General features: G+C 74.4%; 47 protein-coding genes and 1 riboswitch. Of the genes, 20 read left to right on the top strand and 27 right to left on the bottom strand.

Going from position 1 to position 56,611, the window contains the following annotated elements; genetic code table 11:
• The first annotated feature begins 28 nt into the window (after positions 1-28).
• The 3 genes from ACFQ79_RS13280 (at position 29) to ACFQ79_RS13270 (ending at position 3,497) form a co-directional block, all read left to right on the top strand.
• Positions 29-1,489 carry an alkaline phosphatase PhoX gene (locus ACFQ79_RS13280; protein ID WP_383582312.1) on the top strand — a complete coding sequence of 487 codons (1,461 nt, stop codon included), beginning with the start codon at positions 29-31 and terminating at the stop codon, positions 1,487-1,489.
• A 66-nt stretch (positions 1,490-1,555) separates the two neighbouring features.
• Positions 1,556-2,392, top strand: a complete 837-nt coding sequence (locus ACFQ79_RS13275) for a GntR family transcriptional regulator (protein WP_383582310.1) — start codon at positions 1,556-1,558, stop codon at positions 2,390-2,392.
• An 85-nt stretch (positions 2,393-2,477) separates the two neighbouring features.
• Positions 2,478-3,497 (top strand): 1-aminocyclopropane-1-carboxylate deaminase, encoded by a 1,020-nt coding sequence (locus tag ACFQ79_RS13270; RefSeq protein ID WP_383582307.1) that lies wholly within the window; start codon positions 2,478-2,480, stop codon positions 3,495-3,497.
• Positions 3,498-3,516: 19 nt separating this feature from the next.
• On the opposite strand, the gene ACFQ79_RS13265 is transcribed toward ACFQ79_RS13270, so the two are convergent.
• Positions 3,517-4,761 carry a TerD family protein gene (locus ACFQ79_RS13265; protein ID WP_383582305.1) on the bottom strand — a complete coding sequence of 415 codons (1,245 nt, stop codon included), beginning with the start codon at positions 4,759-4,761 and terminating at the stop codon, positions 3,517-3,519.
• A 36-nt stretch (positions 4,762-4,797) separates the two neighbouring features.
• Positions 4,798-5,037 (bottom strand): hypothetical protein, encoded by a 240-nt coding sequence (locus ACFQ79_RS13260; RefSeq protein WP_383582302.1) that lies wholly within the window; start codon positions 5,035-5,037, stop codon positions 4,798-4,800.
• Positions 5,038-5,185: 148 nt separating this feature from the next.
• Between ACFQ79_RS13260 and ACFQ79_RS13255 the strand changes: the two genes are divergently transcribed.
• Entirely contained in the window at positions 5,186-6,121 is a 936-nt protein-coding gene (locus ACFQ79_RS13255) for an AraC family transcriptional regulator (protein ID WP_383582299.1), read from the top strand.
• A 309-nt stretch (positions 6,122-6,430) separates the two neighbouring features.
• Here ACFQ79_RS13255 and ACFQ79_RS13250 read toward each other — a convergent pair whose 3' ends face one another.
• A complete protein-coding gene (locus ACFQ79_RS13250) occupies positions 6,431-7,189 on the bottom strand; it encodes an SDR family oxidoreductase (RefSeq protein ID WP_383582296.1) in 759 nt (252 codons plus the stop codon).
• Positions 7,190-7,209: 20 nt separating this feature from the next.
• The gene (locus ACFQ79_RS13245; protein ID WP_383582293.1) at positions 7,210-8,019 is read right to left on the bottom strand and encodes an NAD-dependent epimerase/dehydratase family protein; all 810 of its coding nucleotides are present in this window, start codon (positions 8,017-8,019) and stop codon (positions 7,210-7,212) included.
• A 262-nt stretch (positions 8,020-8,281) separates the two neighbouring features.
• On the opposite strand from ACFQ79_RS13245, the gene ACFQ79_RS13240 reads away from it, so the two are divergent.
• Together ACFQ79_RS13240 and ACFQ79_RS13235 are read left to right on the top strand one after the other, a co-directional pair.
• The gene (locus tag ACFQ79_RS13240; protein WP_383582290.1) at positions 8,282-9,214 is read left to right on the top strand and encodes a 5-dehydro-4-deoxyglucarate dehydratase; all 933 of its coding nucleotides are present in this window, start codon (positions 8,282-8,284) and stop codon (positions 9,212-9,214) included.
• Between the two features lie 107 nt (positions 9,215-9,321).
• Positions 9,322-10,455 carry a hypothetical protein gene (locus ACFQ79_RS13235; protein WP_383582383.1) on the top strand — a complete coding sequence of 378 codons (1,134 nt, stop codon included), beginning with the start codon at positions 9,322-9,324 and terminating at the stop codon, positions 10,453-10,455.
• Positions 10,456-10,977: 522 nt separating this feature from the next.
• Here the strand turns inward: ACFQ79_RS13235 and ACFQ79_RS13230 are convergent.
• The gene (locus tag ACFQ79_RS13230) at positions 10,978-11,685 is read right to left on the bottom strand and encodes a GntR family transcriptional regulator (protein ID WP_383582287.1); all 708 of its coding nucleotides are present in this window, start codon (positions 11,683-11,685) and stop codon (positions 10,978-10,980) included.
• Between the two features lie 211 nt (positions 11,686-11,896).
• Between ACFQ79_RS13230 and ACFQ79_RS13225 the strand changes: the two genes are divergently transcribed.
• Both ACFQ79_RS13225 and ACFQ79_RS13220 read left to right on the top strand, forming a co-directional pair.
• Positions 11,897-13,171: an amidohydrolase gene (locus ACFQ79_RS13225; RefSeq protein WP_383582284.1), complete on the top strand. Its 1,275-nt coding sequence runs from the start codon at positions 11,897-11,899 to the stop codon at positions 13,169-13,171.
• The gene (locus ACFQ79_RS13220; RefSeq protein ID WP_383582281.1) at positions 13,168-14,709 is read left to right on the top strand and encodes an APC family permease; all 1,542 of its coding nucleotides are present in this window, start codon (positions 13,168-13,170) and stop codon (positions 14,707-14,709) included. Before ACFQ79_RS13225 ends, ACFQ79_RS13220 begins: the two co-directional genes overlap by 4 nt.
• A gap of 81 nt (positions 14,710-14,790) precedes the next feature.
• On the opposite strand, the gene ACFQ79_RS13215 is transcribed toward ACFQ79_RS13220, so the two are convergent.
• The 9 genes from ACFQ79_RS13215 to ACFQ79_RS13175 all read right to left on the bottom strand — a co-directional run bounded on the left by ACFQ79_RS13215 (position 14,791) and on the right by ACFQ79_RS13175 (position 27,541).
• Complete coding sequence (locus ACFQ79_RS13215; RefSeq protein WP_383582278.1) at positions 14,791-15,999, bottom strand: amidohydrolase; 1,209 nt, start codon at positions 15,997-15,999, stop codon at positions 14,791-14,793.
• A gap of 161 nt (positions 16,000-16,160) precedes the next feature.
• Complete coding sequence (locus ACFQ79_RS13210; RefSeq protein ID WP_383582276.1) at positions 16,161-18,947, bottom strand: SpoIIE family protein phosphatase; 2,787 nt, start codon at positions 18,945-18,947, stop codon at positions 16,161-16,163.
• Positions 18,944-21,010, bottom strand: a complete 2,067-nt coding sequence (locus tag ACFQ79_RS13205; protein WP_383582273.1) for a SpoIIE family protein phosphatase — start codon at positions 21,008-21,010, stop codon at positions 18,944-18,946. Before ACFQ79_RS13205 ends, ACFQ79_RS13210 begins: the two co-directional genes overlap by 4 nt.
• A gap of 135 nt (positions 21,011-21,145) precedes the next feature.
• Positions 21,146-22,342, bottom strand: a complete 1,197-nt coding sequence (locus tag ACFQ79_RS13200; protein ID WP_383582271.1) for an MFS transporter — start codon at positions 22,340-22,342, stop codon at positions 21,146-21,148.
• A gap of 48 nt (positions 22,343-22,390) precedes the next feature.
• Entirely contained in the window at positions 22,391-22,855 is a 465-nt protein-coding gene (locus ACFQ79_RS13195) for a hypothetical protein (protein WP_383582269.1), read from the bottom strand.
• Between the two features lie 221 nt (positions 22,856-23,076).
• Positions 23,077-24,525: a peptidoglycan D,D-transpeptidase FtsI family protein gene (locus ACFQ79_RS13190; protein ID WP_383582267.1), complete on the bottom strand. Its 1,449-nt coding sequence runs from the start codon at positions 24,523-24,525 to the stop codon at positions 23,077-23,079.
• A gap of 96 nt (positions 24,526-24,621) precedes the next feature.
• Positions 24,622-25,281, bottom strand: a complete 660-nt coding sequence (locus tag ACFQ79_RS13185; RefSeq protein ID WP_383582264.1) for a response regulator — start codon at positions 25,279-25,281, stop codon at positions 24,622-24,624.
• The gene (locus tag ACFQ79_RS13180) at positions 25,278-26,537 is read right to left on the bottom strand and encodes a sensor histidine kinase (protein ID WP_383582261.1); all 1,260 of its coding nucleotides are present in this window, start codon (positions 26,535-26,537) and stop codon (positions 25,278-25,280) included. Before ACFQ79_RS13180 ends, ACFQ79_RS13185 begins: the two co-directional genes overlap by 4 nt.
• Complete coding sequence (locus tag ACFQ79_RS13175) at positions 26,534-27,541, bottom strand: hypothetical protein (protein WP_383582259.1); 1,008 nt, start codon at positions 27,539-27,541, stop codon at positions 26,534-26,536. Before ACFQ79_RS13175 ends, ACFQ79_RS13180 begins: the two co-directional genes overlap by 4 nt.
• A 188-nt stretch (positions 27,542-27,729) precedes the next feature.
• Between ACFQ79_RS13175 and ACFQ79_RS13170 the strand changes: the two genes are divergently transcribed.
• Positions 27,730-28,227 (top strand): cupin domain-containing protein, encoded by a 498-nt coding sequence (locus ACFQ79_RS13170; protein ID WP_383582256.1) that lies wholly within the window; start codon positions 27,730-27,732, stop codon positions 28,225-28,227.
• Positions 28,228-28,274: 47 nt separating this feature from the next.
• Here the strand turns inward: ACFQ79_RS13170 and ACFQ79_RS13165 are convergent, their stop codons facing one another.
• Positions 28,275-29,045: an IclR family transcriptional regulator gene (locus ACFQ79_RS13165; protein WP_187624054.1), complete on the bottom strand. Its 771-nt coding sequence runs from the start codon at positions 29,043-29,045 to the stop codon at positions 28,275-28,277.
• A 150-nt stretch (positions 29,046-29,195) separates the two neighbouring features.
• Between ACFQ79_RS13165 and ACFQ79_RS13160 the strand changes: the two genes are divergently transcribed.
• A complete protein-coding gene (locus tag ACFQ79_RS13160; protein ID WP_383582253.1) occupies positions 29,196-30,695 on the top strand; it encodes an aldehyde dehydrogenase (NADP(+)) in 1,500 nt (499 codons plus the stop codon).
• 13 nt (positions 30,696-30,708) lie between these two features.
• Here the strand turns inward: ACFQ79_RS13160 and ACFQ79_RS13155 are convergent, their stop codons facing one another.
• Complete coding sequence (locus ACFQ79_RS13155; protein WP_383582251.1) at positions 30,709-31,719, bottom strand: zinc-dependent alcohol dehydrogenase family protein; 1,011 nt, start codon at positions 31,717-31,719, stop codon at positions 30,709-30,711.
• 101 nt (positions 31,720-31,820) lie between these two features.
• On the opposite strand from ACFQ79_RS13155, the gene ACFQ79_RS13150 reads away from it, so the two are divergent.
• The gene (locus ACFQ79_RS13150; RefSeq protein ID WP_383582380.1) at positions 31,821-32,735 is read left to right on the top strand and encodes an AraC family transcriptional regulator; all 915 of its coding nucleotides are present in this window, start codon (positions 31,821-31,823) and stop codon (positions 32,733-32,735) included.
• 6 nt (positions 32,736-32,741) lie between these two features.
• On the opposite strand, the gene ACFQ79_RS13145 is transcribed toward ACFQ79_RS13150, so the two are convergent.
• Positions 32,742-34,106, bottom strand: coding sequence for an MFS transporter (locus ACFQ79_RS13145; RefSeq protein ID WP_383582249.1), 1,365 nt, complete (start codon positions 34,104-34,106; stop codon positions 32,742-32,744).
• A gap of 72 nt (positions 34,107-34,178) precedes the next feature.
• Here ACFQ79_RS13145 and ACFQ79_RS13140 point away from each other — a divergent pair, with 72 nt between their 5' ends.
• The 4 genes from ACFQ79_RS13140 (at position 34,179) to ACFQ79_RS13125 (ending at position 37,735) form a co-directional block, all read left to right on the top strand.
• The gene (locus tag ACFQ79_RS13140; RefSeq protein WP_383582246.1) at positions 34,179-35,285 is read left to right on the top strand and encodes a GlxA family transcriptional regulator; all 1,107 of its coding nucleotides are present in this window, start codon (positions 34,179-34,181) and stop codon (positions 35,283-35,285) included.
• Positions 35,286-35,291: 6 nt separating this feature from the next.
• Complete coding sequence (locus ACFQ79_RS13135; RefSeq protein WP_383582243.1) at positions 35,292-35,768, top strand: GNAT family N-acetyltransferase; 477 nt, start codon at positions 35,292-35,294, stop codon at positions 35,766-35,768.
• A gap of 73 nt (positions 35,769-35,841) precedes the next feature.
• On the top strand, positions 35,842-36,549 hold the full coding sequence (locus ACFQ79_RS13130) for a DsbA family oxidoreductase (RefSeq protein WP_383582240.1): 708 nt from the start codon (positions 35,842-35,844) through the stop codon (positions 36,547-36,549).
• 127 nt (positions 36,550-36,676) lie between these two features.
• Positions 36,677-37,735, top strand: coding sequence for an aminotransferase class V-fold PLP-dependent enzyme (locus ACFQ79_RS13125; protein WP_383582238.1), 1,059 nt, complete (start codon positions 36,677-36,679; stop codon positions 37,733-37,735).
• Between the two features lie 96 nt (positions 37,736-37,831).
• Here the strand turns inward: ACFQ79_RS13125 and ACFQ79_RS13120 are convergent, their stop codons facing one another.
• Positions 37,832-38,341, bottom strand: a complete 510-nt coding sequence (locus tag ACFQ79_RS13120) for a MarR family winged helix-turn-helix transcriptional regulator (protein ID WP_383582236.1) — start codon at positions 38,339-38,341, stop codon at positions 37,832-37,834.
• A 117-nt stretch (positions 38,342-38,458) separates the two neighbouring features.
• On the opposite strand from ACFQ79_RS13120, the gene ACFQ79_RS13115 reads away from it, so the two are divergent.
• Positions 38,459-39,526, top strand: a complete 1,068-nt coding sequence (locus ACFQ79_RS13115; protein ID WP_383582234.1) for an alkene reductase — start codon at positions 38,459-38,461, stop codon at positions 39,524-39,526.
• Between the two features lie 164 nt (positions 39,527-39,690).
• Here the strand turns inward: ACFQ79_RS13115 and ACFQ79_RS13110 are convergent, their stop codons facing one another.
• Positions 39,691-40,794, bottom strand: coding sequence for a pyridoxal-phosphate-dependent aminotransferase family protein (locus tag ACFQ79_RS13110; RefSeq protein WP_383582377.1), 1,104 nt, complete (start codon positions 40,792-40,794; stop codon positions 39,691-39,693).
• Positions 40,795-40,900: 106 nt separating this feature from the next.
• Between ACFQ79_RS13110 and ACFQ79_RS13105 the strand changes: the two genes are divergently transcribed.
• Positions 40,901-41,986, top strand: coding sequence for an amidohydrolase family protein (locus tag ACFQ79_RS13105; RefSeq protein ID WP_383582232.1), 1,086 nt, complete (start codon positions 40,901-40,903; stop codon positions 41,984-41,986).
• Between the two features lie 71 nt (positions 41,987-42,057).
• Here ACFQ79_RS13105 and ACFQ79_RS13100 read toward each other — a convergent pair whose 3' ends face one another.
• Positions 42,058-42,627 carry a GNAT family N-acetyltransferase gene (locus ACFQ79_RS13100; protein WP_383582230.1) on the bottom strand — a complete coding sequence of 190 codons (570 nt, stop codon included), beginning with the start codon at positions 42,625-42,627 and terminating at the stop codon, positions 42,058-42,060.
• Positions 42,624-45,011 carry a penicillin acylase family protein gene (locus ACFQ79_RS13095; protein WP_383582228.1) on the bottom strand — a complete coding sequence of 796 codons (2,388 nt, stop codon included), beginning with the start codon at positions 45,009-45,011 and terminating at the stop codon, positions 42,624-42,626. Before ACFQ79_RS13095 ends, ACFQ79_RS13100 begins: the two co-directional genes overlap by 4 nt.
• A 92-nt stretch (positions 45,012-45,103) precedes the next feature.
• Between ACFQ79_RS13095 and ACFQ79_RS13090 the strand changes: the two genes are divergently transcribed.
• Positions 45,104-45,823: a siderophore-interacting protein gene (locus tag ACFQ79_RS13090; RefSeq protein ID WP_383582226.1), complete on the top strand. Its 720-nt coding sequence runs from the start codon at positions 45,104-45,106 to the stop codon at positions 45,821-45,823.
• A gap of 310 nt (positions 45,824-46,133) precedes the next feature.
• A complete protein-coding gene (locus tag ACFQ79_RS13085) occupies positions 46,134-47,144 on the top strand; it encodes an SCO1860 family LAETG-anchored protein (protein WP_383582224.1) in 1,011 nt (336 codons plus the stop codon).
• Positions 47,145-47,301: 157 nt separating this feature from the next.
• Here ACFQ79_RS13085 and cobC read toward each other — a convergent pair whose 3' ends face one another.
• Positions 47,302-48,858, bottom strand: a complete 1,557-nt coding sequence (gene cobC / locus ACFQ79_RS13080; RefSeq protein ID WP_383582222.1) for an Rv2231c family pyridoxal phosphate-dependent protein CobC — start codon at positions 48,856-48,858, stop codon at positions 47,302-47,304.
• Positions 48,859-48,879: 21 nt separating this feature from the next.
• Here cobC and ACFQ79_RS13075 point away from each other — a divergent pair, with 21 nt between their 5' ends.
• Entirely contained in the window at positions 48,880-49,608 is a 729-nt protein-coding gene (locus ACFQ79_RS13075) for a ZIP family metal transporter (RefSeq protein ID WP_383582220.1), read from the top strand.
• Positions 49,609-49,610: 2 nt separating this feature from the next.
• Here ACFQ79_RS13075 and ACFQ79_RS13070 read toward each other — a convergent pair whose 3' ends face one another.
• From ACFQ79_RS13070 to ACFQ79_RS13050, 5 genes are all read right to left on the bottom strand, one after another.
• The gene (locus ACFQ79_RS13070; protein ID WP_383582218.1) at positions 49,611-51,038 is read right to left on the bottom strand and encodes a cobyrinate a,c-diamide synthase; all 1,428 of its coding nucleotides are present in this window, start codon (positions 51,036-51,038) and stop codon (positions 49,611-49,613) included.
• Positions 51,032-51,640: a cob(I)yrinic acid a,c-diamide adenosyltransferase gene (gene cobO, locus ACFQ79_RS13065; protein WP_383582216.1), complete on the bottom strand. Its 609-nt coding sequence runs from the start codon at positions 51,638-51,640 to the stop codon at positions 51,032-51,034. The genes ACFQ79_RS13070 and cobO overlap by 7 nt, the downstream gene beginning before the upstream one ends.
• The gene (locus ACFQ79_RS13060; protein WP_383582213.1) at positions 51,640-53,715 is read right to left on the bottom strand and encodes a putative cobaltochelatase; all 2,076 of its coding nucleotides are present in this window, start codon (positions 53,713-53,715) and stop codon (positions 51,640-51,642) included. Before ACFQ79_RS13060 ends, cobO begins: the two co-directional genes overlap by 1 nt.
• A 112-nt stretch (positions 53,716-53,827) precedes the next feature.
• Complete coding sequence (locus ACFQ79_RS13055; RefSeq protein WP_383582211.1) at positions 53,828-55,375, bottom strand: cobyric acid synthase; 1,548 nt, start codon at positions 55,373-55,375, stop codon at positions 53,828-53,830.
• Entirely contained in the window at positions 55,372-56,349 is a 978-nt protein-coding gene (locus ACFQ79_RS13050; protein ID WP_383582209.1) for a cobalamin biosynthesis protein, read from the bottom strand. The genes ACFQ79_RS13055 and ACFQ79_RS13050 overlap by 4 nt, the downstream gene beginning before the upstream one ends.
• A gap of 33 nt (positions 56,350-56,382) precedes the next feature.
• Positions 56,383-56,514: riboswitch (cobalamin riboswitch) on the bottom strand.
• Positions 56,515-56,611: the final 97 nt, after the last annotated feature.

Genomic DNA, 56,611 nt, shown 5'->3' with positions numbered 1-56,611 from the left:
CCGGGCCAGCACAGGGAGACCGTCACACATGCCCCTCAACCGCAGAGAGTTCACGAAGCAGTCCGCCGCCGCCGGTGCGGGCCTCGCCCTCACCGGTGTCGTCGGTGCTCTCGCCACCGCGCCCGAGGCCCTCGCCTCCGACGACCTGGAGACGTACGGAGCCGGTCACGGCCACGACCACGACCACGACCACGGTCATGGGAACGGCCACGGCCACCGGCTCGGGTACGGAGAGCTCATCGCCGACCCCGAGGGGATGCTCGCCCTGCCCGCCGGGTTCTCGTACCGCGTCATCACCCACAGCGGTGTGACCCGGCTGGAGTCCGGTGAGTTCACGCCCTCCAACCACGACGGCACCGCCGCCTTCGCCGGACCGCGCGGCACCACGTACCTGGTCAACAACCACGAGCTCAAGGGCACCCGCGACAAGTGGGACCACCCGGTCCCGCTCACCGAGGGGCTCGTCTACGACCCGGCCGCGGCCGGCGGCTGCACGGTCGTCGAGGTGCACCGCGACGGCACCGTCGCCGAGTGGGTCGGCATCGCCGGCACCTCCACCAACTGCGCGGGCGGCAGCACTGCCTGGGGCACCTGGCTGACGGGCGAGGAGAACTCGGACCGCGCCGGCGTCAACGGCATGACCAAGGACCACGGGTACATCTTCGAGGTGGACCCGCGCGACCGCCGCGCCAACCGTGCCCCGAAGCCGGTCAAGGCCTTCGGCCGGTACGACCACGAGGCCGTCGTCATCGACCCCAGGCGCGGTCACGCCTACCTCACCGAGGACGCCTCCAACCCCAACGGGCTGCTCTTCCGCTGGGTGCCGCCGAAGGGCTTCGAGCACGGTCGCGGCAAGCTCCGTACCCTCGCCGACGACGCCGGTGTGCTCCAGGCCGCCAAGTGCATCGACTCCGCGGGCCGCTTCGTGGACGACCTCTCGCGGGCGAGCCGGATCGGCACCGTCTACGGCGTGGACTGGGTCGACGTCCCGGACCGTGACGGCCGCACCGTCTCCGTCCGCAAGCAGTTCACGGAGGGCCAGATCACCCGCGCCCGCAAGCTGGAGGGCATGTGGTGGGCCGACGGCGGCGCGTACGTCGTCTCCTCCTACGCGCGCGAGGAGAGCCCCGGCGCCGCGCACGACGGCCAGGTCTGGTTCTACGACCCCAAGCGCCGCACGCTCACCCTCAAGGTGCTGCTCGGCGTGAACGCCGCCCCGGACGTGGACGGCGCCTACGACGGCCCCGACAACATCACCGTCTCCCCGTACGGCGGGCTCGTCATCGCCGAGGACGGCGAGGGAGTCCAGCACCTCTTCGGCGCCACCGACTCGGGCCGCACCTACCCGATCGCCCGCAACGACCTCAACGGCAGCGAGTTCACCGGTGTGACCTTCTCGCCCGACGGTGACACCCTGTTCGCCAACATCCAGGACCCGGGCATCATGGTGGCGATCACCGGCCCGTGGCGCCGCCAGCCGCGCCGCTGACCCGCACCCGACCTTCACTTCTGACCTCTGGTCAGCTCCATGGACTGACATCTAACATGTCAGTCCATGGACGCATTACGGCCCGTGGGCCGGACCCTGCTGCGTGACCGGGCCTACGAGGCCCTGCGCGAGGCCATCGTGCGCGGCGACCTCGCCCCCGGCGCTCCGCTCAAGGACGCCGACCTCGCCGACCGCCTCGGGCTGTCGCGGGCCCCCGTGCGCGAGGCCCTGGCCCGGCTCGGCGACGAGGGGCTCGTCGAGTCCAAGCCGCAGAGCTACACCCGGGTCACCCGGCCGGTCAGCCGGGTCGTCCGGGACGCTGCCTCGGTGGTCCGGGTGATGCACGAACTCGCCGCCAGGACCGGCGTACCCCTGCTCGGGCCCGAGGGCATCCGGGCCATGCGCCAGGCGAACGAGCGCTTCGCCGCGGCCGTCCGGGCCTCCGACGTCGAGGCCGCCCTCCACGCCGACGACGAGCTGCACCAGGTCCTCGTCGTCGCCAGCGGCAACCACGCCGCCGCCGCGACGATCGCGCGCTACACCCCCCTGATCCGCCGCGTCGAGCGGCGGCTCTTCGGCGACGCCGGGAGCTGTGGCTCGGCCGAGCTGCACGCGCGGCTCATCGACGCGTGCGAGGCGGGGGACGCGACGGAGGCGGTACGGGTCACCACGGAGATCTGGGCGGCCCTGGAGCAGCTCGCGGACGACGCCATCGAGGTGGCGGAGGTGACGGGCATTCCGGCGCCCGGGGCCTCCACGCCCTCCACGGCGCCCGGGGCCTCCACGCCCTCCACGGCGCCCGGGGCCTCCACGCCCTCCACCGTGCCCGCGTCCCCGTCCTCCGCGGCGCCCGGGTCCGTGGCACCCACGCCCCCCACGGCGCCCGGCTCCGCGGCTCCGTAGCGCGCGCCCGTCTCCGGAGGGGTCTCCGCACCCGCATCCGCGTCAAGGAACGTCGACCAGCAGCCGTCACTCACCGGGAGCCGCATTGCCGATCACCGACTTCGACCGCTACCCGCTCCTCTTCGGGCCCTCGCCGGTCCACCCCCTCGAACGGCTCACCCACCACCTCGGCGGCGCCACCCTCTGGGCCAAGCGCGAGGACTGCAACTCCGGTGTGGCGTACGGCGGGAACAAGACCCGCAAGCTGGAGTACCTGGTCGCCGACGCCCTCGCCCAGGGCTGCGACACCCTCGTCTCCATCGGCGGCGTCCAGTCCAACCACACCCGCCAGGTCGCGGCCGTCGCCGCCCGTGCCGGGCTGCGCTGCGTCCTCGTCCAGGAGAGCTGGGTCGACTGGCCCGACTCCGTCTACGACAAGGTCGGCAACATCCTGATCAGCCGTCTCGCGGGCGCGGACGTACGCCTGGTGAAGGCGGGCTTCGGGATCGGCTTCAAGGAGAGCTGGGAACTGGCCCTGCGGGAGGTCGAGGAGAGCGGCGGCAAGCCGTACGCGATCCCGGCGGGCGCCTCGGACCACCGGCTCGGCGGTCTGGGCTTCGCGAACTGGGCGTACGAGGTGGCGGAGCAGGAGCGCGAACTCGGCGTCTTCTTCGACACGGTGGTCGTCTGCTCGGTGACCGGCTCCACCCAGGCGGGCATGGTCGCGGGCTTCGCCGCGCTCGCCGAGGAGGAGGGCGGACCGGCCCGCCGGGTCATCGGCGTCGACGCCTCCGCGAAGCCCGTTCCGACGCATGAGCAGATCACCCGGATCGCCCGGGACACCGCCGCCCTCATCGGTGTCGAGCGCCCGGTGACGGCGGCCGACGTCGAGCTGGACGAGCGGTACCACGGCGGGGTGTACGGCATCCCGGACGAGGCGACCCTCGATGCGATGAGGCTCGCCGCACGCACCGAGGGCATGGTCACCGACCCCGTGTACGAGGGGAAGTCGATGGCGGGACTGATCGATCTGGTGGACCGGGGAGAGATCGGCCGGGACTCGACCGTGCTCTACGCCCACCTCGGCGGCCAGCCCGCCCTCAACGCGTACAGCGCCCTGTTCTGAACCGGGGGAACCCGGCCGCTCAGAGTGCCTGGGCGGCCGGCTTCACCATGCCCCGGACGGTCCGCGACTTCACGAACTCGCCCATCGCCGTCATCTCCCACTCGCCGGTGAACTGCTTGATCAGCTTCGCCATCATCACGCCGGTCTGCGGCTCGGCGGTGGTCAGGTCGAAGCGGACCAGCTCCTCGCCCGTCGCCGCGTCGATCAGCCGGCAGTAGGCCTTGGCGACCTCGGTGAACTTCTGGCCGGAGAACGAGTTCACCGTGAAGACCAGACCGGTCGCGTCGGCGGGCAGCCGGCCGAGGTCGACGACGATCACCTCGTCGTCCCCCGCGCCCTCACCGGTGAGGTTGTCGCCGGAGTGCTTCACCGAGCCGTTGAGGATGGACAGCTTGCCGAAGTAGCAGCTGTCCAGGTGGTTGCGCTGCGGGCCGTACGCGATGACGGAGGCGTCCAGGTCGATGTCCTTGCCCCGGTACGCGGGCTCCCAGCCGAGGCCCATCTTGACCTGGGAGAGCAGCGGACGGCCGCCCTTGACCAGGGACACCGTCTGGTTCTTCTGGAGACTGACCCGGCCCTTGTCGAGATTGATCTTGCCCGAGGAGGCGGGGGCCGGGGGAGCGGGCGGCGTGGCGGCCGCGATCCGGGGGTCCACCGGGGCGACAGGCGGCGCCGGCGGGGCCGGGGGCGCCACCGGCGGGGCGACGGGGGCGGGCGGTGCGACGGGGGCGGGCGCGGCCGCGGCCGGGGCGGCGGCGGGCTCGTCGTCCACCGAGACGCCGAAGTCGGTCGCGATGCCCGCCAGGCCGTTCGCATAGCCCTGGCCGACGGCGCGGGCCTTCCACGCGCCGTTGCGCAGATAGATCTCGACGACGACGAGTGCCGTCTCGGTGGCCAGCTGCGGCGGGGTGAAGGTGGCGAGGACGGTGCCGTCGTCCGCGTTGCGAAGGGTGGCGGTGGGCTCGATGCCCTGGAAGGTCTGGCCCGCGGCGTCGGGGCTCGCGGTGACGACGATCCTCTCGATGCCGGCCGGGACGGCGCCGGTGTCCACCAGGATCGCGTCGGGGGCGGCTCCGCCGCCGGAGCGGTAGGTGACACCGGGTCCGGACGGCTGGTTGTAGAAGATGAAGTCGTCGTCCGAGCGCACCTTGCCGTTGGCGCCGAGCAGCAGGCCCGAGACGTCGAGCCGCACGGGGGCGGTGACGTCCACCGCCACGCGAGCGACGGTGAGGGGGATGTTCGAGCCGGGGGTCATAGCGGTCATGCCAGGGCTAACGATCCGGGCGCCTTTGCCGTTCCCTTACCCTCGGCCGGTTCGGCCACCTTGATTACGGGGGTGGTTCCTGGCCTGGCGCTCGTTGCCGAAGCGGTACGCGCCCGTCCACCGGGCCATGACGAGCTGGGCGTCGCCCGACTCGACCTCGGCGAGGAACTTGTCCGCGCGGGCACCGCGCAGCACGCCCGCGGCGCGGCCCAGGTGGGTGAGGACCACCGAGCCGTCCCGGCGCTGTTCGTAGGTGAATCCATGGGGTCGTGGCATGCCGGGCATCCTGCCGTTCCCGGTCAGATCCGTCATATGAATATTCTTTCGACCCATGGGTGCAGTGGGGGCGGAGGGGCCGGTGGTACCGGCGGGGGTGGGGGGCGCTGTGGGCGGGGTCGACGGGAACTGTTTTCGGACCCAGGACGTGGACGAGGCGCGCGTGGAGCTCGACGCCCGCTACTACGCGAACCGGATGGACCTCGTCGACCGTGAGCGGCGCCCCTTCGCGGCGCGCTTCGACACGGTCGCGCTCGGCCCGCTGGTCATCGGCGACCTGAGCTGCGGGGCCGATGTGCGGATGAGCTTCGGGGAGCTGGGCGCGTACCACCTGAACGCGCCGCTCAGCGGGCGGATGGAGATGCGCCAGGGCGGAGCGTCGATCGTCGCGACGGAGGGCGAGGCGCTGCTGCTCGACCCGGCGGGCGACACCTTCCTCGACCGCTGGACCGGGGACTGCCGGACCCTGTCGGTGAAGGTCGGTGCGGCCGAGCTGCGCGACCGTCTGGAGGCGCTGATCGGCCGTCCGCCCCGGGGCCCGCTGGTCTTCGCGCCCGGCCTGGACATCACCCGCGGTCCCGGTCTGAGCTGGGTGCGCTTCGCCCGCCAGGTCGCCGCGGAGGCGCTCGCGGGCGAGGGCCTCGCCCGGCACGAGCTGGTGGCGCGCCCCTTGCAGGAGGCGCTGCTCAACGGGCTGCTCCTGGCCGCCGAGCACCCCTGGCGCGAGGCGCTCGCGCACCCGGGGGAGCCGCGGCGGCCGGCCCCGGTGAAGCGGGTGATGGACGCGGTGCGGGAGCGGCCCGAGCATCCGTTCACGACCACCGAGCTGGCCGCCCTGGCCCGGGTGAGCGTGCGCCGGCTCCAGGAGTCGTTCCGCGAGTACGTGGGGATGTCGCCGATGGCGTACGTCCGGGAGGTCCGCCTCGACCGGGTCCGCGAGGTGTTGCGCGCGGCCGCGCCGGACGAGGTGGGCGTCAGCGAGGTGGCCTGGCGCTGGGGCTTCGCCCACCAGGGCCGCTTCGCGGCGCGCTACCGGGAGAAGTTCGGCGAGTCGCCCTCGGAGACCCTGCGCGGGTGCCGCTGAGGAGGTCTTCCACACCTGCGTCGCAGGCCGTGCGCCCCGTGGCCCGAGGCCCGGCGTGCGCCGGGGCGTGCAAGGGGGCGCGTCATGGGCTGACCGGCGGGTTCCATGCATCAACCCGCCGCGCATTCCGGACAGGGGTCGCGTTCCGCGGCTCGCGATGATCTTCGGCCGGGCCTACGGTGGGCAGGTCCGGCCGCCAGCGTGCGCGCCGTGACCCGGGCCCCGGCCGGCTCCCCCGTATCAGTCCGGCCGGGTCCTGCGTACTCCTCCTGCTCGCCTCCGCCGCTCCCGCCGCTCACCCCGGGGGTCTCACGCGAGCCCTCCGTTGCTCATCAGCAGCTGCCCGTTGATCCACTGCCCCTCGGGCGAGCAGAGGAAGCCGACCAGGTGCGCGGTGTCCCGAGGGGTGCCGAGGCGGCCGAGCGGCGTCTGTCGCACCATCTCCTCCCGGAGCGGCTGCGTCATCCAGCCGGTGTCCACCGGACCCGGATTGACGACGTTGGCGGTGACCCCGAGGTGTGCGAGCTCGTGCGCGGCAGCCAGGGTGATGCGGTCGAGAGCGCCCTTGCTCGCCCCGTACGGGAGGTTCCCCACGGTGTGGTCGCTCGTCAGGGCGACGACACGGCCGGTGCCCGGAGTGCCGGTGAACCGTCGGCCGTACTCCCGGATCAGCAGCCAGGACGCGCGCGCGTTGACCGCGAAATGACGGTCGAAGCTCTCCACGGTGGTGTCGAGGAGCCCGGAGTCGACCGACTCGCAGTGGCACATGACGAGGGCCGTGACCGGGCGTCCGAGCCGCTCCTCGGCCGTGTCGAAGACGCGCGCGGGCGCCTCGGGGTCGGCGAGGTCGGCCTCGACGGCCGTGCAGACGGCACCCCGCGCGGCGAGCCGCGCGGTGACGGCCGCGGCCGCGCCCCGCTCCTCGCCCCACTCCATGCGCCGGTCGTACGGGGTCCAGTACGTGAACGCGATGTCCCAGCCGGACTCCGCGAGGCGGTCGGCGATGCCCGCGCCGATGCCGACCGTACGGCCCACGCCGGTCACGAGGGCGAGCGGACGGTGTGCCATGGGGATGCTCCTGTCGTCGTTCAGTGCGGCCACCGGGGCGGGGTCACACAGAAGTGGCCGCCCAGGTAGAGGGCGTCGGCGCTGTCCTCCGGAGGGAGGCCCTTGTCGGCGATGAGCTTCTCCGCGTAGACCTCCGAGTCGTCCTGCGGCGCGAAGCCGAGCGCCCGGGCCGAGGAGAGGTCCCACCACGCGCGCGTGTTGGCGGACGAGCCGTAGACGACCGTGTGGGACACGTCCTCGGCGGTGAGCGCGGCGTGCAGGAGACGGGCGCCGTCGGCCGGGCTGAGCCACATCGACAGCATCCGGACCGAGGTGGGCTCGGGGAAGCAGGAGCCGATGCGGACCGAGACGGTCTCGACGCCGTGCAGGTCCCAGTAGAGCTGTGCCAGGTCCTCGCCGAAGCACTTGGACAGGCCGTAGAAGGTGTCGGGGCGGTGCGGGGTGTCGACCGGCACGAGCGGGTCGCCCCCGCGCGGCTGCCGGGTGAAGCCGACGGCGTGGTTGCTGGAGGCGAACACCACGCGCGGGACGCCCTCCTCGCGGGCGGCCTCGTAGAGGTTGTACGTCCCGGCGATGTTGGCGGCCATGATCTTGTCGAAGGTCGACTCCAGGGAGATGCCCGCCAGGTGCACGATCGCGTCGACGCCCCGGACCGCCTCGCGCAGCGCCGCGCGGTCCGCGAGGTCGGCGACGATCGCGTCCGGCGCCCCCGGCACGGGAGCGACGTCCAGGAGGCGGAGCTCGTAGCCGTACGGGGGCAGCAGCTCCCGCATCAGCGTGCCGACGCCTCCGGCGGCGCCGGTGAGCAGGACGGTGCGGGGTACGGCCATGGAGCGGATCTCCTCCGTCGAGCGGCGCGCGGTGGGGCTCCCGCCGTGCGCCCGTGGCATTCACCTGAGTGACATTCACAACCGTGGACACGCTAGGGAGCTGTCCGACGGAGCGTCAAGAGTCTGCGACAGGGCGCGTTCTCTCCTTGACCGGCCCTTCCGTGCTGTTCTAGCGTGCGGGACGTCAGCGTTCAAGAATATGGATGACAGTCATAACTGTGCACGAGATGGCCCTGTACGACGGACTTCCCTGGGAGCGACCGTGACCACTGCCCCGCTCGCCGGCCGGCTCGACGGCCTGCTGTTCTTTCCCGTCACCGCCTTCGCGCCGGACGGCTCCGTCGACCTCGACACCTTCCGCGCCCATGTGCGCGCGGGCGTCGACGCGGGCGCCGCCGCCGTGTTCGCCTGCTGCGGCACCGGCGAATTCCACGCCCTCACCCCCGAGGAGTTCCGGGACTGCGTCGCCGCCGCCGTCGAGGAGACCGCCGGCCGCGTCCCCGTCGTCGCGGGCGCCGGCTACGGCACCGCCCTCGCCGTCCAGTACGCCCGGCTCGCCGAGGAGGCCGGCGCCGACGGACTCCTCGCCATGCCGCCGTACCTCGTCGTCGCCGACCAGGCCGGACTGCTCCGCCACTACACCGAACTCGCCGCCGCGACCTCGCTCGACGTCATCGTCTACCAGCGCGACAACGCGATCCTCACCCCGGCCACCGCCGTCGCCCTCGCCCGTACGGAGGGGATCATCGGCCTCAAGGACGGCCTCGGCGACCTCGACCTGATGCAGCGGATCGTCAGCGCCGTCCGCGCCGAGGGACTCGACCTGCTCTACTTCAACGGCCTGCCGACCGCCGAACTCACCGGCCCCGCCTACCGGGGCATCGGCGTCACCCTCTACTCCTCGGCCGTCTTCTGCTTCGCCCCCGACATCGCCCTCGCCTTCCACCGCGCGCTCACCACGGGCGACGACACCACCGTGAACCGGCTCGTCGACGACTTCTACCGGCCGCTCGTCGAACTCCGCGCCCAGGGCCGGGGATACGCCGTCTCGCTCGTCAAGGCGGCGGTACGGCGGGGAGGCCTGGACGTGGGACCCGTACGGCCGCCGCTGAGCGAGCCCGCACCCGAGCACGTCGACGCCCTCATGCTGCTCGTCGAGCAGGGACGGGCCGCCCTGAAGGAGCTCGGCGCGTGAGCGGGGACGGGACGGTCGCCGGGGCTGCCGGGACTGCCGGGGCGGCCGGGGTCGCCAGGGCTGCCGGGGCTGCCGGGGCTGCCGGGACCGGTGACGGGATCGGTGGCATGCGCGCCGGTGCCTTCGTCTACCCCTGGGACGTCGACGGCGATCCGGCCGCCCCCGGGCTGCTCGCCGAGCTCGGCCTCGCGCAGGTCACCCTCGCCGCCTCCTACCACTCCACACGGGCCCTGACCCCCCGTCACCCCGCCCACCGGATCGTCACCGCCGAGCACGCCGCCGTGCTCTACCCGCCGGACCGGGGCCGCTGGGCCGGCCGGCCGCTCCGTCCGTACCCGGCGGGGGAGTGGGCTCCCGGCGACGCCTTCGGACGGGCCGCCGAGGCCCTCGCGCCCACCGGTCTCGAGGTGCACAGCTGGGTCGTGCTCGCGCACAACTCCCGGCTCGGCGCCGAGCATCCGGAGACCTCCGTCGTCAACGCCTACGGCGACCGCTACCCCTGGGCGCCCTGCGTCGCCCGCCCCGAGGTCCGCGCCCTGCTCGTGGACCTGGCCGCCGAGGCCGCCGTGCGGCCGGGTGCCGCGGGCACCGAGCTGGAGTCCTGCGGCTGGTACGGCCTCGCCCATCTCCACGCCCACGACAAGACCGGCGGCATCGCCCTCGGCGAGCGCGAGCAGTACCTGATGTCGCTCTGCTTCTGCCCCTCCTGCCGGGAGGGGTACGGGGACGAGGGCGCCGATCCCGACGAGCTGGCGGCCGCCGTGCGGGGCGCCCTGGAGCCCGTATGGGCCGGATCGGGTCCGGCGGGCGGGCTCGGTGCTCTGGAGGCCACGGCCGGGGCCTGGCGCACCGGGACCGCCCGTACCTTCCAGGAGGCCGCCGTGGCCGCCGTGCGGGCCGCGGCCCCGCCCGGCTTCCGGGTCCTGCTGCACGCGGACCCCGACCCGTACCGCTGCGGCGCCGACACCGGCACCGATCCGGCGCACGTCCTGCGCCTCGCGGACGGGGTGGTCGCCCGGCCGAACCGGGTCGCGGAATTCGCGGCCCACGCGCGCGTGGACACCGTCCTCGCGGCGAACCTGTCCGTCGTCACGGGCATGGGCGGCGCGCCCGACCGGCTGGCCGACGACGCCGGGCGGGCCCGCGAGGCGGGCGCCACCGAACTGCGGCTCTACCACGCCGGGCTGGCCTCGGACGAGGACCTGGCAGCCGTCCGGACGGCCCTGCGAAAGCTGAACTAGCACCCCGGCGGCGCTGGACTAGCACCCGGGCGGCGCTGGGCGAGCGCCGGGCGGCCAGCGCCGACCACCCCTGGGGCGGGAAGCCCCCGGACTGCACGCCCCCCGGCCAGGCCCTCGGCCAGGCATCCCCGGCGGGACGACCTCCGGGCCGGACGACCTCGGGTGAGGCCGTCCCCGGGTCGGTCGCCCTCGGGCCGGTCGCCCGCGGGTCGGTTACCCCTTGTGCCGTACGGCCCCGGCCGGACACCCCCCCCGGGCCGGACGGACTCGGGTCGGCCGCCATCGGGCCGGACAGCCCTCGGTCGGACAGCCCTCGGCCGGGCATCCCCAGGCCGGACACCTCCGGGCCGGCCGCCTCTGGGCCGGACAGGCTCGGGCCGGCCGCGCCCCCGGGTCAGACGGACTCGGGCCGGCCGCCTTCGGGCCGGACAGCCCCCGGCGGGGCACCCCCCGGCCGGGGGTACCTCGGCCGGGGGCACCTCGGCCGGGCCGGGGTGCGCGGGGCCGGTTTTCCTGGGTCCTTCAGGGTGCCTTCTCCGGTTCCCCCGAGGGGGTGGACAGCAGGCGGGCGGTGGAGGCTCGGGTGTCCGCCACATGGGCGCGGGCCAGTGCCTCCGCGCCGTCCTCGTCGCGGTCGCGGACGGCCTCGTAGAGCCGCTCGTGGGCCCCGCACATCGGCTCGCCGTCCGACTGCGCCGAGGTGAGCCGGAAGAGCCGCCGCAGCCGGGAGTCGAGCGGGGCCATCAGGTCCACCAGGAGCGGGTTGCCGGAGAGTTCGACGATCTGCCGGTGGAAGTCGGCGTTGAGGGAGACGGCCTCGCGGAGCCGTCCGGACTCCGCCGCCTTCCTGGCCCGCGCCAACAGCCGCTCCAGGTCCCGCAGCCGAGCGGGGTTGGCGTGCCGGGCGGCGAGCCGCGCGGCCAGGCCCTCCAGGTTCTCCCGTACGTCGAAGAGGTACTCGGCGTCCTCCGGGCCGAAGTCCGCCACCACCGAACCCCGGCGCGGCTGCACCGAGAGGAAGCCCTCCGACTCCAGGCGCTGCATCGCCTCGCGCACCGGCACCCGGGAGACCCGCAGCTCGTCGGCGATCTCCCGCTCCACGAGCCGCATGCCCGCCGGGTACTCCGCCTCGATGATCCGCTCGCGCAGCTCCACGTAGACCCGCTCCCGCAGGGACTGGTGGGTGTCCCCGACGGCGGTGCCGCGGGCGGCGGGGCGGTGGACGGTCATGGGGGCGGCTCCAGTCGGGTGGATGTCGTGCTCCTTCGATCTTCGCAGACCGGCTCCGGGGAGAACCGTCGGCCCCGGCCCGGGAAATTCGGCCCCCGTAAACCGTTGCTTGGTATTCGGTATACCAGCTACCTTGGCGCCGCACCGCGCTCACCAGGGGAGATCTCGCCATGGCCCCCTTCGAGCCGTACGGATTCGCGAAGGAGTAGCCATGAGCGAGGCCCCGGCCCCGCCGCCCACCGCACCCGAAGAGCCCCTCGCTCCCGACGAGCCCACCACGCTCGTCCGCAGCACGCTCCCCGACGGCCGCACCGCCGACGTCCACCTCCGCGACGGCCGCGTCCACGCGGTCGAGGACCACGTCCCCGGCCGCCCCACCCCGCCCGGCGCCCTCGACCTCGCCGGCGCGCTGCTGCTGCCCGCCCTCGTCGACGGGCACGCCCACCTCGACAAGACCCTCCTCGGCGCGCCCTGGCGCCCGCACCGCGCCACCGCCACCCTGCGCGAACAGATCGCCGCCGAACGGGCGTCCCGCCGCACCGAGGAGGTGCCCGTCGCCGAGCGGGCCGCCGCGCTCGCCTGCCGGATGGTCTCCCTCGGCACCGGCCACGTCCGCTCCCACGTCGACGTCGACCCCGACACCGGCCTCGGCCATCTGCACGCCCTCCTCGCCGTGCGGGAGAACGTCCGCGACCGGCTCGGCATCCAGCTCGTGGCCTTCCCGCAGAGCGGGGTCGTCACCGCGCCCGGTGTCGTCGACCTCCTCGACGCGGCCCTCGCCGACGGAGCCGACCTGATCGGCGGCCTCGACCCGGTCGGGTTCGACGGCGACGCCGACGGTCAGCTCGACGCCGTCTTCGGCCTCGCCCAGCGCCACGGCAAGGGCATCGACCTGCACCTCCACGACGGCGGCGAGACCGGCACCGCCCAGCTGCGGGACATCGCGGCCCGCACCGCCGCGCTCGGCCTCGGCGGGCAGGTCGCCGTCAGCCACGCCTACGCCCTCGGCGACGTCGACGACGCCGAACTCGACCGCACCTGCGCGGCCCTGGCCGCCGCCGGGGTCGCCATCATGACCAACGGCCCCAGCGGCTCCATGCCACCCGTCCTGCGGCTGCGGGAGCACGGCGTCCGGGTCTTCGCCGGCTCCGACAACATCCGCGACACCTGGTGGCCGTACGGCACCGCCGACATGCTCGAACGCGCCACGATCATCGGCCTCAGGGCCGGACTCATGACCGACGCCGAACTGGGCGCCGCCGCCTCCCTCGTCACGGACGAGGCCGCCGCCGCGCTCGGTCTCACCGGCTACGGACTCACCCCGGGCAGCCGCGCCGACCTCGTCGCGGTCGCCGCGGGCTCCGTCGCCGAGGCCGTCGCCTCCCACCCGCGCCGCCTGCTCGTGCTGCACGGCGGCCGGGTCGTCGGACCCTTCGCGGACGACGCCTACCCCGCACTCGTACCGGCCGCCGGAGGAGCGAGATGAGCACCGGAACCACCCCTCGTACGCCCAGGGCGACGCCGGAGACGGGGACGCCCGAGACGGGTAGGCCGGAGGCGGGGACGCCGGAGACGGGCGGGCCGGAGACGGGCGGGCCGGAGGCGGGGAGGCTCGCGTCCGGCCGGATCGGCACCTTCGACCTCGTCTTCTTCGTCGTGGCCGCCGCCGCTCCGCTCACCGTGCTCGCCGGGGTCGCGCCCTTCGCCATCGGCATCGGCGGCCCCGGCGCCCCGCTCGCGTACCTGGTCTCCGGGGCGCTCCTCGCGCTCTTCGCCGCCGGGTTCACGGCGATGAGCCTGCACGTCCGCAACGCCGGGGCCTTCTACGCGTACGTGGCCCGCGGCCTCGGCCGCACCCTCGGCGTCGGCACCGCGTACGTCGCCGTCGTCTCGTACAACCTCGTCACGCCCGGAGTCGCCGCGGCCTTCGGCTACTTCGCCGCCGGGTCGATCCGCGACTCCACCGGCGTCGACGTGCCGTGGTGGCCGCTCTCCGGGGTCTGCGTCCTCGCCGTCGGCGTGCTCGGCTGGCTGAAGGTCACGCTCAGCGCCAAGGTCCTCGGCGTCGCCCTGGTCCTGGAGGTGCTGTCGCTCGTCGTCATGGACGGCGGCATCATCGGCGAGCGCGGCACGGCCGCCCTCGACACCGCGTCCTTCGCGCCCTCGACGCTCGCCGCCGGCGGGGTCGCGGGCATGTTCGTCCTGGTCATCGGCGCCTTCACCGGCTTCGAGGCGACCGCGATCTTCGCCGAGGAGGTGCGCGAGCCGCGCAGGACCGTGCCCCGCGCCACCTTCATCGCGATCGGCTTCCTCGCGGTCTTCTACTCGCTGGGCTGCTGGCTGATCATGGGCGCCTTCGGCACCGACAAGGCCGTGGAACTGGCCCGCGCGGCCGAGGGCCCGGAACTGACCTTCCGGGCGGCCGAGCTGTACGCCGGCCCCTGGCTGGCGGACGCCATGCACGGGCTCATCGTCGTCAGCGCCTTCGCCGCGACCCTCGCCTTCCACAACGCCGCCGCCCGCTATCTGTACGCCCTCGGCCGCGAGGGCCTGCTGCCCCGCCGGCTCGGCGCGGTCTCCGGCAGGCACGGTTCGCCCGGCGGGGCCGTCGTCGCCCAGACCGCCTTCAACCTGGCGATCGTCGGCGCCGGAGCGCTCCTCGCCGCCGACCCGTACGGCGAGGTCTTCCTCTGGACCAACAGCGTCGGCGTCCTCGGCATCATGGGCATGCAGGCCCTCGCCGCGCTCGCCGTCTGGGCCTACTTCCGGCGCGACCGCCACGGCCTCTCGGCCGCCCGGGTGGTCTGGGCCCCGCTCGTCTCCTGCGCGGGCCTCGCGGTCCTCACCGTGCTCGCGGTGGTCCACTTCGACCTCCTGACGGGCCGTACGGGCGCCGTGAACACGGCCCTCCTCGTCCCGCTCCCCGTGGTCCTGGTGGCCGGCCTCCTGGTCGCCCTCCGCATCCGGCGCACGGACCCGGAGCGGTACGCCTCCCTGACGACGGTGGACGTGGAACGCGACTGATCCGGTACGGGGGCGGGACCGCCCCCCCGCCCCCGCACCGCCCCGCCCCCGTACCGTCCGGTCGTCCGTGCCGCCCGGTCGTCAGACCAGGCGCCCGTCCCTCGCCACGACCCGGCCCGCCCGGACCACCAGGTCGCGGCGGGGGAGGTCCACTACCGCCTGGGGGAGGCACTCGCCGTCGAGCAGCATGAAGTCGGCCGGGGAGCCGGGGCGGAGGTCAGCCTCCGGGAGGCCCAGGAGGGCGGCGCCGCCGTCGGCCGCCAGCCGGAAGCAGGCCTCGAGCTCCTCGTCGAGCCGAAGGTCCAGGGCCCAGGCCGCGAGCCAGGCGCGGTGCAGCATGTCCGCGTTGCCGAACGGGCTCCAGTTGTCCCTGACCCCGTCCGAGCCCAGACCGACCCGTACCCCGCGCTCGGCGAGCCGCCGGAACGGCAGGATCGTCGTCACCGACAGGGCGACGGTCGTGAGGGCGATGTCCGCCTCCGAGAGGAGGTCCGCCGTCTCGTCGAGCGCCCGGCCCGACAGACCGGCGACCGCGAAGGCGTGCGCCACGCTCACCCGGCCCTGGAGCCCCAGCGCGCGGGTGCGGGCCGCGATGTCCCGCAGCGGGGCAAGGCCCTGCTCGCCCCGGTCGTGCAGATGGATGTCGAGACCCAGGCCGTGCTTCTCCGCCAGCGCGAACACGGTCCCGAGCTGGTCGCCCCCGGCCGCCCCGCCCTCGGCGTCGAAGCCCGCCGGGTCGATGCCGCCGATGTGGGTCACCAGACCGCTCGCCGCCGCCTCCGCGAGCAGCTCGGCCACCCCCGGCGTACGGACCACGCCGTGCTGCGGGAAGGCGACGAGCTCCACGTCCACGATCCCGGCCAGCTTCGCCGCCGCTTCGGCGACCCCCTCGATCCCGGAGAGGCCGTAGGCCGGGGCCACGTCGGCGTGGGCGCGCATCGCGCGCGTGCCCCGGGTCGCCGCGTGCGACATCAGCCGCAGCGCCCGCTCGCCCACCGGGGTCGGCAGCGCGCGGGCGAGTTCCACGTCCCCGGCGACGTACTCGGCGATGCCGTCCGCCGGGCGCCTGCTGTGCCAGGGCTCGCCCCAGGACGTCTTGTCGGGGTGGATGTGCGCGTCGACCAGGGTCGGCAGCGCGAGCCGCCCGACGCCGTCGACCCGCTCGACGACGGCGTCCTCCGGGACCTCCGGCACGAGCACGCCGTCCACGGCGATCAGGTCGCCGGCCGGCCCGCCGAAGGGCCGTACGTCGTGGAACAGGGTCGCGGTGCGGGGCGGCGGCGGGGTCACGGGGGTCTCCTCGGAGCGGTCGACGGTACGGAAGGCGATGCCGCGATCTGGTATACCACGGGGCTTCCGTGGGCCCCTGACCCCACCCGCACCCCCCGCCTCGTCCCGCCCCGCCGCCCCGACCCACCCGCACCCCCGCCCCTCCACCAGAATCCCGCCCCTCACCAGGCCAGGTCCTCCAGCGCGTCCAGGTCCGGGACCGCCGGGGCGATCGGTTCCGCGTCGTCCGCGCCCACCCGGAGCTCCGCCCAGATCGTCTTGCCGCGCCGGCCGTAGCGGGTGCCCCAGCGGTCCGCGTACTGCGCCACCAGATACAGCCCGCGCCCGCCCTCGTCCGTCGCCGCCGCGTGCCGCAGATGCGGCGAGGTGCTGCTGCCGTCCGAGACCTCGCAGATCAGCGTCCGGTCGTGGAGCAGTCGTACCCGGACCGGGTCGGCCCCGTACCGCACCGCGTTCGTGATCAGTTCGCTGAGGACGAGTTCCGCCGTGAACGCGAGCCCGTCGAGCCCCCAGTCCGACAGCTTCGCCGCCGCCGCGTTCCGCACCGGCGAGACCGCCGACGGGTCGCGCGCCACCTCCCACTCGGCGATCCGCTCGCGGTCGAGCAGCCGGGTGCGGGCCACCAGGAGGGCGATGTCGTCGCGCGGCGTGGGCGAGAGGAGGGTCGCGAGGACGTCCGCGCAGGTCTGCTCCGGGCTGCGATCCGGGCGGGCGAGGGCGGACCGCAGCAGGCCGAGACCCGCGTCGAGGTCCCGCCCCCGGTCCTCCAGGAGCCCGTCCGTGAAGAGCACCAGCTTGCTGCCCTCGGGGAGCAGCAGCTCCGTGGCCTCGAACGGCGCGTCCCCCAGACCGAGCCCCAGCGGCAGCCCCGGCGACAGTTCGGGGAACTCCACCCGCCCGTCCGCACCCACCAGGGCCGGACCCGGATGCCCCGCGCTCGCCACCGTGCACACCCCCGACGCCGGGTCGTAGATCGCGTACAGGCAGGTCGCGCCCGTGATGCCCTCCTCGCGCCGGCGCTCCTCGCCGTCCGGCCCCTCCGACTCCCGGTCGTCGATCCGGCCCGTCAGCTCGTCGAGATGCCCGAGCAGCTCGTCCGGCGGCACGTCGAGGGTCGAGAAGTTGTGCACCGCCGTCCGCAGCCGCCCCATCGTGGCCGCCGCGTGCAGCCCGTGCCCGACGACGTCCCCGACGACGAGCGCCACCCGCGCGCCCGGCAGCGGGATCACGTCGAACCAGTCGCCGCCCACCCCCGCCTTCGCCGGCAGATAGCGGTACGACACGTCCACCGCGCTCTGCACCGGCAGCACCCGGGGCAGCAGGCTCCGCTGGAGGGTCACCGCCATCGCGTGCTCCCGGGTGAACCGGCGCGCGTTGTCGATGGCGACCGCCGCCCGCGCCGCCAGCTCCTCCGCGAACGACAGGTCCTCGTCGCCGAACGGCTCGGGCGTGTCCGCCCGCCAGAAGTTGGCCATCCCCAGGACCACCCCACGGGCCAGCAGCGGCACCGTGAGCAGCGAGTGCATGCCGTAGGCGAGGGCCTGCGCCGCGCCCTCCGGGTCCTGCTCGCGCCAGCCCTCCGCCGAGGCCAGCTCCGCCTGCGCCATCGCGTGCCCTGCGCTCAGGGCCGTCGCCATCGGAGTGCTGGGGACGTCGAAGCGAATGGTGTCCCCGACCGGCTGGAGCGGCTGGTCGGGCCGCAGCCCGCTCAGCGCCGTCCGCCGCATCTCCGTGGTCGCCGGCGCGGACGGCGGCGGCTCCTCGCCGCGCAGCACCGGTTCGAGCAGCTCCACCGTCGCGAAGTCCGCGAACCGCGGCACCGCGACCTCCGCCAGCTCCTCCGCCGTCCGTACGACCTCCAGGGTCGTCCCGATCCGCACCCCCGCCTCGTAGAGCAGCTGGAGCCGGCTTCGGGCCACCGCCGCCCGGCCGCTCAGGGCGGCCAGCTCGGTGGTGTCCCGCATCGTCATCACACAGCCGGACTCCCGTCCGGCCGGCAGCGTGGGCCGTACGCTCACCGCGAGCAGCCGGTCGCCCGCCCGGTGCACCTCGTCCGTCGCCGACCGGCCCGACTCCAGGAGTTCGACCGTACGGGCGTCGAGTCCGAGCTCGGAGACGTGCCGCCGCTCCATGTCCGCCGTGAGGCCGAGCAGCCGGCGCGCCTCGTCGTTGGCGAGCAGCAGCCGGCGGTCCGGGCCCACGATCAGGACGCCTTCGCGGACCGCGTGCAGGACCGCCTCGTGGTGCTCCTTCATCCGGGTCATCTCGGTCGGGCCGAGACCGTGCGTCTGCCGCCGCAGCCGCCGGCTCACCAGGGCGGCCCCGCCCACGGCGAGCACGAGCGCGCCGCCCGCGGCGCCGATGAGCAGGGGCAGCCGGTCCCGCACCGCGTCGGTGATGTTCTCCACCTCGACGCCGCTGGTGACCATGCCGACGATCCGGCCCTGGTCGTTCACGACGGGGACCACGGCCCGTACGGCGTCGTTGGGAGCGCCGCGGAACAGCTCCGTGTAGGACTCGCCGTCCACCACCGCCCGGTTGAGGTCGCCGGTCGCACGGCTGCCGATCAGCTCCGGGTCCGAGTCGGTGTAGCGCAGGCCGTCCCGGCTCAGGACGGCGATGAAGTCCACCCCCGTCGCCCGCCGCGTCTCCTCGGCCCGTTTCTGGAGCACGGCCGTGGGGTCGGGCGAGGCGAGCGCCGCGTCGATGCCGGGCGCCTTCGCGAAGGCCTCCGCGACCGCGAGCGAGCGGACCTCGGCGTCCCGCTCGGTGTCGCTGCGCGCCTGGTAGAACGTGACGAACACGGCCGCCGCGATCACCAGGAGCGCGATCAGCGCCTCCAGGGCGAACACCTGCCCGGCCACGCTCCGCAGACCCGTCCCGCGGGCACCGGGGTGCTTCCCCCCGGCCCCCGCGCCCTTTCCGCGTGCCCCGGCCCGGGCCGTCATCCGGTGCTCCGGGCGATGAGCAGCGCCACGTCGTCCGGCGCGCCGGGCCGGCGCAGTGCCCGGAGGAGCTCGTCGCAGGTCTCCTCGAGGGGCCCCCGCATGTCGTCGAGGAGGCCCACGAGCAGCGCGAGCCGCTCGTCGATCGCCTCGTGGCGGGTCTCGATCAGACCGTCCGTGTAGAGCACGAGCCGGTCCCCCGGCCGGAAGGGCACCCAGGTCGTACGGAACGTGCCGCCGCCCACCCCGAGCGGCGTCCCCGGCGATACGGTCACCAGCTCGGCCGGGCCGTCCGCCGGGATCCGTACCGGCGGCAGATGCCCCGCGTTCGAGATCCTGCACCGTTCGAGCGCCGGGTCGTGCACGGCGAAGAGACAGGTCGCGATGTAGTGCTCAAGGCCCGCCGTGATCCGGTCCAGATGCCGCAGGACCTCCGAAGGCGGGAGATCGAGGTCGGCGAACGCGCAGGTGGCGGTCCGCAGCCGGCCCATCGTCGCCGCCGCGTCGATCCCGCTGCCCATCACGTCCCCGACGACCAGCGCCGTCTTGTCGTCGGGCAGCGGGATCACGTCGTACCAGTCGCCCCCGACCTCGCTCGACGCCTGCGCGGGCTGGTAGCGGGCCGCGACCTCCAGACCCGCCTGGTCCGGCGGCGCGCCGGGCAGCAGGCTCCGCTGGAGCGTCACCGCCGAGTTCCGCACGCTCTGGTACCAGCGCGCGTTGTCGATGCTCACCGCCGCGCGGGCCGCGAGCTCCGTCGCGAGCAGCACGTCGTCCCCGTCGAAGGGCAGCCGGTTCCGGTCCCGCTTGAGGTCGAGCGCGCCGAGCACCTCGCCGCGCGCGATCAGCGGCACCGCCAGGTACGAGTGCACCCCCGCCCGGGCGAGCAGCTCCGCCGCCTCGGGACTCCGGGCGATCCGGGACAGGTCACCGGGGCCGACGTGTTCCACCAGGACGGGCAGCCCGGTGTGCACGCAGCGGGTGACGAGCCGGTCCGCCCCGTACATGGTGATCGCCCCGGGCGGGTCGGCCGCGGGCAGCGCCTCCGTCCGGCCCGCGGCCTTCACCGCGAGCGCCCGGAACAGTTCGGGCCCCTCCTCCGGCGCGCCGGGTCTGCGCAGGGCGAGGACGGAGTCGAGGACGTCGACGGCGGCGATGTCGGCGAGCTCCGGCACCACCACCGAGGCGAGCTCGTCGGCCGTCTTCTCGACCTCCAGGGTGGTGCCGACCCGTGCCGAGGCGTCCGCGATGAGCGCGAGCCGCCGCCGGGAGCGGTCGGCGTCCGCGTCCGCCCGCATCCGCTCGGTCACGTCGATCACGGAGGCGGCGACCCCCAGGATCCGGTCCTCCGGCCCCTCCAGACGGTAGAAGGACAGCGACCAGGCGTGGTCGTGGTCCGGGTCGGCCGGGGTCCGTCCGACGGTGGGATGGTCGAGCAGCGGGGTGCCCGTCGTCAGGACGGCGCGCAGCGCGGCCTCGAGGGACGGGGCGTCGACCTCGGGCACCATCTCGCCGATCCGCCGTCCGATGTGCATCGCGGCCGGGATCCCGTTGATGCGTTCCAGGGCCGGGTTGACCAGGACGTAGCGCAGTTCGGTGTCCAGGACGGCGAGGCCGATCGGGGACTGGGAGACCAGCCGGTCGGAGAGCGCGAGCTCGGCCTCGACCCGTTCGACGGCGGAGCGGTCGGCGGCGATCCCGAGCGCGTACAGACCCCCCAGGTCGTCGGTGAGCCGCATGTTGCGGAACTCCACGTTCCGTACGCTGCCGTCCTTGTGCCGCACGGGGAAGACGCCCGCCCAGGTCGCGCCCTCGCGCAGCACCTCGCCGAAGAGGCGCATCGCCTCCTCCCGGTGGTCCACTCCGACGACCAGCCGGGCCATGTACTGGCCCAGGGCCTCGTCGGAGCGGAAGCCGAAGAGGTCCTCGGCCTGCGGGCTCCAGAGCACGATCCGGCCGTGAGCGTCGATGACGACGGCGGCGACCCCCAGGACGTCGAGGAGGCCCTTGCCGTCCATGGGCACGCCGACCCGCCCCGTCGTCCCCGGGAAGGAACCGGCCGTCACACTGCCCTCCTCCCGCCGCGCCGCGCTTTCTTCCATGCTCGCCGCCCACCGGTCGCCCCGCACCGCGAACGCCACGGGGAACGCCGGGCCGGCCGGCGGGCCGCCCCTCGGGGACGTGGAACGCGGAAGGGGCCGTCAGCCGACCGGGACGGACGCGCCCAGGGCACCCGGCTTCGGGCCGCGCCCGCGCCGCCCCCGTACCGCGACCGCCGCCGCCCATCCCGTCCCCGCGAGCGCGAGCAGCGGCAGCAGGACGCGGACGTCGACCAGCGCGACCAGGCCGGCGCCGAGGGCGAGGGCCAGCGCGTTCGGCGCCATGACCAGGGTGTGCGCGGTCGCCGCCACCCGGCCCAGTGCCTCGGCGGGAGCCTCCCGCTGCACGGCGGTCACCACCGCCACGAGGACCCACGGCATCCCCAGGCCGATCGCCGCGCTCGCCGCCAGGGCCGTCGCGTCGTACGGCAGCGCCCGCACCCCCACCGCCGCCGCGAACAGGGCGAGCCCGGCGACGGCGAGCGCCCGCTCGGGGATCCGGCGCAGCAGCGGGCCGGTGACCAGGCCGGCGAGCACCGAGCCCACGCCCTGCACCGCGTAGAGCACACCGGCGTACGCGGGGGCGTGCCCGAGCCCGCGGTCGACGACCGCGTAGATCGCGGCCCCGTTCACCCCGGCGAGCAGCATGGTGAAGGCGCCCGTCGCGACCAGGGGCCGCAGGACCGGCGAGGCGAGGAGCAGCCGGGCGCCCTCGGCGGTCTCCCGCCACCAGTGCCGGGACGCCGGCCGCGCCGGGCGTTCCTCGCGTACGGGGATGAGTGCGAAGAGGCCGGCCGCGAGCGCGAAGCTCGCCGCGTCGAGCAGCGCGACGGTCGCGCCGCCGTACGCGGCGAAGAGGCCCGCCGCCGCGAGCGGGGCGATCAGCTTCGTCGACTCGTTCGCGGTCATCCGCAGCCCGTTGAGGGTGCCGAGCCGCTTCTCGTCCAGGACGGTCGCGACCAGGGCCTGTTCCGCCGCCTCGTGGACGGCGCCCTGTGCCCCGTACACGACCAGGACGGCGAAGAGCAGCCACACCCGGTCCGCCGCGTCCACCCACAGGAGGACCGGGAGGAGCGCGGCCATCGCCAGGTCGAGGACGACCAGGAGCGGCCGCCGCCGCACCCGGTCAGCGAGCGTGCCGAGCAGCGGCCCGAGGAGAACGGGTGCCCAGAGGGCGAAGGCGGTCAGGGCCGCGAGACTGTCGGAGCCCGTCAGCGACTTCACCCAGATCCCGGAGACCAGCCACATCGCCGTCGTACCGAATCCGGACACGACGATTCCTGTCAGATACCAGCGCATGGCCACAGGCTGGTCTCTGAGGTGCCCCGGGGGCATCGGGCACCTTCCCTAGGAGGCCGGGGAGGTCGCGTCCTTCTCCGCGGGCGCCTTCTCCGCGGGCGCCTTCTCGTGCCGTGCCTTCTCGTACCGCAGGGCGAGCCCCGTGACCACCGCGCCGAGGCCCTCCCACAGGCCCACGCCCAGGAATCCGGCCGGGGCGCGGCCGCCGACGACCGCGAGGGTGAAGACCGCGCAGGTGAGGAGCCGGAAGGGGACCGTCCAGCGGAAGAAGGGCTTCCAGTCGGCGAGCGCCGCCAGCACGTAGTAGACGCCCATGTTGAGCGCGGCCATCGAGGAGGCGGTGAGGAAGACGAGCGTGTGGTCGCCGTCCGCGCGCCCGCCGTCGGGCACCGGCTCGAAGCCCATCACCGTGAGCAGCGCGTCCGGTACGACCAGGCCCACCACGCCCAGTGCGGCGGCGAGCACGCCGAAGACCGCGATCGTCCAGCCGGACAGGGAACGGGGCAGGCGCACGGTGGTCCTCCGCGAGGTGAGTGCAGGATCATCGGTTCGGTGAACGGGGTTCGAATGCGTGCTCGGTCGCGAGCGTGACCCTGCATATCGTGTGCCGGGCCCCGACGGCCAATCGGGGCCCGGCACACGTCACTTCACGGCGCCCGCACAGGTCGCCAAGCGGCTCCCGCACAGGTCACCTCGCGGCTCCCGTTCCCGTCACCTCGCGGCTCCCCGCCGCCTCACTTCAGCGCCGCCGCCATCATCTTCTGCGCCACCGGCGCCGCCAGGCCGTTGCCGCTGACCTCGGAGCGGGCCGCGCCCGAGTCCTCGATCAGCACCGCGACGGCCACCTGCTTCCCGGTCGAGGGGTCCTTCGCGTACGAGGTGAACCAGGCGTACGGCGTCTTGCTGTTGTTCTCGCCGTGCTGCGCGGTACCGGTCTTGCCGCCGACCTCGGCCCCGTCGACGGCCGCGTTGGTGCCGGTGCCCTCCTCGACCACGGTCCGCATCGCGCTGCGCAGCTGTTCGGCCGTCGACGAGGAGACGATCCGCTCGCTGTCGCCGTCCTTGTAGGTCGTGAGCGGGTCGCCGTCGGAGTCGACGACCTCCGACACCATGTGCGGCGCGGCCAGCAGGCCGTCGTTGGCGATCGCCGCCGACACCATCGCCATCTGCAGCGGGGTGGCGGTCACGTCGAACTGGCCGATGCCGGTCAGCGCCGTCTGCGCCTTGTCCATGCCGGACGGGTAGACGCTCGCGTAGGCGCGGACCGGGACGTCGAGCTCGGCGTCGTTGAAGCCGAACTTCTCGGCCATCGCCTTCACCTTGTCCTGCCCCAGGTCGGCCGCCATCTTGGCGAAGACGTTGTTGCAGGAGTAGCGGAGCGCGGTGCGGATCGTGGCGTTCTCGCAGGGCGCCGACGCGTTCTCGTTCTTCAGCACGGTCCGGGTGTTCGGCAGGGTGTACGGGTCGGGGCTCTCCGTCGCCGTGTCCACCGAGCCGTACAGACCGTCCTCGAGGGCCGCCGCGGCGACGACCAGCTTGAAGGTGGAGCCGGGCGGCAGCGGCTGGCGCAGTGCCCGGTTGACCAGCGGCTTGTCCTCGTCGGTGGTGAGTGCCTTCCACGCGTCGCCGTCCGTGCTCCCGGCGATCTTCGACGGGTCGTAGGACGGGGTCGAGACCATCGCGAGGACGCGGCCGGTGGCCGGGTCGACGGCGACGGCCGCGCCCTTGGTGTCCCCGAGCGCCCGGTAGGCGGCCTTCTGCACGTCGGGGTCGATCGTGGTGACGACCGTGCCCGGCTGCTGCTGCTTGCGGGTGAGGGCGTCGAGCGGGTTCTTCAGCCGGTCGTCGGTGCCGTCGAGGACGTCCGAGTAGATGCCCTCCAGCTGCGTGGCGCCGTACGCCTGCGAGCTGTAGCCGGTCACCGCCGCGTACAGCTCGCCGTCCGTGTAGGTACGCCGGTACTCGAGGTCCGTTCCCTCCGTCTTCTTCGAGCCGGTGACCGGCGAGCCGGCCACGACGATGTTCCCGAGCGGCTGCGCGTACTGCGCGATCGTCTTCCGCCGGTTGTTCTTGTCGTCCGCGAGCGCCTTCCCCTCGTACGCCTGCACCCAGGTGGCCCGGCCCAGCAGGGCGAGCACCAGGAGCAGCACGAAGACCGAGGTGCGCCTGATCGTCTTGTTCATCGCACCTGTGGGGACGAACGGCTCGGTGGGGGACGTTCCGGATGTGGCCGGTTTCTCAGCGAACCTTCATGCGGGACAGGCCTCGTGTGGCCGCCGTCACCCCGTCCGGACGAACCCCGACTCGTACGCCAGGATCACCGCCTGCGTGCGGTCGCGGGCGCCCGACTTCGCCAGGACCGACGCCACGTGCGTCTTGACCGTGGCCGCGCCGACGCCCATCCGGGCCGCGATCTCCGCGTTCGTGAGGCCCGTCGCCACCAGCCGCAGCACCTCCGCCTCCCGCTCGGTGAGCCGCGCCACCCAGGGCGGAGCGACGGGCGGGCGGTTGCGGGCGTGCTCGGCGGCCAGACCGCGGACCGCCGCCGGGTAGAGCAGCGAGTCGCTCCGGGCGACCAGCCGGACCGCGCTCACCAGCTCCTCCGCCGCCGCCCGCTTGAGGAGGAAGCCGGCCGCGCCGACGCGCAGCGCGTCGTACACGTACGCGTCGTTCTCGAAGGTGGTCACCACGACGATCCGGGGCGGCTCCGCCATCCCCGCGAGGATCTGCTCGGTGGCCCGGATCCCGTCGATCTCCGGCATCCGTACGTCCATGAGGACGACGTCAGGGCGCTCGGCCCGCACCACCGACACCGCCTCGGCTCCGGTCGCCGCCTCGCCGACGACCTCCAGGCCGGACTCCGCGTCGAGGATGACCCGCAGGGCCGTCCGCACCATCCGCTCGTCGTCGGCGAGCACGATCCTGACGGGGGCGCTCATCGGGGGATCCCGACCACGAGGCGCCAGACGCCGTCCACCGGACCGGCCTCGGCGGTGCCGCCGAGCAGCCGGGCGCGTTCGCCGATGCCGAGCAGGCCACGACCGCCGTTCGGGCGGGCGACCGGCGGCCGCGCGGGCAGGGGGTTCTCCATGGTGATCTCCAGCTTCTCGGTACGGGCGTCGAGCCGTACGGTGACGGGCTCCCCGCCCGCGTGCCGGGCGGCGTTCGTCAGCCCTTCCTGAACCATCCGGTACGCCTCACGGGACAGCGCCTCCGGTACGGGGGCGAGGTCGCCGGACACGGTCAGCGACACCTTCGGCCCCGCGCCCCGCACCAGGGCCTCCAGGGCGTCGAGCCCCGGCCCCGGCCCGGGCCCGCCTTCCCCGCCCTCCCCGGCGTCCTCGTCGTGCCGCAGCAGCCCGAGGACCCAGTCCAGTTCGCCGACCGTGCGCCGGGTGGTCTCCTCGATCGCGGTCAGTGCCTCCCGGACGAACGCGAGGTCCGTCCCGTCGCCACCGTCCAGGACCCGCCGGGCGGCGCCCGCCTGCAGGGTGACGGCGCTCAGCGCGTGACCGACCGAGTCGTGCAGCTCACGGGCCAGCCGGTTGCGGGACTCCGCCTCCGCCGCGCGCCGCTCGGCCGCCGCGAGCCGGTCCGCCGGGCTCGGGCCGAGCAGCCGGGGCGCCTGCCGGGCGAGCAGGGCGCCGGTCGCGGCGGCCACGGCGGCGAGCGCGACCAGCATCAGGAGCCCCGCCGGGAGCGCCGCCCAGCTCCACCAGGGCCGGTCGAGACCCCAGAGCCGGCCCAGCTCCGACTCCCGCAGTCCCGGCGAGAACGGCAGCGTCATCACCGACACCGCGAACGGCGGCAGGGCGAGCGTCGCCCCGCTGATCAGCGCTCCGGCGCCCAGATGCAGCGTGAACCAGCCGGCCGTCCTGGCCTTCGCCTCCCGGCCCTGGGCGGGGCCGTCCGCGAACCGGTCCGCCGGCACCCCGCACAGCGCCCGCGCCGCCGCCGCCGACATCGGCCGGGCCAGCGGGAACAGCGCGGCGACCGCGACCAGCGGCAGTCCCACCGCGTACGCCCCGAACTGCACCGCGAGGCTTCCGCCGAACAGGCCGCCCGCCCCGAGCAGCGCCCCCACGACCACCGAGCCGACCATCCAGAACGGCATGAACAGCGCGCCGCCCACGATCAGATGGAGCCAGCGCCGCCTGGCCCGCTGCCCGAGGAGGGCGATCGCGCACCGTCTCACGCCCCGGCGCTCCGCCGCCGCAGGACCGCGGCGAGACAGGCGGCGAGGAGGAATCCGGTGATCATTTCGCCAGCGTAGGTCAGCTGGGCCAGGGCCGTGACCCGCTTGGCGGGATCGGTCTCCGGCATCAGCGCGACCAGCGACAGGTACGCGCCCCAGCAGCCCACCGCGCCCGAGCCGGTCCAGGCGAGCGCGAGGACGGTCCGCACCTTCAGCCGGGCGGGCCGGCGCAGGACGAGGCACAGGGTGAGGGCCACGGCGACGACGACGAACACGCTCCCCTGGAACTCCAGAACGGTGAAGTCGGTGTCGCGCTCGGCGATCTGCCGGGGCGACAGGCCCTCGGTCGCGCCGAACAGCCGCCTCACGTGGAGCGTGAGGGGGAGGAGCGCGACGGCGGCGGCGACCAGGGCGGTGGTCCGTACCCCTGGCCCGGAGACGCGGGCGGACAGCTCGCCGAGCCGGCCGCTCCAGAGGCGGCCCCAGCGGTCGCGGGCGTACAGCACGAACAGGGTGCCGAGGGAGAGGCCCTGGAGGATGAAGCCGCCGTAGACGACGGCGAAGACCCAGGAGTGCAGGAAGGGTTCGGCGGGTGCGGCGGCCTGCTCGTCGCCGGTGACGAGGGCGACCGCGAGCTGGGTGGGGTATCCGGCCATGATCGGGGCGAGCAGTCCGGTCGCCGCCCACATGGGGAGCGCGAGGAGCCAGGCGGGCACCCGCCGCCCCCAGGGCCGGGTGAGGAGCAGGGCGAGGACGATCACGAGGACGTCGGCCAGGACGGAGACCGAGTTGGCGACGGCCAGCAACCGCCGGTGTTCCAGGAGCGCGCTCCCGGCGGGAATGCCGATCTCGCTGCCCGCCACCCATGCGATCTTGATCGAGATGTACGGGAGGCAGGCGAGGATCGCGAGCAGGCGCAGGGCCCGGCGGGCGGGGCCGGGGCGGTCCCCGGCGCCGGGAGCGGGCGAGGGAGCGGGGGAGCGGAGGAGCTCGGTCTCGGTCATGGCTCCAGGCTCGTGCCGGGACCCCGGGCACCACGTCGTGCCCACCGGTGATCCGCCTCCGCCGCACGGGGGAGGCGGAGGTCGGACGAGGGGTGTGGGGCGTGGGGACGGGGCACTGGGATTGACCCACGTTTTTCTAGATCAATTGCACCTCACGCAGGGGTCAATGACCTTCTAGAGTAGTGATCATGAACGAGAACGCGCCCTTCGCCCCGCTCCTGACCCGCGCCGCCACCGCCGAGACCACCGCGGACCCCAGCAGTGTCATGACCCTGCTCGCCGACTCCGACACCACCGGCGGACAGCTCACCAGCTACCGCTCCACCTTCGCCGAGGGAGCGGTCGGCGCCCCGGCGCACTTCCACACCAAGGCGTCGGAGATGTTCTACGTCATCGACGGCTCGCTCCAGGTCCTCGTCGGCGAGGAGCTGTCCGTCCTGGAGAAGGGCGACTTCCTGCTCGTCCCGCCGCACACCGCGCACGCCTTCGCGGCCGCGCCCGGCGCCGAGGCCGACGTCCTCTTCGTCTTCACGCCCGGCATGGCCCGCTTCGACTACCTGCGCCTCCTCGGCCGCGTCATGCGGGGCGAGGCGAGCTTCGAGGAGATCAAGGCCTCCTCGGAGCAGTACGACAACCACTACGTGGACAGCCCGGTCTGGCAGAAGGCGCTCGCCGAGCGCGGATGACCCGCCGGTGAGGGGCGTCCCGGACGGTCGCCCCTCGTGGGGGGCCGTCAGAGGCGGCGGGTCGCCAGCGTCAGCCGGTCCCGCGCGTCGAAGAGCGCGTCCTTGATCATCTGCTCGTGCGCCGGGGTGAGCCGCGCCACCGGCACCGAGCAGCTGATCGCGTCCCGGGCCGGGGTCCGGTACGGGATGGCGACGCCGAAGCAGCGCAGCCCCAGCGTGTTCTCCTCGCGGTCCACCGAGATGCCCTGCTCGCGGATGACGCGCAGCTCCTCGATGAGCTGCTCGCGGTCGGTGATGGTGTGCTCGGTCAGCGCCGGAAGGGTCTCCGGGAGCAGCTTGCGCACCTGGTCGTCGGTGTGGGTGGCGAGCAGCGCCTTGCCGAGCGAGGTCGAGTGGGCGGGCAGCCGGCGGCCGACCCGGGTGAACGGCCGCAGGTAGTGCTGGGACTGGCGGGTCGCCAGATACACCACGTTGGTGCCGTCGAGCCGCGCCAGGTGGATGGTCTCGGTGGTGTCGTCGGAGAGCCGGTCCAGGGTGGGCCGGGAGGCGGCCACCACCTCGTCGCCGTCGATGTACGAGGTGCCCACGAGCAGCGCCCGTACCCCGATGCCGTACCGCGTGCCGGTCGCGTCCGTCTCCACCCAGCCCAGCTCGACCAGGGTGCGCAGCAGCATGTACAGGCTGGACTTGGGGTAGCCGACGGCCTCCTGGACGGCGGCGAGCGAGTGCATCCCCGGGCGTCCGGCGAAGTATTCGAGCAGCTCCACGGTCCGCACCGCGGACTTCACCTGCGCTCCGCCCATGTCGGCAGTCGCCATGACCCTCGCCCCTTTTCCGTCGTCCGGTCGCCCCCTGGCCGGCCGACCGGACAGGGCCCCTTGTGAAGACGGCCGGGCCGTCCCTAGAGTCCCGTACGGATGCGTTCATCTACGGGAACTGTGTTCAGAATAGCGAACAGGGGCGTGGCAGTGGCGGCAGAACCAGTGTGGAGTGTGGACCCCCGGACGGGGAAGCCGCGCGAGCGGGTCGCGGTGGAGGCCACGGCGGAGGACGTCGACCGGTCCGTACGCGCCGCGCACGCGGTCCGTGAGGCCCTCGCCGACCGGACCGTACGGGCCGCCTTCCTGCGGACCGCCGCCGACCTCCTCCAGGAGGCCGGCGAGCAGATCGTCGAGACCGCGGACGCCGAGACCGCCCTCGGACCGGTCCGCCTCAACGGCGAACTCGCCCGTACCGCAGCCCAGCTGAGGGCCTTCGCGGAGGTCGTCGACGAGGGCTCCTTCCTCGACGTCCGGATCGACCTGCCCGACCCCGGAGCCATCCCGCCCCGGCCCGACCTGCGCCGCTGGAAGATCCCGCTCGGCGTCGTCGCCGTCTACGCCGCCAGCAACTTCCCCCTCGCCTTCTCCGTCCCCGGCGGCGACACCGCGAGCGCCCTCGCGGCCGGCTGCCCCGTGGTGATCAAGGCCCACCCCGACCACCCGGCCACCTCCGAACTCTGCGCCACGCTGCTGCGCAGGGCCGCCGCCAAGGCGGGCCTCCCCGAGGACGTCGTCGTCCTCGTCCACGGCTTCGACGCGGGCGTCGAACTCGTCCGCCACCCGCTCGTCGCGGCCGCCGGCTTCACCGGCTCGGTGCGCGGCGGACGGGCCCTCTTCGACGCGGCCGCCGCCCGGCCCGTCCCCATCCCCTTCCACGGCGAACTCGGCTCCCTCAACCCGGTGGTGCTCACCCCCGCCGCCGTCGAGGAGCGGGCCGAGGAGATCGGCGCCGGGCTCGGCGGCTCCATGACCCTGGGCGCGGGCCAGTTCTGCACCAAGCCCGGCTTCGTCCTGGCCCCCTCGGGCGAGGCGGGCGACCGGTTCGTGGGGGCGCTCGCGGAGGCCCTGCGCGCCACCGGGCCGGCCGTGATGCTCGACCACCGGATGCGGGGGGACTTCCTCGCCCACACCCGCGAGATGGCGCTGAGCGAGGGCGTCACCACACCGGTCCGCCCCGAGCCCGGCGGCGCGCACACGGTCAGGGCCGGCTTCATGACGGTCACCGTCCGGACCCTGGTCGACGACGACCACCGGGACCTCACGGAGGAGGTCTTCGGCCCGGTCACCGTCGTCGCCCGCTACGACTCCCGTACGGAGATCAGTGAGGCCCTCGCACGGATCCCCGGCAGCCTCACCGCCACCCTGCACATCGCCGAGCGGAGCCAGGACGAGGACGCGGCCCCGCTCCTCGCCGAGCTCACCCCGCTCGCGGGCCGCGTCCTCGTCAACGGCTGGCCCACCGGCGTCGCCGTCGCCGCCGCCCAGCACCACGGCGGCCCCTACCCGGCCACCACCTCCACCGCCACCTCGGTCGGCGCGACCGCGATCGAGCGCTGGCTGCGCCCGGTCACCTACCAGTCGACCCCCGGCCACCTGCTCCCGCCGGAGCTCCGCGACGGCAACCCGCTGGGCCTGCCCCGCCACTGAGCCCCGCCGGCCGTCACCTCCCGACGCGCACCACGATCTTCCCGAGGTGCGCGTTGGACTCCATCAGCCGATGGGCGTCGGTGATCCGCTCCAGACCGTCGAAGGTCTCGGCGATCACCGGCGCCAGGGAGCCGTCGCGCAGCCCCGAGCCGATGAACCCGGCCACCCGCCGGCGCCCTTCCCCGGTCCTCACGAGCGCCCCGTTGGCGTAGCCGTGGACGGTCTGCGGCCAGTTCATCGACAGGCCCACCGGCCGGGGGTCGAGCCAGCCGTACAGCACCGCCGTGCCGCCGGGCCGCAGCGCGTCCCCGAGCCGGGCGAAACCGGGCCCGCCGATCGCGTCGAACACCAGGTCCGCGCCGGTCCCGCCGGTGATCCGCCGCACCTCCTCCACCACGGACCCGGTCTCCGTCACGATCACGTGCGCGGCCCCGAGCTCCAGGAGCCGCTTCCGCTTGTCCTCGCCGCGCGTGGTCGCGACCGGCACGGCCCCGGCCCGCAGCGCCGTCTGGATCGCGGCGGTCCCCACCCCGCTGGACGCCCCCGTGATCACCACGTGGTCGCCGGCGCCCAGGCCGCCGGTCAGCACCATGCCGCCGTACGCGGTGGAGTACGCCAGCCAGACCGCCGCGGCCGTCACCGCGTCCACCCCCTCGGGCCGGGCCACCAGGTACTCCTCCGGCAGCACCACCCGCTCCGCGTACACCCCGTGCGTCCCGAAGTCGAAGTTGGCCGCCGCCATCACCGGATCACCCGGCGCGTACGCGGTGACCCCCGCCCCGACCGCCTCGACGATCCCCGCCGCCTCGTAGCCGAGCCGCGAACCCGGCAGCGTCGCCCGGTAGTAGTACGTGCCCTCCCGGAACAGCGCCTCGGCGCGGTTGAGCCCGATCGCCTCGACCCGGACGAGCACCTCACCGGGCCCGGGGGCCGGCAGCGGCACCTCCTCCACCGTCAGCACCTCGGGGCCACCCAGCTCGTGGAAGAGAACCGCCCTGGTCGTACCGCCTGTTGTCGTCGTCATGCCCTCGACCGTAGAAGCGCGCGACAAGACGATCCATATCCCCATGGCTCCCGCCCATGTCCGATCGTCTCGCCGGCATCGGCGCGGAGTACGGTGCCGGGATGGACGTACTGAGCGATGCCATCGCCGCCATGCGCACCGGCCGGCCCCACTCCTCCCGCACGGTCCGCTTCGCGCCCTGGGGATTCCGCTTCCCGCCGAGCAAGGGAGCCGGATTCCACGTCGTCCTCCAGGGCACCGCCTGGCTGCTGCCCCCGGACGACACCGCCCCCGTCCGGCTCGGCCCCGGTGACGTCGTCCTCCTCGCCCACGGCACCGGCCACGGCCTCGCCGACCGGCCCGACACCCCGCTCACCGACGCCGTTCCCGCCCCCGACGGCTCCTGGCCCACCCCGCCCGTCCGCGGCCCGATCGGTGCCGAGGAGACCCTGCTCCTGTGCGGCGCCTACCAGCTCAGCAGGGCCCGCGCCCACCCGCTCCTCACCGAGCTGCCCCCGTACGTCCACCTCCCCGCCCGGGTCGGCGCCCACCCCCGGCTGCGCGCCGCCGTCGACCTGCTCGGCGCCGAACTCGCCGAACCCCAGCCGGGATCGGACGCGATCGTCCCCGCCCTGCTCGACACCCTCCTGCTGTACCTGCTGCGCACCTGGTGGCTCAGCGTGTGTGCCGACCGCTCCACGGGCTGGTCGGCCGCCCTGAGCGACCCGGTGGTCGCCGGAGCCCTCCGGGCCCTCCACCACGACCCGGCCAGGGCCTGGACCGTCGAGGAACTCGGCGCCCTCGGCGGCCTCTCGCGCGCGGCCTTCGCCCGCCGCTTCACCGCCCTCGTCGGCCGGTCCCCCCTCGCCTACCTCACCTGGTGGCGCATGACGACGGCGGGCCGCCTCCTGCGCACCGACGACCTCCCGCTCCGCGCGGTGGCCGAACGCTCCGGATACTCCTCGGAGTTCGCCTTCGCCAAGGCCTTCAAGCGCGAGTACGGGCTGGCCCCCGGGCAGTACCGCAAGGGCGCCTGAGCCCGCTCAGCGGCCCCGGCCGGGCAGCCGCAGGGAGGCCAGCGTCGTCAGGGCGAGGAAGGACGCGCTGATCAGCAGGCTCGTGCGCAGGGCCGACTCCATGGACGTGGCCGCCAGGGAGCCGAAGACCGCGATCGCGAGGGCGCCGGCCGTCTGCCGGACCGCGTTCAGGAGGCCCGCCGCCGTGCCCGCGCGGTCCGCCGGGACCGCCTCCATCATCGAGGCGATCAGCGGCGGCAGCGAGAAGCCCGCACCCAGGGCGAGGGGAATCAGGAGGAGCGCCTGCGCCACCCGCGAGGTGTGGGCGTCGACCGTGAGCAGCCCGAGCAGGCCCGCCACCGCGACCGCCTGGCCGAGGACGATCGGCAGTCGCGCGCCGTACCGCGCCGCCACCCTCGCCGACAGGACGTTCACACCGGCGAGGAGCCCCGTCATCGGCAGGAACATCAGCCCGGCGGCCAGCGCCGAGAGGCCCAGCACCTGCTGGAAGAAGAGGCTGAAGACGAACAGCATCCCGTAGAAGGCCACGCTGTTCGCCGAGCCCGCCGCCACCGCGACCGCGACCGTCGTGTTCCGGAACAGACCCAGCGGCACCACCGGGTGCCTGCGCCGCGTCTCGATCAGGAGGAAGGCGGCGAACGAGACGCCGGCGAGCCCCAGCGCCCACCACCCCTCCGTACCGCCCTCGATGGCGGCGAAGGTCAGCGCCCCGAGCGCCGCCATCGCCGTCAGCTGTCCCGGCAGGTCCAGCGGGGCGGGCCCGCGCTCCGAACGTGCCACCCGGCCCAGCAGCGCCAGCGCGAGCAGACCCAGCGGCAGGTTCACGAAGAAGGTGCCCCGCCAGCTCCACGCCGTGGTCAGCGCTCCGCCCGCGACCGGGCCGAGCGCCACGGCGACCGTGCCGCCCGCCGCCCAGAGCGACACCGCCCGCGCCCGCCGCCCCGGATCGCCGTACGCCTCCCGTACGAGCGCGAGCGAGGCCGGCAGCATCACGGCCGCCGCGACCCCCTGCACCGCCCGCGCCGCCAGGAGCGCCGGCAGGCCCGGGGCCAGACCGCAGGCCACAGAGGCGAGGACGAAGACGACGGCCCCGATCCCGTACGCCCGGCTCGCCCCGATCCGGTCGGCGAGCGCCCCGCTGGAGAGCAGCAGCGCCGCGAAGGCCAGGGTGTACGCGTCGACCACCCACTGGAGCCCGGACATCCCGGCCTTCAGATCGGCGCCGATCGCGGGCAGCGCGACGTTCACGACGGAGGTGTCCAGGGTGATGAGCGCGAACCCGAGCATCGCGGCCGCCAGGGCGGGGCCGGGGGACGTCCGGGCGGGGGAGGGGGCGGCAACGGGAGCTTCGGCGAGGTCTGTCGAGGGCATGGACCCAGCTTCATGATCGGCGGAGCCGTACAGTAGTGGCCCGAATGCCATATGCCCGGAGGTTCTGGCCACATGACAGCCGAGTCCGCACCCCCGCCCCCTCTCCGCCGCGTCGCCGTGATCGCCGCCCCGCCCGTCTCGATGTTCAACCTGGCCATTCCCGAGATGCTGTTCGGCAAGGTCGAGATCGACGGCGCACCCGGCTACGAGACGGTCATCTGCGCACCCGACCCCGGGCCCGTCACCACCACCGGCGGACTCGACCTCGTCGTCCCGCACGGCCTCGACGCCGTCGCCGGGGCCGACACCGTGGTCCTCGCGGGCAGCGGCTCGTACACCGACCCCGACCCGCGCATCCTCACCGCACTGCGCGCCGCCGCCACGGCGGGCAGCCGGATCGCCTCCATCTGCACAGGCGCCTTCGCGCTCGCCGAGGCCGGGCTGCTCGACGGCCGGGCCGCGACGACGTACTGGGCGTACAGCTCGCTGCTCGCCGCCCGCCACCCGTCCGTCGACCTCCAGGACGACGTCCTGTTCGTCCAGGACGGGCCCGTGCTGACCTCCTCCGGATACGCCGCGGGCATCGACCTCTGCCTGCACGTCATCCGCACCGACTACGGCGCCGCCGTCGCCAACGGGGTCGCCCGGCTCGCCCTCGTCGCGCCCGTACGGCCCGGGGGTCAGACCCAGTTCACCCAGACCCCGCTGCCACCCGAGCGCGGGGTCTCCTTCGCCGCCACCCGCGCGTGGGCGATGGAACACCTCGACGAACCCCTCGGCCTCACCGACCTCGCCCGGCACGCCGGCGTCTCCGTCCGCACCCTCTCCCGGCGCTTCCACGCCGAGACCGGCGTCAGCCCGCTCCAGTGGCTGCTGCACCAGCGCGTGGAGCGGGCCAAGGAGCTCCTGGAGAGCACCTCGCTCGCCATGGACGGGGTCGCCCGCGCGAGCGGACTCGGCACCGGGGACTCCCTGCGCCGGCACCTCCTGGGCCGCACGGGCCTCACCCCGAGCGCCTACCGGTCCTCCTTCAGCCGTCTGACGGCGGTGGCCGGGCCCGCCGCGGCGGGCGCCGACCCGTCGGCAGCAGCCACGCCCGCGCGCACCCGCGCCGAGACCGCCCCGTCGGCCACCGCGCTCACCCCCGCCGCAACCGCCCCGCCCTCCCGCGCGTCCTGAAGAACCATGATCCGACTTGCCGCTCCCGCCGATCTCGACGCCGTCGTCGCCCTCCACACCGAGGCCCGCGCCACCTACTACCGCGGTCACGTCCCCGACGCCGACTTCCTCGGCCCCGAGGAGATCGCCCGCTCCCGGGCCGGCTGGGCCGCCGCCGTCGAGCGCGGGGCCGTCCTCTGCGCCGTACGGGACGGGGAGCTCGCCGGCATCGCCGCGTACGGGGAGCGCGACGGCCGCATGCACCTCACCCAGCTCCACGTCCTCCCCGCCCGCTGGCGCGGCGGCGTCGGCACCGAGCTCCACGCGGCCTGCGTCGACGGCTGGCGGGCCGCCGGGGTGACCGAGGCGCGCCTGGAGGTCTTCGAGAAGAACACGCGCGCCCAGGCCTTCTACGCCGCCCACGGCTGGACCCCCGACCCGGAGACCCCGTGCGACGGCGACCACCTCGTGCTCCGGCTCACACTGGGACCGGAAACGGAATGAAATCCGCCGGCGGGGTCGTTGTCGCGACGGAACACCCCGAACACCCCGCCGCCGAACCCCGGAGAGAAGTCACATGCGCGTCGAGATCTGGAGCGACATCGCCTGCCCCTGGTGCTACATCGGCAAGGCCCGCTTCGAGAAGGGACTCGAGGCCTTCGCCCACCGCGAGGACGTCGAGGTCGTGCACCGCTCCTTCGAGCTCGACCCGAACCGCGCCAAGGGCGACACCGGCCCCGTCCTGGAGATGCTCGCCAAGAAGTACGGCCGCACCCTCGACGAGGCCCGCGCCATGGAGGCGCACGTCGCGTCCAACGCGCACTCCGAGGGCCTCGGCTACCGCACCGAGGGCCGCGACCACGGCAACACCTTCGACATCCACCGGCTGCTCCACCTCGCCAAGGACCGCGGGCTGCAGAACGAGCTCCTGGACCTGGCCTACCGCGCCAACTTCGCCGAGGAGCGTTCCGTCTTCGACGCCGAGACCCTGGTGACGCTGGGCGTCGAGGCCGGTCTCGACGAGGCCGAGGTGCGGGCCGTCCTCGCCGACGGCTCCGCCTACGCCGACGCCGTACGCGAGGACGAGCGGGAGGCCGCCGAACTCGGTGCGAACGGCGTGCCGTTCTTCGTGCTCGACCGCCGCTACGGCATCTCCGGCGGCCAGCCCGCCGAGGTCTTCACCCAGGCCCTCGAGCAGGCCTGGCAGGGACGGGTCCTCCAGACCGTCGGCGGCGACGCGGCGGTCTGCGACACCGACGGCAGCTGTGAGGTCCCGGGCGCGTGACCGCCCACATCCGGCCCGGTGCATGATCGCCCGCACCCCCTCCCACCTGCGGCGATAAGTGCGGCTTGGGGATTCCCCACGACCGAACCCGATTGACGGGTGATCGTGGGGAATCCAGGGTGAGGGCATGGATTCCCTGGAAAAGCCCCTCGGGGGCGCCGAGTTCGCGCCGAAGAACACCTACCTCAACACCTCCGCCTGCGGGCTGCTGCCGCGCCGCGCGATCGATGCCGTCGTGCTCCTCGCGGAGGAGACCGCCGCCGGCCGCCCGGGCGGCGCCGGGGACTTCGGGATCGTGGACGAGGCCCGTGCCACCTACGCCCGGCTCGTGGGCGTCGCGCCCGAGCGCGTCGCCGTCGGCAGCTCGGTCGCCGTGCACTGCGGCATGATCGCCCAGTCGATGCCCGCCGGGTCCGAGATCCTCTTCCCCGAGGGCGACTTCTCCTCCGTCATCACCCCCTTCACGATCCGCGGCGACCTCAAGACCCGGTTCGTGCCCCTCGACCGGCTCGCCGGGTCGATCGGCCCCGAGACCGCGCTCGTCGCCTTCTCGGCCGTGCAGTCGGCGGACGGCCGGACCGCGGACTTCGCGGCGATCCGGGCCGCGGCGGCCGCGCACGGCGCCCGGACCCTCCTGGACGCGACCCAGTCGGCCGGCTGGCTGCCGCTGAGCGCGGGGGAGTGGGACTACACGGTCGCCGGCGGCTACAAGTACCTGCTCTGCCCGCGCGGGGCGTCCTTCCTCACCGTTACCGAGGAGGCGCAGGACTCGCTCCTCGCGATCCACGCCAACTGGGTCACCGGCGAGGAGCTGTGGGTGAACAGTTACGGCCCGGTCCGCGAACTGGCCGCCAGCGCACGCCGCTTCGACGAGCCCGTGGCCTTCCTCTCGTACCACGGGGCGGCCCGCTCGCTCGCGCTCCTCGAGGAGATCGGCATCGAGCGGATCGAGGCCCACGTCAAGGGGCTCGCGGCGCGCTTCCGCGCCGGACTCGTCGCGCTCGGCCACGCGCCGGTCATGGACGAGTCGGCGGTCGTCGCCGTCCCCGGCCTCGGGGAGCGCGAGGACGCGCTGCGCGAGGCCGGCGTCCTGCTCTCCGCCCGCGCGGGCAATCTGCGCGCGTCCTTCCACCTGTACAACACGGCGGCGGACGTGGACCGCGCCCTGGAGGTCCTGGCGGGCTGACCCCCGTACCGCGTCCCGGAGGTTCTCGCGGGCTGACCCCCGTACCGCGTCCCGGAGGTTCTCGCGGGCTGACCCCCGTACCGCGGACGCGGGGGTTCAGCAGCCGCGCGGCGGGGCCGGGCAGTCGCCCGCCTCGCCCGCCTCCTCGCGCAGGTTGTCCGCCACGAGGCCGAGGAGCCGCTCGAGTTCGGCCCGGTCGTCCGGGCCGAGCCCGCTCAGGGAGACCTGCTCCAGATCGGACCAGACGCCCTCGACGCCGGCGCGCAGCGACCGGCCCTCGTCCGTCGCCTCGACCAGGACCGCGCGCCGGTCGGCGGGGTCGGGGCGGCGCAGGACGAGGCCGCAGTGCTCCATGCGCTGGAGCATCTTGGTCACCGTCGAGGCGTCGAGCCCCAGGGACTGGATCAGCTCGGACTGGCGGACCGGTCCGCAGTCCCAGAGCCGCATCATCATCATCTCCTGGCCCGGGTAGAGGCCGAGCTCCCGCAGCCGCCGTCCGGCGGCGATCCGGTGCATCCGGGCCACCCCGGCCAGGGCGACGCTGACGGGGCCGCCGTGGGCGGCGGAGGGCACCGTCTCGGTACAGACGGGGTCGGTTCCTGACATCGCGGGCTCCTCGTGAAGGCTCTCCCCCCAGATTACCTTGGCTGGCCAAGCAATGGGTTACAGTGGCATCCGGACCAGATACTTGGCCGACCACATAAGTTTGTGAAGGGGACAGCCATGACCACCGCCTTCGACCCCGTAGACCTCGCTGGGACCCGGCTCGCCAACCGCATCGCGATGGCCCCGATGACCCGCAGCCGCGCCGAGGGGGACAGCCGCACCCCCACCGCGCTCGTCGCCGAGTACTACGCCCAGCGCGCCTCGGCCGGCCTGATCATCACCGAGGGCACCCAGCCCAGCGCCGTCGGCCAGGGCTACCCCAACACCCCCGGCCTGCACAGCGCCGAGCAGGTCGCCGCCTGGCGCGAGGTCACCGACGCCGTCCACGAGCGCGGCGGCACGATCTTCGTCCAGCTGATGCACGCCGGCCGGATCAGCCACCCCGTCGTCCTCGGCGACGGCCTCCACCCCGTCGGCCCGTCCGCCGTCGCCCCCAAGGGCCAGCTCTTCGCCGGCACCGGCCTCATCGACTTCGTCGCCCCGCGCGAGCTCACCGCCGACGAGATCCGGGAGACGATCGCCGGCTTCGCCGAGGCCGCGCGGAACGCCGTCGACGCCGGCTTCGACGGCGTCGAGATCCACGGCGCCAACGGCTATCTGATCCAGCAGTTCCTCGCCTCCGGCTCCAACCACCGCACCGACGAGTGGGGCGGCCCGGTCGAGAACCGCATCCGCCTCGCCGTCGAGGTCGTCAAGGCCGTCGCCGCCGAGATCGGCCCCGAGCGCACCGGCCTGCGGATCTCCCCGGCCAACACCTACAACGACATCGCCGAGACCGACCCCGAGGAGCTCTACCCCGCCCTCGTCGCCGCGATCGAGCCCGTCGGCATCGCCTACCTGCACGTCACGGAGCCCGCGCCCGAGCTCCGCGAGCTGACCCTCGCCCTGCGCAAGGCGTTCTCCGGCACGTTCATCCTCAACCCCTCCACCGAGGGGCCGACCGGGGCCGACGCGCTGACCCTGATCGAGGACGGCACCGCCGACCTCGTCGCGTACGGGGCGCTGTTCCTCGCCAACCCCGACCTGCCCGCCCGGCTGCGGTCCGGCGGCCCGTACAACACCCCGGACCCGGCGACCTTCTTCGGCGGCGACCACCGCGGCTACACCGACTACCCGGCGCTGTAACCGGAGCAGCCGGATCGGCCGGAGCAGCCGGCGTACCCGGAGCCGTCGACGTACCCGGAGCGGCCGAGGCGACCGGAGTGCGCAGAAGCGCGCGGAAGGGGCGGGGTCCGGCACCGGACCCCGCCCCTCCCCGTCCCGTACGCAGGTCGGCGTACGCGGATCGATCAGACCGACCAGGCCTCCGTGACCGCCCGGCGCGCGCCCTCCAGATCCACCGCGCGGCCCGCCTCGCCGAGCGCCGCGCCCAGCGCCGCCAGAGAGGACTGCACGGCGCCCGGAGTCGCGTCCACCCCGTAGTGGTTGACCCGGATCATCTCCTTGGCCAGCGCCCCGCCGCCCGCGATCAGCGGCAGCGACGGATCGGCGGCCAGCGCCTTCGCCACCAGCTCCGAGGCGTCCGTACCGGCCGGGACGCGCAGCGTCGTCGCGACCGGCGCCGCGTCCTCCGCCTCGTACACGTACGGCTCGAGGCCGCCGCCCAGGGCCAGCGCGCCCGCCCGGGTCGCCGCCGCGGCGGCCGCGTGCCGCGCCATCAGCGCGTCCAGGCCCTCCGCCTCGATCCGCTCCACACAGGCCTCCAGGGCCAGCATCTCCAGCTGCGCCGGAGCGTGCAGCAGCGTCTTCCGGCCGCCGTCGATCCAGCGCTCCTTCCAGTCCAGGAGGGAGAGGTACGAGCGGCGCGGCGCGGCCGGGTTGGCGGCGAACCGCTCCCACGCCCGCGCGCTCACCGACACCGCCGACACACCCGCGGGCCCGCCCATCGCCTTCTGCGCGCCGATGATGCACATGTCCACGCCCCAGGCGTCCGGCAGCACCGGCTCGGCGCCGATCGACGCCACCGCGTCCAGGTAGAACAGCGCGCCGTGCGCCCGCACGACCTCACCGATCTCCGCGACCGGATTGGTGTTGCCGGTCGCCGCCTCGGCGTGCACCAGGGACACGAAGTCGATCTCCGGGTGGGCGGCGAGCGCCTGCTCCACCTGCGCGGCCGTCACCGCCGTGTGGAAGGGCACCTCCAGGTCGACCACGGTCGCGCCGCAGTCCCGCAGCCAGTTGCCGAAGGTCTGCCCGTACGGTCCCGTGACCACGTTCAGGGCGGTCGATCCGGCCCGCGCACCGCTGCGGATGCACCCTTCCAGGGGGAGCAGCGCCTCGCCCTGGGTGATCACCACGTCCTGCTCCGTGGAGAGCAGCGCGGCCACCCGCCGCTCGATCGACGCGAAATGCGCGGCGGTCAGCGGGGCCAGGTCCAGGAGCGGATGTGTCACGGTCACGGCGGTGCCTTCTTCGACTCGGATTCGTGCGGGCGGAACTCCGGATCAGGGTACCGAGGGGCCCTCCCCGGCCGGGGTCCCGTCCTCGTACAGTGCAGACATGAGTGATCGCGCGGTGCTGCACGTGAAGGGTCGGGTGCTCGTCGGCCCCGAGGACGTACGGGACGAACTGTGGTGCGTCGACGGACGGGTCACCTTCGACCGGCCCGCCGCCGAGGCGGTCACCGTCGAGGGCTGGGTGCTGCCCGGACTCGTCGACGCCCACTGCCACGTCGGGCTCGACCGGCACGGCCCCGTCGACGAGGCGACCAGCGAGAAGCAGGCCCTCACCGACCGTGACGCGGGCACCCTGCTGATCCGGGACGCGGGCTCGCCCTCCGACACCCGCTGGATCGACGAGCGGGAGGATCTGCCGAAGATCATCCGCGCGGGGCGGCACATCGCCCGCACCCGCCGCTACATCCGCAACTACGCCCACGAGATCGAGCCCGCCGACCTCGTCGCCTACGTCGGCCGCGAGGCCCGGCGCGGCGACGGCTGGGTCAAGCTCGTCGGCGACTGGATCGACCGCGAGGCCGGCGACCTCACCGCCTGCTGGCCGCGCACCGAGGTCGAGGCGGCCATCGCCGAGGCCCACCGGCTCGGCGCCCGCGTCACCGCGCACTGCTTCGCCGAGGACTCGCTCCGCGACCTCGTCGAGGCCGGAATCGACTGCGTCGAGCACGCCACCGGCCTCACCGAGGACACCATCCCGCTCTTCGCCGAGCGGGGCGTCGCGATCGTCCCGACCCTGGTCAACATCGCGACCTTCCCGCACCTCGCCGACGGCGGCGAGGAGAAGTTCCCCCGCTGGTCGGCCCATATGCGCAGGCTGCACGCGCGCCGCTACGACACCGTGCGCGCCGCCTTCGACGCGGGCGTCCCGGTCTTCGTCGGCACCGACGCGGGCGGCTCCCTCGCCCACGGCCTGGTCGCCGAGGAGGTCGAGGAGCTGACGAAGGCCGGCATCCCGCCGATCGACGCGCTCGCGGCCACCGCCTGGGGAGCCAGGGCGTGGCTGGGGCGCCCCTCCCTGGAGGAGGGCGCCCCGGCCGACCTCGTCGTCTACGGCGAGGACCCGCGCGCGGACGTCCGCGTCCTGGCGGCACCGCGCCGGGTCGTCGTCAACGGGCGGGTCGTGGGCTAGCGGGTGTCCTGCCGATCGGGCCGGGGCCGGGACGGCCCCTGGGCCCCGCCCGTCTGCCCGCCGACGGCCGATCAGCGCCGGGTCAGGAACGCCAGCCGGGCCTTCTTCTCCGGGATGAAGACCTCCGGCAGGTCCACCTCGGGCAGCACGACCTCCGGGCCCAGCTCGAACCCGGCGCGCACCATGCGGGCGATCGCCTTCTCGTTGGAGGCGTCCGGCTCCACGACCACCCGGGAGTGGTCCCGCAGCGTGAAGGCGACGAGCGCGGACAGGAGCCGGCCGGTGAAGCCCGGCTGCGGGGCCGCGCTCGGCGCGATGAGGAAGTGGGCGCCGATGTCCCCGGGCTCCACCTCGTAGCACTCGCTGACACGGTCGGCCTCGGGGTCGTACGTCTGGAGCAGGGCGACGGGCTCGTCGTCCAGGATCACCAAGAAGCCGTGGTGGGTGGTGAGCGAGTCGAGGTGCGCGTAGACGTCCCGGACCTGCTCGACGGTGGTGCCGACCATGCCCCAGAAGCGGGCCCGCTCCTCGTTGACCCAGGCGTGCAGGAGCGCGGCGTCGCGCTCGGGCTCGACGGGCCGGACCGTGACGGTGCCGAAGCCGTCGATGCTCCGGACGTAGGCGGCGGTGGCGGTGGTCATCCCTGCTCCTTGGTGAGGTTCTGCCAGTCGGTGGTGACGGGGGCGAGTTCGCCCCTCAGCCACAGCGGAAGCTGGTCGCGGTGGTGCGGGTCTCCGGGCACGCCGGACGCGCCGAACGGCACGATCCAGCCGCTCCGTTCGCGGTCGGCGAGGTCCCAGACGTAACGGGCGGCGGAGGCCCGGCCGCTGCGGTCGGTCCACCCGGGCACGCTGGACGTGGAGAGCACGCAGTCGTGGTCCCCGCCGAGCCCCGGCCACTGCGCGTCGTCGGGGTCGGGCAGCGCCTGCCAGGGCGCGAGCCGGTGCGTCACGCCCCAGGCGGCCGGGGGCTCACCGGCGGCCACCTCGTCGAGCGCCTCGCGCACGATCCGGTCGACGTCCGCGGCGGGCACGGGCCCGGCCACGAGCAGGGTCTCCAGGGCGTAGGCGACGCGCGGCCCGAGGGCCAGCCAGGGCCGGAACACCTCGGGGTACGGGGCGGGTTCACGCAGCGCCGCGAAGGCCTCGTGGGCGGCGAACCGGCGGACGACGGCCCCGCGCACGGCGGCGTAGAGACCGGCGTCGGTGCTCTCCGCGTCCATCCTCCGGTCCCAGGCGAGCAGCCGGTCGCGCACGGCGGAGGCGGCGGGGGAGAGGCCGGCGGGGGACGTGCCGGAGCCGGCCCGCCCGCTCCCGCCCACCCGGTCCACGGCCGCCAGGAGGCGGGCCGCCGAGCGGTTGTCGGTGTCCCGGTGGACGGCGGTGACGCTCTCCGGGGTCCAGTCCGCCGAGGCGCCGAGCAGCGCGTCGATCCGGTCCGCCCGGTGCGGCGGGGCGAACTCGATGCCCAGCGGCGCGGCGAGGCCCCGGGCGTTGGCCATCACGGCGTGCCCGTCCACCTCGGCCCGGGGCAGCGGCGCCGGGGCGTCCTGCCACGCGTGCTCGGGATCCCAGGCGGGCACGATCCGCAGCGAGTTGGTCCGGTGCCGTACGGGCACCCGGCCGGCGACCCGGTGCAGCAGGCCGCCCTCGGTGTCGGCGGCCAGGACGACGTTGACCGGCTCGACCCAGCCGTCGAGGGCCGTGTCCACGTCGGCGACGGTCCGGGCGCGCAGCAGCGCGGGCAGCACCTCGAACCCGAGCTGTCCGGTGACACGCGGCGGGTACCGCAGGGCGACGCCCTCCCAGGCCGGGGCGTGCTCCCACGGCGCCTGGTCCTGGGCGGCACGGTCCCGCGAGGCCTGGTCCGGGGAGCCCTCGTCCGACGCAGCACCCTCCGAGGCAGTGCCGCCCGACGCGGCACCCTCCGAAGCAGCACCCTCCGAGGCGGCGTCCTCCGACGCAGCACCCTCCGAGGCAGTGCCCTCCGAAGCAGTGCCCTCCGACGTGGCGCCCTCCGACGTGGCGCCCTCCGACGTGGCGCCCTCCGACGTGGCGCCCTCCGACGTGGCGTCGCCGGGCTCGTCGTCCACCCCGATGATCACCGGGCCGCGGTCGGTCTCGATCACCTCGACCACGACCGGCTCCCCGCCCGCGACCTCGATCGTCTCGGTGTGCGCCGTCGCCGGGCGCCAGCCCTCGGGGCCGTACGCCTCCACCCCGCCGTCCGGGAGCCGCCGCAGCCGCTCCCGGTAGAGGTCCTGGTAGTCCGACATCGCGTTGGTGATCGCCCAGGCCGCCGGCCCGGTGTGGCCGAAGTGGGCGAGCCCGGGGACGCCGGGCACGGCGATGCCCACCACGTCGTACGCGGGGCAGGCGAGCCGGATCTGCTGGTAGACGCCGGGCGCCTCGATGAAGCGGTGCGGGTCGCCGGCCACCAGGGCCGCCCCGCTCGCGGTCCGTCCGCCCGCGACCAGCCAGCCGTTGGAGCCCGAGGTTCCCGGCCCGTCGGTCGCGAAGAGCTCGGTCCACTCCTCGCCGAGCCGCCGGGCGACCTCCTCGCGCCACAGCTTGGTGGGGAAGCCGGCGAACAGGATGTGGGTCGTCAGCCAGACGGCGAGCGGGGTCCACGGCTCCCACCGGCCGGGCGCGAGGCCGGTCTCGGCGAACTCGGGCGCCCGCCCGGCCCCTTCCGCCAGGCCGTCGTTGACCCCGTCCACGTACGCGCGGACCCACGCCGCCGTCCGCGCGTCCTCGCGCTCGAGCCGCTCGAAGCAGCGGCGGGCGGTGTCGGCGAGCCGGGAGCGCCGGGCGAAGGTGTCCCAGCCGAGCTCGGCGGCGCCGAGGAAGGCGGCCGTGGTGCCCTGGGCCCGGTGCCGCTCGACCTCCAGCTGCCAGGCCCGGTCGCGGGCGGTGACCCGGCCCTGCGCGAAGGCGAGTTCGTCCTGGTCAGCAGCGCGCAGATGGGGGACGCCCCAAGCGTCCCGGTAGACCTCGATGCTCACGGAGACCCCGATCCCGTCCATGTACCCGACATGGCCGGGGCCATGTCTTCTGCGATTTTCTTAGGTTAGGCTGACCTAAATTAATCTACAGGAGTTCAGGGGAGGGGATTGCGGTGGGTCACGGCTGGCAGGGTGCCGTTCTCAAGCTGATGCGGGGCAAGGACTTCACGTTCACCGTGACGGGGGCGGAGCAGGTCACCGAGGACTACCGCAGGGTGCACTTCACGGACGGCGGTCTGCTCGCCGCCGCCGGAATCCACCCCACGATGTGGGTCCGGATCTGGTTCGAGAACGGCGGCAAGCCGCACCAGCGCGCGTACACCCTGGTCGACCCCGACCAGGAGGCCGGCACGTTCAGCCTGGAGTTCGCCCTCCACGACGGCGTCGCCAGCCGCTGGGCCCGCGCCTGCGCCCCGGGCGACACCGTCGAGGCGACCCTCCAGGGGACCGGCTTCGACGCCCCGGAGCCGCGCCCGGGACGGCTCCTCGTGGTCGGCGACCCGGCGTCGCTGCCCGCCGTCAACTCCCTGCTCGACGCCCTTCCGGGCGTCCCCGCCACCGTCTGGTTCGAGACCCAGCACGCCTCGGACGAGGACCTGCCGGTCCGGCTCGACCCCGCGCACCACGAACTGCGCCGGGTGCCGCGCCGGAACGGCGGGGCCGACCTCGTCGACCGCGTGAAGGCCGAACTCCCGGCCCTCGCGGACTTCGACCCGTACGTCTGGATCGCCTGCGACACCGCGACCACCCGGACCCTCGCCACGTACGCCCGCAAGGAACTCGCGCTGCCCAAGGAGCGCGTCCACGCGCTGGGGTACTGGCGCGCGAGCTGACCGCCCCCTCCGATGTGCCGGGTTGACGATCCGTTACCCCGGCGCACGGCCGGTCGTTCACACCCTTCCCAGGGGACTCGCTGTGTGTCCCCGCGTGCGAAAGACGCGGGACACCCGGGAACGGTTGTGTCGAAAAAAATCGAATATGAACACGGAAACCCCCCTTTGGAGTGAACTCACGTCAGGCGACTGTGGGTTCACTCTCCGTGCGTAAAGATTCCGGTGTCTCAAGTCGCCGAGGCCGCGCCGACCCACCGTCCCCGTGGTGAGCGGCCGGCGACGCCATGTCTCTTGTGGGGGTTCCACCATCTTGAACAGCAACACCTTCCGCATGCCCGTACGCCGTACCGCCGCCGCCGCGACCGTCGCCGCCCTGACCGTCGGCCCCGTGCTCCTGGCGGCCCCGGCGGCACAGGCCACGGGCGGCGAAGGGCGCGCCACCGCCGTCGTCCTGCGGACCGGCCTCGACGTCTCCCTCCTCGGCAAGACGGTCGACGTGCCGCTGCGGGTCTCCCTCAACGAGGTCAAGGCGCCGGAGACCGAGGACGAGACCGCGCTCTCCGTGAAGGTGCAGGGGGCCGAGAACGGCAAGCCGATCGACATCCTGGCCGCCGACGTCGCCACCTCGAAGGCCACCGTGGACGAGAAGAAGGCCGAGGGGTACGTGAACCTCGTCAAGGCCCGGGTCCACGTCCCCGGAATCCCGCTGCTCTCGCTCATCGAGGTCCAGAAGGTGACCTCCAAGGCCCTGTGCGAGGTGGGCAAGAAGCCCGTCGCCGAGTCCAACGTCCTCGGTCACGTCACCGTCTTCGGCAAGAAGACGACCCTCTCCGCCGGCGGCCGGACCCAGGTCAGCGTGCCCGGTGTCGGACAGGTCACCCTCGACCTGTCCCGTACGTCCACCACCTCGCGCACGGCGGCGGCGACCGCCCTGGAACTCAAGGTGGAGGTCGACCCGCTGAAGCTCGGCGTCGCCGCGGTCGACGGCACCGTGACGCTCGCCGAGGCCACCTGCGAGACGCCCAAGGGCACGCCCCCGACGGAGCGGCCCACCGAGGAGCCCACCGGGAAGCCGACCGAGCAGCCCACCCAGGAGCCCAGCGAGCAGCCCTCGGAGCAGCCCACGCAGCAGCCCTCGGTCAAGCCGAGTGACGCCGGCGGCATCAAGACCAACAACGGCGGCACCACGCCCACCCAGAACCTCGCCGAGACCGGCGGCAGCTCCACCACCCCGTACATCGCGGGCGGTGCGCTCGCGCTCCTCGTGGCCGGCGGCGGCGCACTCGCGCTGACCCGCTCGCGCGCCCGCTCCCGGGGCTGACGGTCCGAGGGGGACGCGCAGGGGCATGAGCCGGGGGGCGCGGTGGCCGGAGGCTCCGGGGGGAGCCTCCGGGGAAGCGCGGGTCCGGGGAGGGCGACGGTGACGACGCCGCCCTCCCCGGACCCGTGTCCGCGGAGCGCCCCGGATCGCCCGACGCTCAGCCGCCCATCAGCAGGGCCTGGTCGAGGGCCTGCAGGAAGCGGTTCGTCGTGACCCGGTCCCGGACCGCGATCCGCAGCCAGTTCCGGTCGAGCCCCGGGAAGGTGTCGCCCCGGCGGGCCGCGAAGCCCAGCGACCGCAGCCGCTCCCGGATCGCGTCCGCCCCGTCGATCCGCAGCAGCACGAAGGGGCCCTCCGACCCCGGCACCGTCCGCACCTCGTCGAACTCCGCGAGCCCGGCGAGCAGATGGGCCCGCTCGACCCCGATCCGGTGCGCCGCGTGCTCGGCCTCCGCCAGCGCCGCCCGCGACATGCAGGCCTCCGCCGCCACCAGGGCAGGCGTCGACACCGGCCACAGCGGCTGCGTCCGCTCCAGGGCGGCGATCGTCGCCGGCTCCGCCAGCACGTACCCGATCCGCAGACCGGCGAGCCCCCACGTCTTGGTGAGGCTGCGCAGCACCACGAGCCCCGGCACATCGGTCCGGCCGGCCAGCGCCTCGCGCTCGCCCGGCACCGCGTCCAGGAACGCCTCGTCGACCACCAGGGTCCGCCAGGGTCTCGCGAGCGCGGCGATCGAGGCGGCGGGGTGCAGCACGGACGTGGGGTTCGTGGGGTTCCCGATCACCACCAGGTCCGCGTCCTCGGGGACCGCCGCCGGATCCAGCCGGAAACCGTCCTCCTCGCGCAGCAGCACCCGCCCCACCTCGTGACCGACGTCGCGCAGCGCCGCCTCGGGCTCGGTGAACTGCGGATGCACCACGACGGGCCGCCGCACCGGGAGCGCCCGCGCGATCAGCACGAAGGCCTCGGCCGCGCCCGCCGTGAGCAGCACCCGGTTCGAGGGCAGATCGTGCCGCTCGGCCACGGCCGCGCGTGCGGCCCGGGCGTCGGGGTAGGCGGCGAGTCCGGTCAGGGAGTCGGCGATCCGCTCCCGCAGCCAGTCCGGTGGGGTGTTCGTCCGGACGTTGACCGCCAGATCGATGAGTTTCTCGTCCCGTACCTCGGCGTCACCGTGGTGGCGCAGGTCGTGGGCGTCGGTATGCAGATGCATGTCCATGGCCGCCGTCGTGTGGGGGGTGGGGATGGTGGGGGGTGAGCCAGGCTCGCCAGCGATGTACCCGTGAGTTCGGGGCAACAACCGTACGCCTGGGGCGTCTTCGTTCGGTCGAACCGGGACGGAAGCGGCGAGAGCGCACGTTACGCGCCGGGATTTCCGCTTCGGTACCAGCAGCCCGACGGACGTGCCCCCGCCCGCCGCGAGCAGCGCGGCGGCCTCCGCCACCGACGCCGTCCCCGTCGCGGCCAGCGGTCGCGCCGACGGATGCGGTACGGGCACGGCCGCGAGCTCCTCCGCCGTGAACGCCCGCAGCGGGACGCCGAGCGCCTCCGCCGCCCCCGCGATCCCCGGTTCCGCCGCCCGGGCGTCGAGCGTGGCGAGCGTGCGGACGTCCGCACGCGTCAGCCCCGCCTCCCGCAGCACCGCCTCGGCCAGGGCGAGTACCTCGTCCACCGGAACCCCGGCCCGGGCGCCGACACCGAGGTGCGCGGACGCCACCCCATCCGATACCAAAGGCCCATGGCTGTAGTCGTCGCGCTCGGCGCGTTCCTCATGACGCTCTTCGGAGGCTGGGTCGCGGGACGCGTCACCGACCGGCGGCACCTCGTCCTCGGCCTCGCCGGCGGACTCATGCTCGGCGTCGTCGGACTCGACCTGCTGCCCGAGGCCATGGAGGCGGCGGGCGACGAGGTGTTCGGAGTCCCGGAGGCCCTGCTGCTCTTCGTCGGCGGCTTCCTCCTCGCCCATGTCGTGGAACGGCTCCTCGCCGTACGCCAGGCCGCACACGGCGTCGCGGCCGACGAGAGGGTCCCGCAGGTCGGCATGACGGCGGCGGCCGCGATGGTCGGTCACAGCCTCATGGACGGCATCGCGCTCGGCGCCGCCTTCCAGGTCGGCGGCGGCATGGGCGCCACCGTCGCCCTCGCCGTCATCACCCATGACTTCGCCGACGGCTTCAACACGTACACGATCACCAGCCTCTACGGGAACGCCCGCCGCAAGGCCGTCGGCATGCTCGTCGCCGACGCCCTCGCCCCGCTGGTCGGCGCCGCCTCCACCCTGCTGTTCACCCTTCCGGTGGAACTCCTCGGCAGCTATCTGGGGTTCTTCGGCGGCGCCCTGCTTTACCTGGCCGCCGCCGAGATCCTGCCGGAGGCCCACCACGACCACCCCGCCCGCTCCACCCTGCTGTGCACGGTCGGGGGCGTCGGCTTCATCTGGCTCGTGGTGGGCGTCTCCGGCGGCTGACCTCACCTGCAGTGCTCCACGAAACGAGCGGCGGCCTCCGGGGATCCCGCCCAGTGGGTGTGGACATAGCTCGCGTGCACCCCGCCCTGCACGAAGCCCTCGACCCTCCGCTCGGGCTGCCGCAGCCCCCACGCGGCCGCCGCCCCGGCGCCCGGCTCGATGACGGTCCGGTGGAACTCGTGCCCCCGCATCCGCGCCCCGGCGGGCGCGAGCACGCTGTCGCTCACGGCGACGGCGTCCCGGTACCCCAGGGTGAGCCGCTCGGACATCCGCGCGTCCGCGTCGAGCACCCCGCACATGGGGGTGCCGTCGAGCGACCGCGCGAGATACAACAGGCCGGCGCACTCGGCCGCGATGGGCGCGCCTGTCGCGGCCAGCGCGGCGACGGCCTTCCGCAACGGCTCGTTGGCGGACAGCTGCTCGCCGTACATCTCGGGGAACCCGCCGCCTATGACGAGCCCGCTCGTCCCCTCGGGAAGGGCCTCGTCCCGGAGCGGGTCGAAGGTGACGACCTCGGCGCCGGCGGCGCGCAGGAGCTCGGTGTGCTCGGCGTACGAGAACGTGAACGCCGCGCCGCCGGCGACGGCGACGAGTGGCCTGTGGCCGGGCTCGTCCACCGTCTGCGGTCCGGTGGTCGGGTCGTGCCCACCCTCCCCCGGACTCCGTCCGGGGGTACCCCCACCGCCCCGCGGAACGCCTGCCCACGACCCGTGCGGTTCCCACGGCTCGCAGTGCAGCTCCGGCGCACTGCGGGCCAGCGACAGAAGCGCCTCCAGATCGCACCCCGCACGCACCTGCTCCGCCTGCGCAGCCACCGCGGCGACCGCCGCCGCCTGCCGCTCGGCCACCGGCACGAGCCCCAGGTGCCGCGACGGAGTCGCCACGGCGGGCGCCCGCCGGAGGACACCCAGCACCGGCACCCCGGACTCCCCGAGCGCCTCCCGCAGCAGATGCTCGTGCCGGTCCGTCGCGACCTTGTTCAGGATCACGCCCCCGATCCGCACCTCCGGGTCCCAGGACGCGAACCCGTGCACGAGCGCCGCCACCGACCGCGACTGCGAGGACGCGTCGACGACCAGCACCACCGGCGCCTTGAGCAGCTTCGACACCTGTGCGGTGGAGGCGAGTTCGCCCTGGTCGGCGGCCCCGTCGTACAGGCCCATGACCCCCTCGACGACCGCCAGGTCGCACCCCCGCGCCCCGTGCTCGAAGAGCGGCGCGACCAGCCCCGTACCGCACATGTACGCGTCGAGGTTGCGGCCCGGCCGCCCCGTGGCGAGCGCGTGGTAGCCCGGGTCGATGTAGTCCGGTCCGACCTTGTGCGGCGAGACCGCCAGACCACGGCCGGCGAACGCGGCCATCAGGCCGGTCGCGACCGTGGTCTTGCCCGCGCCCGACGAGGGCGCGGCGATGACGAGACGTGCTACCACTCGATGCCCCGCTGGCCCTTCTGACCGGCGTCCATCGGGTGCTTGACCTTGGACATGTCGGTGACGAGATCGGCGAAGTCGACGAGCTCCTGCGGCGCGTTGCGTCCGGTGATCACGACGTGCTGGTGCCCGGGACGGTCGCGCAGCACCTCGACGACCTCCGCGACGTCGATCCAGCCCCAGTGCAGCAGGTACGCGAACTCGTCGAGGACGTAGAACTTGTACCTCTCCTCGGCGAGGTCCCGCTTAACCTGCTCCCAGCCCTCGCGGGCCTTCTCCTCGTGGGACTGCTCGCCTTCGGCGACCTCGCGCTGGATCCAGGACCAGCCCTCACCCATCTTGTTCCAGGTGACGGTGCCGCCCTTGCCGGTCTCGCCGAGCGCCTTGAGGGCGTTCTCCTCGCCGACCTTCCACTTGGCCGACTTCACGAACTGGAACACCCCGATCGGCCAGCCCTGGTTCCAGGCGCGCAGCGCCATGCCGAACGCGGCGGTCGACTTCCCCTTGCCGACGCCCGTGTGCACCATCACCAGCGCGCGGTTGCGGCGCTGACGGGTGGTGAGACCGTCGTCGGGAACGACGGTCGGCTGTCCCTGCGGCATTAAGCGGCCCTCCTGGTGGTGGTGTTCCGGTGTCCCTGTACGTCCCGGACGAGGCCGGCGATCGAGTCGGCGCGCAGCTCGTCCAGGGTGACGGCGGTGCCGCCGAGTTCACGGGCGAGCTCCCGGGCCAGCCCGAGCCGCACCGGTCCGGTCTCGCAGTCGACGACGACGGACGCCGTGCCGTCGGCGGCGTGCAGCCGCGCCGCGCGGGCGGCGAGCGCCACCGGGTCGGCGCCGCCGCCGGTCGCCCGCCCGTCGGTGACGACGACGAGCAGCGGGCGGCGCGAGGGGTCCCGCAGCCGCTCGACGCGCAGCACGTCGTGGGCCTTGAGGAGACCGGCCGACAGCGGGGTACGGCCACCGGTCGGGAGCTTCTCGAGACGGGCGGCGGCCGCGTCGACCGACGAGGTCGGCGGCAGCGCGACCTCGGCGTCGCGGCCCCGGAAGGTGATGAGGCCGACCTTGTCGCGGCGCTGGTAGGCGTCGAGCAGCAGGGAGAGGACGGCGCCCTTGACGGCGCTCATCCGCTGCCGGGCCGCCATCGAACCGGAGGCGTCCACGGCGAAGAGCACCAGGTTCCCCTCGCGCCCCTCCCGGGTCGCCTGCCGCAGGTCGTCCCGGCGGACCACGAGTCCGGGGCCGGTCCGCCCGCGGGCCCTCTGGTGCGGGGCCGCGGCCTGCACGGTGGCGGCCAGGTGCAGCTTGGTCAGCGCGCCCCGGGGGCGTACCGATCCGGTGGTGCGGCCGTGCTCGGTACGGGCCCGGGAGCGGCGCCCGGCCGCGCCCTCGCCGAGGCCGGGGACGCTGAGCACCTTGGTGCGGAAGGGCTCGGAGGCGGCCACGGCGGCGCGCTCGCCGGAACCGGCGCCCTGCGGGGCGGGTTCGGGAGAGGGCGCGGGCGGCGCGGGCGGGGAGGTCTCCTCGGGGGCGGGTGAGTTCTCGGCGGCGGGCCCGGCGCCCTGCGGCGGAACACCCCCACCGGGACCGCCCTCCGGTCCCCCGTCCCCGGGCCCTCCGTCGCCGGGTCCGTCGGGCTCGGGGTCCTCGTCCGGCTCCGGCTCCTGCCCCTTGAACTCCTCCAGGGTCTCGTCGAGCTTGTCCTCGTCGAGGCCGGGGGCGTCGAAGGGGGAGCGGCGCCGCCGGTGCGGGAGGGCGAGCAGCGCGGCCTGCCGGACGTCCTCGGAGGTGACCTCGGTGCGGCCGGCCCAGGCGGCGAGCGCGGTCGCGGTGCGGGCCATGACGATGTCGGCGCGCATGCCGTCGACCTCGAACGCGGCGCAGGTGGCGGCGATCTGGAGCAGCACGGCGTCGCCGAGCGTCACCTGGGGCAGCAACGCCCGCGCGGTGACGATCCGTTCGCGCAGCGCGGCCTCGTCAGCGGCCCAGCGGTCGGCGAAGGCGGCGGGGTCGTCCTCGAAGGCGAGCCGCCGCCGGACGACCTCGACGCGCTGCTGCGGGTCGCGCGACGCGGCGACCTCGACGGTCAGCCCGAACCGGTCGAGGAGCTGGGGCCTGAGCTCGCCCTCCTCGGGGTTCATGGTCCCGACGAGCAGGAAGCGGGCGGCGTGCCGTACGGAGACCCCCTCACGCTCGACGTAGGAGGACCCCATGGCGGCGGCGTCGAGGAGGTGGTCGATGAGGTGGTCGCTGAGCAGGTTGACCTCGTCGACGTAGAGGATCCCGCGATGGGCGGAGGCGAGGAGGCCGGGCTCGAAGGCCTTGACGCCCTCGCTGAGCGCCTTCTCGATGTCGAGGGAGCCGACGAGCCGGTCCTCGGAGGCGCCGACGGGCAGCTCGACCATCCGCGCGGGCCGCTGGGTGCCCGGCTCCGTCCCGTGCGGGCCGTCGGGACAGCCGGGGTCGGGCGAGGCCGGGTCGCAGCTGAACCGGCAGCCGGCGACGACGGGAACGGCGGGCAGCAGCTCGGCGAGCGCGCGCACGGCGGTGGACTTGGCGGTCCCCTTCTCACCCCGCACGAGCACCCCGCCGACGGCCGGGCTGACGGCATTGAGCAGCAGCGCGAGCCGCAGGTCGTCCATGCCGACGACGGCGGTGAACGGATACCGGGTACTCATCGGCCGGTCACTCCTTCAGATCGCGAATGTTCGAACGGCGACCCGAGGCCGCCGGGAATGCTCGACACGTGGTGCGGGTGGTGCGGGGCGGGACCCGAACGCGGGGCGCGGCTCACGGCGCACCCGGCGGCACGAACGGCAGCCCCGCAGGAGCCCCCTCCTCGATCAGCCGCAGCAGGGCGTCCGTGTCCGCGTGCTCCTCGATCAGATCCCCCAGCCGGTCCAGCTGTTCCTCCCGCAGCGTCCCGAACGACGTGTCCGGCGCCGGCACGAACCGCCGTCCGGCCGCCGCCGCGACCTCCCGCAGGAACGCCCGCCGGAACCCGTCGCTCTCCAGGGAGCCGTGCCAGTGCGTACCCCATACCGACCCCACACGGCACCCGTCGAGGAACGGTTCCCCGCCCCGTACGTCCGCGACGCCGTGGTGGATCTCGTACCCCTCGACCCGTTCCCCGAGCGCCGAGCCGACCGGCCGGGCGAGCGTCTTCTCGCGCGCGAACCGCACCCGTACGGGCAGCAGCCCGAGTCCGTCGACGGCTCCCGCACGGGACTCGACCTCGTCCTCGATGTGCTCGCCGAGCACCTGGAAGCCGCCGCAGATGCCGAGCACCGGACGGCCCTCGGCGGCCCGTCGCGCCAGCGCGTCGGCGAGCCCGCGCTCCCGCAGCCAGGCGAGCGCCCTGACCGTCCCGCGCGTCCCCGGCACCACGACCAGGTCCGCGTCGACGAGCTCCTCCGCCCGGTCCACGAACCGCACGACGACACCCGGCTCGGCGGCCAGCGCGTCCACGTCCGTGAAGTTGGACATCAGCGGCACCGCGCAGACGGCGACCCGCAGCACGTCCTCACCGACCGGCGGCGCGACGACGGACTCGCGCACCGCGCCCCGCAGCGAGACCCGGAGGCCGTCCTCCTCGTCGATGCCCAGCCCGTGGGCGTACGGCAGGACGCCGAAGGTCCGCCGCCCGGTGAGCCCCTGCAGCATGTCGAGGCCCGGTTCGAGCAGGGTCACGTCACCGCGGAACTTGTTCACGAGGTAGCCCGCGATCAGCTCCTGGTCCTCGGGGGCGAGCAGCGCCGTCGTGCCGAAGAACTGGGCGAAGACCCCGCCCCGGTCGATGTCGCCGACCACGACGACGGGCAGCCGCGCGGCCCGCGCGATGCCCATGTTCACGATGTCGGTGCGCCGCAGGTTGATCTCGGCCGGGCTGCCCGCGCCCTCGCAGATCACGGCGTCGTACGTGCTCCGCAGCTCCTCAAGGCAGGCCAGGACCGGCTCGAAGAGCTCCTCCCGCCGTCCCCCGCGCAGCGCCTCCCCGGGGGACGACCCCCCGGCCCTCCCGAAGAACCCGCGCGCGCTCAGCTCGCCGACCGGCTTGCCCATCAGGACGACCTGACTGGACCGGTCGCTGCCGGGCTTGAGCAGGACGGGGTTCATCAGCGCGGTGGGTTCCACCCGTGCCGCCTGCGCCTGCATGGCCTGGGCGCGCCCGATCTCGGCGCCCTCCCTCGTGACGAAGGAGTTGAGGGACATGTTCTGTCCCTTGAACGGCGCCACCTTCAGTCCCTTGCGGACCAGCCAGCGGCAGATGCCGGCCGTCACGACGCTCTTGCCTGCGTCGGACGTGGTCCCGGCGACGAGCAGTCCCCCACCCCTCATGCGTTCCTCCGCTTCCGGGTCGACGCGGCCAGGGCGCCGATGATCAGCCGGCCGCCCAGACAGGCGGCCAGAGTGAGTCCGGTGACCCGGCGCGACAGGCGTACGGCCCGGTCGATGTCGGTCACCTCGACGGCCCGGCCCTCCCCGTTGAGCACCGGACGGTGCTCGACGCGGCCGCCGTACGACAGGGTGCCCCCGAGGCGTATGCCGAGGGCGCCCGCGAAGGAGGCCTCGACGGGGCCCGCGTTGGGGCTGGGGTGCTTCGCCGCGTCGGCCCGCCAGGCGTTCAGCGCTCCGCGCGGGTCGCCGCCGGCGACGGTGGCGAGGACGGCCGTCAGCCGGGCCCCTGGCCAGCCGGCGACGTCGTCGAGCCGGGCCGAGGCCCAGCCGAAGCGGCGGTGGCGCGGCGACTTGTGGCCGACCATCGCGTCGAGGGTGTTGACGGCCCGGAATCCGACGAGCCCCGGTACGCCCGCGACCGCGCCCCAGAAGAGGGCGCCGACCACGGCGTCGGAGGTGTTCTCGGCGACCGATTCGACGACCGCGCGGGCCATCGCGGGTCCGTCCAGGGACTGCGGGTCGCGCCCGCACAGGTGCGGCAGCCGCTCCCGGGCGACGTCCAGGTCCCCGGCGGCGAGCGCGCCGCCGATCGCGCGGGCCTCCCGCCCCAGGGTCGTCCCGCCGACGACGGCCCACACGGAGGCGGCGGTCAGGGCGACGGCGGCGGCCGGACGGTTCCGCACGGCCCGGGCGGCGAGCGCTCCGAGGGCGACGGTGGAGCCGGCGCAGACGGCGGTGTGCAGCGCACCCCAGCCGCGGTGGTCGTGGTGGAGGCGGTTCTCGACCGCGGCGGCCGCCCGGCCGAACGCGGCGACGGGGTGTCCGCGGCGGGGATCGCCGATGAGCAGATCGACGGCGAGACCCGCGGCCGCTCCGTACGCGAAGACACCCGTGGTACTGCTGCGGCCGGGCATGGCGCATGTCCTCACTCAGGGTCCGCGCCCTGGATCGACGTGACCGGCGGCGAGAGTTCCTGACTCCCGGACCCTCGGATCCGGTCACAGTGGCGGGACCGCGCCGGATTCGCACCGGACTTCCTCTACTGCCGCCGTAATGGCCTCGGCAGTCCACCACGGCCCGAGAACAGCCGTCAACTCACCCTTGACCTGCAGCGAGTCACTGTGCGAAGCACCACAGACACGGCGGCGGGGCGGTCCGCACCCGAAGGTGCGGACC

It is taken from the genome of Streptomyces sp. NPDC056480, from assembly GCF_042795405.1.
In the GTDB taxonomy this organism is placed as follows: domain Bacteria; phylum Actinomycetota; class Actinomycetes; order Streptomycetales; family Streptomycetaceae; genus Streptomyces.
Note: the sequence above shows the minus strand (reverse complement) of the source record. Positions and strands in the feature narration are given on the sequence as shown.

Coding starts and splice junctions, on each gene's coding strand:
- ACFQ79_RS13280 (WP_383582312.1), top strand. CDS start 29: ATGCCCCTCAACCGCAGAGAGTTCACGAAGCAGTCCGCCGCCGCCGGT.
- ACFQ79_RS13275 (WP_383582310.1), top strand. CDS start 1,556: ATGGACGCATTACGGCCCGTGGGCCGGACCCTGCTGCGTGACCGGGCC.
- ACFQ79_RS13265 (WP_383582305.1), bottom strand. CDS start 4,761: ATGACCGCTATGACCCCCGGCTCGAACATCCCCCTCACCGTCGCTCGC.
- ACFQ79_RS13260 (WP_383582302.1), bottom strand. CDS start 5,037: ATGCCACGACCCCATGGATTCACCTACGAACAGCGCCGGGACGGCTCG.
- ACFQ79_RS13250 (WP_383582296.1), bottom strand. CDS start 7,189: ATGGCACACCGTCCGCTCGCCCTCGTGACCGGCGTGGGCCGTACGGTC.
- ACFQ79_RS13245 (WP_383582293.1), bottom strand. CDS start 8,019: ATGGCCGTACCCCGCACCGTCCTGCTCACCGGCGCCGCCGGAGGCGTC.
- ACFQ79_RS13235 (WP_383582383.1), top strand. CDS start 9,322: ATGCGCGCCGGTGCCTTCGTCTACCCCTGGGACGTCGACGGCGATCCG.
- ACFQ79_RS13230 (WP_383582287.1), bottom strand. CDS start 11,685: ATGACCGTCCACCGCCCCGCCGCCCGCGGCACCGCCGTCGGGGACACC.
- ACFQ79_RS13225 (WP_383582284.1), top strand. CDS start 11,897: ATGAGCGAGGCCCCGGCCCCGCCGCCCACCGCACCCGAAGAGCCCCTC.
- ACFQ79_RS13220 (WP_383582281.1), top strand. CDS start 13,168: ATGAGCACCGGAACCACCCCTCGTACGCCCAGGGCGACGCCGGAGACG.
- ACFQ79_RS13210 (WP_383582276.1), bottom strand. CDS start 18,947: ATGACGGCCCGGGCCGGGGCACGCGGAAAGGGCGCGGGGGCCGGGGGG.
- ACFQ79_RS13200 (WP_383582271.1), bottom strand. CDS start 22,342: ATGCGCTGGTATCTGACAGGAATCGTCGTGTCCGGATTCGGTACGACG.
- ACFQ79_RS13190 (WP_383582267.1), bottom strand. CDS start 24,525: ATGAACAAGACGATCAGGCGCACCTCGGTCTTCGTGCTGCTCCTGGTG.
- ACFQ79_RS13185 (WP_383582264.1), bottom strand. CDS start 25,281: ATGAGCGCCCCCGTCAGGATCGTGCTCGCCGACGACGAGCGGATGGTG.
- ACFQ79_RS13175 (WP_383582259.1), bottom strand. CDS start 27,541: ATGACCGAGACCGAGCTCCTCCGCTCCCCCGCTCCCTCGCCCGCTCCC.
- ACFQ79_RS13170 (WP_383582256.1), top strand. CDS start 27,730: ATGAACGAGAACGCGCCCTTCGCCCCGCTCCTGACCCGCGCCGCCACC.
- ACFQ79_RS13165 (WP_187624054.1), bottom strand. CDS start 29,045: ATGGCGACTGCCGACATGGGCGGAGCGCAGGTGAAGTCCGCGGTGCGG.
- ACFQ79_RS13155 (WP_383582251.1), bottom strand. CDS start 31,719: ATGACGACGACAACAGGCGGTACGACCAGGGCGGTTCTCTTCCACGAG.
- ACFQ79_RS13150 (WP_383582380.1), top strand. CDS start 31,821: ATGGACGTACTGAGCGATGCCATCGCCGCCATGCGCACCGGCCGGCCC.
- ACFQ79_RS13145 (WP_383582249.1), bottom strand. CDS start 34,106: ATGCCCTCGACAGACCTCGCCGAAGCTCCCGTTGCCGCCCCCTCCCCC.
- ACFQ79_RS13140 (WP_383582246.1), top strand. CDS start 34,179: ATGACAGCCGAGTCCGCACCCCCGCCCCCTCTCCGCCGCGTCGCCGTG.
- ACFQ79_RS13135 (WP_383582243.1), top strand. CDS start 35,292: ATGATCCGACTTGCCGCTCCCGCCGATCTCGACGCCGTCGTCGCCCTC.
- ACFQ79_RS13130 (WP_383582240.1), top strand. CDS start 35,842: ATGCGCGTCGAGATCTGGAGCGACATCGCCTGCCCCTGGTGCTACATC.
- ACFQ79_RS13125 (WP_383582238.1), top strand. CDS start 36,677: ATGGATTCCCTGGAAAAGCCCCTCGGGGGCGCCGAGTTCGCGCCGAAG.
- ACFQ79_RS13120 (WP_383582236.1), bottom strand. CDS start 38,341: ATGTCAGGAACCGACCCCGTCTGTACCGAGACGGTGCCCTCCGCCGCC.
- ACFQ79_RS13115 (WP_383582234.1), top strand. CDS start 38,459: ATGACCACCGCCTTCGACCCCGTAGACCTCGCTGGGACCCGGCTCGCC.
- ACFQ79_RS13105 (WP_383582232.1), top strand. CDS start 40,901: ATGAGTGATCGCGCGGTGCTGCACGTGAAGGGTCGGGTGCTCGTCGGC.
- ACFQ79_RS13100 (WP_383582230.1), bottom strand. CDS start 42,627: ATGACCACCGCCACCGCCGCCTACGTCCGGAGCATCGACGGCTTCGGC.
- ACFQ79_RS13095 (WP_383582228.1), bottom strand. CDS start 45,011: ATGGACGGGATCGGGGTCTCCGTGAGCATCGAGGTCTACCGGGACGCT.
- ACFQ79_RS13075 (WP_383582220.1), top strand. CDS start 48,880: ATGGCTGTAGTCGTCGCGCTCGGCGCGTTCCTCATGACGCTCTTCGGA.
- cobO (WP_383582216.1), bottom strand. CDS start 51,640: ATGCCGCAGGGACAGCCGACCGTCGTTCCCGACGACGGTCTCACCACC.
- ACFQ79_RS13060 (WP_383582213.1), bottom strand. CDS start 53,715: ATGAGTACCCGGTATCCGTTCACCGCCGTCGTCGGCATGGACGACCTG.
- ACFQ79_RS13055 (WP_383582211.1), bottom strand. CDS start 55,375: ATGAGGGGTGGGGGACTGCTCGTCGCCGGGACCACGTCCGACGCAGGC.
- ACFQ79_RS13050 (WP_383582209.1), bottom strand. CDS start 56,349: ATGCCCGGCCGCAGCAGTACCACGGGTGTCTTCGCGTACGGAGCGGCC.